The organism is Pedobacter sp. P26 (assembly GCF_050632135.1).
In the GTDB taxonomy this organism is placed as follows: Bacteria; Bacteroidota; Bacteroidia; order Sphingobacteriales; family Sphingobacteriaceae; genus Pedobacter.
This window is the reverse complement of record NZ_CP192574.1, coordinates 1,153,431-1,211,101: the sequence shown is the minus strand read 5'-3', so window position 1 is coordinate 1,211,101 and position 57,671 is coordinate 1,153,431. Positions and strand designations below refer to the sequence as shown.

Below are 57,671 nucleotides of genomic sequence, written 5' to 3'. Positions count from 1 at the left end.
TGCATTTATAGCAAACATTACGGCTAAAACCATGTAGATTTTAGCAAATATTAAAGCATAAAATAACCCGTTTTTAAAATCGATAAAAAGATAAGGAACAACATTATAAATAATGTATGCTCCAAATATTAAAGCGAAAGCCCTGAACACCCTAAACTCGAACAATGCCTTTTGCCAATCCGATTTGGTTTTGGCACTTTTTACGACTACGATAAAAGCCTGACGAGTTACAAAAATAGTGATGAATAAAAATAGCGTAACGCCTACCAGTCCGATAAAAAAATAAGAATAAACAAGTTCACTACCTGCAAGGCCTTTACCAGCCAGCCAGTTTCTAAGTTCACTAAACAGGTATTGAAACTCGGGGATATTCATCAAGGCAATTTAGGATTTATTGGTCAGAAAATTAAATGGTGCTGTAGTCTTTGTCATTCTGAATACAATGAAGAATCTGCTGTGAGAATATTGGTACTGCTAAAACTATGCTAGTATTGATAATGGCACAGTAGTTTGTAGTCGAGTGCTACCAGAATATAGATTCTTCGCTGCGCTCAGAATGACAGTATAGTGGTCTGTAAGGATACGGACTAAAGGATCTTATCTATAATAAAACGACATTAGTTTCAGCTAATTTAATTCTACCGAAATCTAGCTCGCAATCATCTGAAAAAGTATAGCTAGCCGTTTTCAAAGAATGTAGATGATCAAAATATGAAATGGTAATAATTGGGCTTCTAAAAACAGCAGCTTTTTTAAAAGTTATAGATTGAATATCAGCTCGATTAAATTCACTTGGTTCTTCTCGTTTCAAAAACTTTAACCTTAAGTTAAAACATATTTCAGTCAATAGAACATATCCTAGAAAAATTTTAAAGTCAAATAAAAAAAGCAACCCAACCGCAATTAAACGTTGAAATATTAGAAATGCAGCTTCGAAATTGGTTAATCTATTATCAGGCTCTTTTAAACTCTCAAAAAAGACAATCAGAGTGATGGCTATCTGAACATAATTCATAAACCCGGTAAAAAAAGCTGATCAGATAAATTCCTATAAATACAAATGGTTTCCAAACATGATCATAACTAAAATCAGGACGATCGGTGACGATAATCTTATCATCATAAATTTGCATCACTTTCTTCCTCAGGTTAAACTCAGGAGGAAGATAATATTTATTTGGAGCGCTATTAAACATTTGAATTTTATTAAATTTTCTCTACCCAGTTGCCATCATCTTTAATAATGTCGATCAACTCATCCAAAGCATAAGCAGTAGTTACATTTTTCTTTACCACTTCTTTACCACGGTATAAAGTAATTTTATCAGGTCCGGTACCAACATAACCATAGTCGGCATCGGCCATTTCGCCGGGACCGTTAACAATACAGCCCATGATACCTATTTTAATTCCTTTTAAATGATTGGTACGTGAGCGGATCAGTTGTGTGGTTTCCTGCAAGTCGAAAAGGGTCCGGCCGCAGCTTGGGCATGAGATGTATTCCGTTTTACTAATCCTTGTACGGGTAGCCTGTAAAATCCCGAAACTGGTCGGGTTGATCAACGAAAGATTTTGTCCTTCCGCGTCAATCCATAGACCGTCACCGAAACCATCGGTAAGCAAGGCACCAAGATCCGTAGCGGCATAAAGCATTAAATGATCGGCATCAGCATCCTGGTAAGTTCTTTTTATAATAACCGGAATCTGAGCATTTTTTTCCTGCATTGAAACAAAAAATGCCCTTTGCTCAGCCATTCCGTGAGTTGAACTGGTTTCGAGGATTAAAACAACCGTGCTATCCAATTGTGCAATTGTTATATTGCTGAATTGTTTTGAATCAACCTGGACAAAGTTCAACACTTCATCTCGAACTTCACTTTCAATAAATTCTCCCAGGGAAAATAAAGGATGACAATTGTTCTTATCTTTTAATTTTAACCAGGTTTGATAATTATAAACCTGTTTTAAATTTCCCGGAAAAGAGAAAGAAGGTAAATTATCGCCTAAATAAGCTAAATCGCATGCCTGATCGGCCAGATTATATTTATCTAAACCTGCACTATAGTTATAACCAACCGAACTTAAAAAGTAAGGATCTTTTAAATTTTCTTTCGAAACATCAATCATCACTACCGGATGGTGATGCCCGCCAATATGTTGTACTGGAGTGGTGATGCGGCGGTTGTATTCGTAAGGATTATAAGTTTGGCGTGGAGCGTGGGGCGCGGGGCGTAAATTAATCGATTCCGGACTTCCGACTTCGGACTTCGGACTCCTTAAAGCATAGCGGTCTGCCAAAGCTTTAGCCACCGGTGCTTCAAATTCAGGGTCTTCGGTTAATGAAACGCGGATGGTATCACCCAGTCCATCTTCTAACAGAGTACCAATACCAACGGCCGATTTAATGCGACCATCTTCGCCGTCACCAGCTTCTGTAACGCCCAAATGCAAAGGGTAATTCATCCCCTCTTTAGCCATGGTTTCTACCAGTAAGCGATAAGCCTGAACCATCACCTGGGTATTGCTGGCTTTCATCGAAATTACCAGATTATAATAATTCTGGTCTTCGCACATTCGGATAAACTCCATTGCCGATTCAACCATTCCGCGGGGTGTATCGCCATAATGGCTCATAATCCTGTCAGAAAGCGATCCGTGGTTAGTACCGATGCGCATGGCCGTACCATATTCCTTACAAATTTTAACTAAAGGGATAAACTTTTTGTAAATCCGGCTTAGTTCTGCATTATAGGCATCCTGCGTATATTCTATATTTTCGAATTTCTTTTTATCAGCATAATTACCCGGATTAACACGCACTTTTTCTACAATTCGTGCTGCCATTTCAGCTGCATTTGGTGTAAAATGGATGTCGGCAATTAAAGGAACATTATAACCACGCAAGCGCAGTTCTTTTTAATATTGGCCAGATTTTCGGCCTCTTTAATGCTTGGCGCAGTAATACGCACATATTCGCAACCCGATTCTACCATGCGGATCGTCTGTTCTACCGTACCCAAAGTATCCATCGTATCGGTGGTCGTCATCGATTGAATCCGGATCGGATTGTGCCCACCCAGTGCGATATCACCAATGTTGACTTCCCGGGTTAAATACCTCGAATAAGTGGTTAAACTGTTGCAATATCCGCCAGCCAGATCATGTTTTGCCAATATATTTTCCATCTGTTTGCAAAGATAAGGATTGTTGGAATGTTTTAAGTTGGAATGTTGTAAAAGATGCAGGTTAGCAACGTCAAAAACTCTTACCTGTAACAGATATTACTGGTTTAAAAAAGTGAGTACCTCAGTATTAAATTCGGAAACCTTTTCTACAGGCACATAGTGTGAAGCGCCCTTAAAAATAAAAAGTTGCGATTTAGGAATATTATCAGCTATAAACTTAGTGTGTTTTTCTAAAATCATATCTTTTTCGCCTGCCATTACCAATACCGGAGCTTTAATCTTCTTTAGGTCTAAAGCCGTAAGATGTGGCTCAGTTAATAACATGGTAAATAATTTAACCTGATACTTTGACTGAGCATCTAATTTCGTTTTTAAACTTTCAATAGCCTTGCGAACTTCCTCTAACGTGCTGGTTGAAACGGCATCATTTGGATTTGTACAGGCACCAGTAACGGCGAGTTTATCTACATATTTAGGGTATTTAGCAGCCATTATCAATCCTGTATTTCCACCATCGCTCCACCCTAAAATATTCGTTTTATTGATATGCAGAGAATCAAGTAATATTTTCATGTCTTCAGCATACAGGTCATAAGAAAGTGGATCTGTAATATAATCAGTGCTTTTACCTTGTCCACGGGTATCTACTGCAATAACTTTATATTTTTTGAGAACGCTTTAATCTGTTTCTTAAAAACACTTATCGATTGGCTGTTTCCATGCAATAACAATAGGGGCTCGCCTTTTCCGTAAGTTTCATAATATAGGTCAGCATCCTTTACTTTAACTTTACCTGATGCTGAAACATTACTACCATAATTAATGGGCTGTGGCGGATTGGGGTTATAATCTGTCTTAATCTTAGCCTGACTAATATCCACACCATCAATCAGAACCTGAACATCATCAATCCACATCTTACCTGGACCATATAACAAAGGAAAAAGATTAATTGTTGTGGCCTCTTTTTGAAGCGGCAATTTAAGGCTATATTGCTTCCAGTCTTGCGTTCCATATATCCTCTTCGCTAGTAGATTGGTAAATTGTAACTTGTCATTATTCTCATCATCAATTCTAAATGGAAAATCCACATGGCCGGTAATATGCTCTAATTTTAGATAAAATCTAATTTCTACTTCCCTCCCATCAAATTTTGCAGGAATAATTAAACTAGACATGGCATAATTTGATTCAACATCTTGGGCAATATTTTCTATCAATAAGGAGTATTTGCCTGTATGTTTTTGGGTTGAATCGATTTCAACCTTATATCCACTTTTGGTTGTTCCCGTATTCCATCCAACAGAAGACTTAGTACTAGGGATTATTTTTTCAAACCCAAGATTATATTCATCCTTAACAAGTTTTAACGAATCTGATGATGTTTGGCAAAAAGAGCTAAATTGATAAAAAGCAAAAACAGCGGTGAGAAATATACGTAGCATATTAGATTAATTTTACTAAAACTAATCAATAGAATAATAGCTTAATTCATATTTAACATCTTTTAACTGAAAGCAGAAATTGAAATTGGGGTTATTTTTTAACGGTGGGTGGGTTTGGCATCATTGCACCGACCTAAGTTTCATAAACGGGATGAAAGCGGCATCCTTTGGCTGTCAGCCTAAGGAATAATTTATTTAATAAAAATCAATATGAATTACGTATAATTGATTTCTTTGCCATACACCACGGTCTTGCCTCGGCTCGCCGCCGCCGAAGGGCTCCTTCTTTTTGGCATCAAAAAGAACCAAAAAATGCCGGCTGAAAATTTATTCATTTGTTGTTTATAACTTTCAGCTGCATTCATGAGGGCTTCGCCGTTTTCTTTTGAAGCCAGTTGTGCGGCCAGAACGGTGCAGCCCGAAAAATTTGTTAGGCCGGATTTACGTAGAACGGCGATACTGTGCTATGGCCTAGCTGGATGGAAATGCGAAAGCAGTCAAAGCACTGATTAACAATTTTTTTGTGAAATAAAGTCAATGGTAGCGTAGTCGAAAGCTAGCCAAAGATATAGCGTACAGCCCGGATAACGAAAATAGATGTGATAACCTTGCTTTTCTAATCAGATCAATCTATCCTTTATTACTAAAGTATTAGCCGCAATATCGTGCCAGCACTGGTTTTTCTTATTCAGGAAACTGTACAGATAGCCAAAAAAAACAGGAATTACCGATAAGATTTTGGAAAAATTCCTAACCAGAGACATACCGAGAGAAACCCGGCTTCCTTCTAAATCGGTTACTTTAATGTTGAGGAGTTTTTTACCAATAGTAGCCTGACTGGCTGATGCCTCTGCAATACTGCCATAAATGAGTTTAATGATAAATATGGATGGGAATGGGATTAGAAAAGCCATAATCCGCTGGTCTTTGCCTTCGATAAAAATATAGCTTGTTAAAATAATGATGCTATATATTCCAAAAATAATAAAATGATCAATTACTGAAGCCAATAATCTTTGATCAAAAGCGGCGAAATATTGGGGGGCTGTTTTTTGATAACTAAAGCCCAAAAGCTCACGCAATTCGGAAATTGCATGAGCTTCTTTATAATCGTCCATTCCGGGCTTACGTATAAAAGTATTCGCTGTGATGTTTAAATCTTTCAGTTCGGATAAATTATATGGGCCTTGTGGCTTACCATTAATTACTACTGTGTATTGATCAGGATTCATTAGGTTGGATCGGGATTTGAGATTTTAGGATTGTAAGATCAGTAGTGCATAAAAGTTTAGATCGAATAAAGCCTTACACCATCCACCTTAAAACCTTCAGTCTTCCTAATACCTGCTTACTTCAAAGTTACTCAATCCCCCATCTAAATTGATAAAGATTTTTTTAGTGGAAGTTTTGTAATTTGAAGTTTCATAAACACCCTCACTCAGTTTTTCGAACCCATCAAAATCCTTTGCCGATAAACCTGTTTTGGTTTTAATCCTGCAGCCCGAGTTGGCAGGTACTTTAATTTTAACATCGGCAACACCCGATTTTACGATCACATCAGTTATTGGTAACAAATCTCCAAACTTGATATCAAGAGCTGCTGCCCCACCATCAAAACGAAAAGTACGTACTTTGTAATCAGCGAAATCGAAGTTTGCTTCGCCTGCACCAAGTTTCATTAAGATATCCCAGTTGGCGCCTTTATTCAATTTAAAATCAACATCGTTACCCCCATCTCCAAAATTCCATTTGTTTTTTTTATCGTCCATTTGGAAAGTAAGTACAGTCGCACTATCGGTAAGGACTTTCTTTAAAGAAAAGTTGCCATGTTTTTTCTTTATATCCGCACTAATCAATTCGGAGGTTTCGCCATCAAGGTTAAATGATATACCACCACCTGAAATATTCAAAACCGTTTTCTTAGCATTATCGGCGTTTACAAATGGCTCTGATAAACTGGAGTGATAGGATGTTGTATCCTGATCATCGTCATTATCATTGTCGCCATCATTGTGATCGATATTTACGTCAATATCTTTTTTGAAATGGCGTCCCCACCAATTCCCATGTTCTGGCACCTGTTGTCCTTTATAAAAAAGGAACGATAAAGCAATCACCAGAACACCAATCGAAATCATGCTGCCTGTTTGCGAATTGTTTCTGTTAAAAAGGATATTTAAGCCTGCTATAATTAAGAATACCGGCCAAAAGCTCCATACGCTGCGCCAATAAAATTCGATTACTCCAAAGTTTTCGAGTAGAAGTACACCGCCAATAAAAAGCAGGATGATACCCCATATTAATCTATCTAGTTTCATTTTATTTATACTTGAGGGTTAGCGGGTGTTGATTGATCATCTTTATTTACAGGGGCAACAGGCTCATTTTCTACAACAGCTTCAGAAAAATCTGCCGTTTTCTGCTGCTCAGCCTCTTGTTGGTGCTGAAAAGTCGCCCAGTCATTTTTTCTTTTTGATTTGGCAATAATACTTATACCTAAAGCAATAAATATTAACGGCCACATATACCTGAATAAGTTACGGATGCTAAACCAGTCAGGTATAAAATCCATTTCGCGCATCAGAAAAAAACATCCTATTACCAGCAATACCAATCCGCCTATGGTGCGACCAGTATCATTAGATTTATTGAATTTACTAAAGTCTGGCTGTGTTTCGAAAGGTGTTTTCTGTGTGCCATCTACAGGTTGTGTCCAATTCTGATTTCCTTGATTAGCAGGCCCTGCAAAAGGATCGGCGGTTCCAAATGGCTGTGGATTTGAGTTTTTATTACCAAAGTAGTCGTTGAATTTGGAAAATCTTGCCGCCGGATCGTTATTAACCGGAACAATAATCCACATTACAATATAGGCAATTAAGCCACCTCCAGCCATAAATATAGCCGATAATGCAAACAATAATCTAATTATGGTAACCTCCACCTGCATGTAATCTGCAAGTCCCGAAGCTACACCGGCAATCATCTTATCGTGTTCGTTTCTAAAAAGCTTCTTTTCCATAACGTTGTTCATTTTTGTGTTTAAAAATCAAGCGGAGTGATTAAAACCTCATCTACATTTACCCCTTTACTTAAGTTTAAAATGGTAAATAAAGTTTCTGCAATATCTTCAGGCTGTACAAATTTCTCATCCGGAATTGTTGTTCCCTCCCAGGATGAAGTTTTAGTAGCGCCTGGCAAAAATGCTGTTACTTTAACATTGTGAGGTGCTAACTCTTGCCGCAATACATGATTAAGACTCAACATCGCTGCTTTTGTTACACTATAACTACCACCATTTTTTACGGGTACATTACCAGCCACAGAACAGATGTTGAATATATGGCCTCGTTTGGCTGAACGCATTTTTTTCCAAAAAACTTACTGATATAATAACTGGCATTGGTATTTAAATGCTGTTGCTTTTCGAAGGTTTCGTCCTCCTCATCAAGCATGCTGCCAGGCAAAAAGATCCCTACATTGTTGACTAAAACATCTACGTAATCAAAATTTATAGCTGTCGAATTCAAAAAAGCATACACTTCCTCTTTAACCGAACAATCTGCTCCATGAGTAACAATAATATTCCCATAAGGGGTTAAGTCTTCCCGAAGTCGGGCAAGTTCATCTAATCCCCTTGCTACTAAAACTAAATCGTACCCGTTCTGGGCAAATTTAGTCGCAATGGCTCTTCCAATTCCTTTAGTTGCACCCGTAATTACCGCTTTCATCATTTATGGTTTAATTTTTGTTAACAAAAAACCATAATTATATTCAAAACCACGAATATTTTTGTAATTAGCAAAGCGCTCCAACTTTTTTATTGTTTCTTTGTAGTAGTATAGAACGATCATTTAAATTAAGCAAATACATACGGAATGAATTTTACCAATTTCGGCAGATACATCCTGCTACTCAAGTCTGTATTCAGAAGGCCGGAAAAACTGAAAATTTACCTGAAAGAAATCGCCAAACAAATGGATTATGTTGGTGTAGGCTCTTTAGGTTTAATTGCGATTATCTCTACTTTTATCGGTGCGGTAATGACTTTACAAATTGCTTTCCAATTGGTTAGTGATTTTATTCCAAAAACAATTATCGGTTCTGTAAACCGTGACTCCAGTATCTTGGAGTTAAGCCCAACCATTAGTGCAATTGTATTGGCAGGAAAAATAGGGTCGGCCATTTCATCAGAAATTGGTTCGATGCGTGTTACTGAACAGATTGACGCTTTAGAAATTATGGGTATCAACGCACCAGGATATCTCATTCTCCCTAAAATTATTTCAGGCATAACCATGGTACCCATGTTGGTAATCATTTCTATGTTTTTAAGTATTACCGGCGGATATATTGGCGGTTCTATTTCAGGAGCGGTTACGCCTGCTGAATATATACAGGGTATTACAACCGATTTTAATCCTTATACCATCGTAGTAGCACTAGTAAAAGCTTTTGTATTTGGGTTCATCATTACATCAGTTCCGGCATATGAAGGTTTTTATGTTCGTGGCGGTGCTTTAGAAGTTTCGCAGGCCAGTACCAGAGCAGTTGTAATTAGCTGTATCTCTATTCTTGTTTGCGATTATTTAGTTACTCAACTTTTATTGTAATGATCGAAATTAAAGATATTTATAAATCGTTCTCCGGAAATGACGTATTGCAAGGTATTTCCGGAAAGTTTGAAGAAGGTGTAACCAATTTAATTATTGGTGGTTCGGGATCAGGAAAAACAACTTTACTGAAATGTATGGTAGGTTTGCATCAGCCAGATTCGGGCTCGGTATTGTACGATGGCCGCGATTTTACACCGATGACCTATGAGCAGCGTATCGAGGTGCGTAAAGAAATCGGTATGTTATTTCAAGGCTCTGCCCTTTTCGATAGTATGACTGTTGAAGAAAACATCATGTTTCCGTTAAACATGTTTACTGACCAAAGCAGAAAAGAAAAGCTGGAAAGAGTTGATTTTTGTTTAGAACGGGTAAACCTTGCAGGTAAAAACAAATTATTCCCGGCAGAATTATCTGGTGGAATGAAAAAACGTGTGGGTATTGCACGTGCTATTTCTATGAACCCGAAATATTTGTTCTGCGATGAGCCTAACTCGGGTTTAGATCCAAAAACTTCGATCGTTATTGATGAACTGATCCAGGAAATTACAGAAGAATATAAAACCACGACCATTGTGGTAACACATGATATGAACTCGGTTATGGGTATAGGCGATTATATTTTATTCTTACACGAAGGAAAAAATTCTGGGAAGGCAGCAACAAAGAAATAGCACATACTGATATTAAAGAGCTAAACGATTTCGTATTTGCAAGTCGCTTCATGAAAGCTGCAAAAGATAAGTTTTAAGAAAATTCTTATATTTGTTTATTATGACTGCGGCTACAAAAAATATCATTCACAAATTGGAAACCTTACCAGAAAGCATGGTAAACGAGGTAGAAGATTTTATTGATTTTTTAAAAGCCAAACATTCGAAGAGTTTTCCAAAGTCGAAAAGTGAAGAGTCAAACATTGTTGAAGAACCAAAAAGCTTGTATGGTGCAGCAAAAGGTACAATTCTTTATATTTCTGATGATTTTAATGAGCCATTAGACGAGCTAAAGGATTATATGTAATGCGTTTTTTATTAGACACACACATATTTCTTTTTTTTATTAATGGAGATAATGCTATTTCAAAAAAGATTATAGAGATCATAAACAATCCTGATACTGAAAAACATATAAGTATTGTTAGCATTTGGGAAATCACAATAAAGCTAAATATTGGGAAACTGAAGTTAAAAGATGATATAAACTCCATTTATCAATTGCTCGACAAGTATCAGGTAAAAATTCTTCAGCCTTCTAAATATGATTTTACTACTTATTCTAAACTACCCTTAATACATAAAGACCCTTTTGATAGGCTTATTATTTCACAAGCAATAGCTAATGATTTAACACTGATAACCGATGATCAATATATCAGAAGCTACCCAAATTTAAAGTTATTTTAATACATGATACAATTAATTGCCCCCACCCATTGGAAAGATTATGAACTGATTGATTGCGGGGATTTTGAAAAATTAGAACGTTTTGGAAGTGTAACCCTTATCCGTCCTGAACCTCAGGCGGTATGGAAAAAACATACTCAGAACAGGATTGGAAAAAAACGGCCAACATCATATTCAGGGGCCGTTCGGCAACTTCTGGCGAATGGGTAAAAAAATCAATCTATTCCTGATCGCTGGCATGTAGAATATAAAAATGATGAAGTGGCCATTAAACTCCGCTTAGGTTTAACTTCTTTTAAACACGTAGGCGTATTTCCTGAGCAGGCTGTAAACTGGGATTTTATCTCCTCTTCGATTAAAAAATTTAAAACGCCACAACCTAAAGTTTTAAATCTTTTCGCATATACCGGTGCGGCATCGCTAATTGCGAATGCAGCTGGTGCAGAAACTACCCACGTAGATTCGATTAAACAAGTAGTTACCTGGGCAAATGAAAACCAGGAACTTTCGGGGTTGAAAGATACCCGTTGGATGGTGGAAGATGCCTTAAAATTTGTAAAAAAAGAATTAAAAAGAGGCAAAAAATACAATGGTATTATTCTAGATCCACCGGCTTATGGCCATGGTCCTAATGGAGAAAAATGGAAACTCGAAGATCATATCCAGGAAATGATGCAGGATGTAGTACAATTATTAGATGAAAAAGAACATTTCCTTATATTAAATACCTACTCGCTTGGTTTTTCATCAGTAATTGTTGAAAATTTAATCCGTACTTCTTTTCCTGCGGTTAAAAATCTCGAAACGGGAGAACTTTATTTACAGGCTACCTCAGGCATTAAATTGCCATTGGGCGTTTTCGGTAAATTCTGTAATGTGTAAATGTTGATTACTTTATTTTAAACTATCAGATTTCCGCCCTACTTTCATCGGTCCGGAAAAAGACTAAATTTTAATTATCTAATATATCTATGAAATTCCCTCAATTAGCAGGCACCCTGATACTTGGTTTTGCCGCAATCAGTTTATTCGCCAACTGTAATTCAGACGGTAAAGGCGGAAACAGCATTGGTAAAATCTTCTCATCTGATACCTCGAAAAAGAAAACCGACTCAACTGTAAACGTGATGAAACCGGTTGATCCAAAGCTTTACGATTCGTTGGTAAAAAAACTGGCAAACGGAGATACTACCGGGAAATGGCCAGTTAAAAAACAGCCGTATCCATTAACAGGAGCTATTTTACCTTTTAAACGCATTGTTGTTTATTATGGAAACTTGCATTCGAAAAAAATGGGCGCACTCGGTGAATATGCACCTAAAGAAATGTGGCAACGCTTAAATGCTGAGGTTAAACATTGGGAAAAGGCTGATCCTACTACCCCTGTACAACCAGGATTACACTATATTGCCGCAGTAGCAAGCGGAACACCAGGAAAAGATGGAAAATACATCAACAGGATGGGCAATAAGCAGATAGATTCTGTTTTAAAAATTGCTAAAATGCAACCTAACACAATTGTATTTTTGGATCTTCAGGTAGCTTTAAGTACCATAAAAGCAGAATTACCGCACATCGAAAAATATCTTGAACTGCCTTATGTACATTTAGGCATAGACCCGGAATTTTCAATGAAGGATGGTTCATTACCTGGCAGAAAAATAGGCACTTATGATGCTGCCGATGTAAATTATGTAACTCAATACCTGGCCGATATTGTTAAAAAACACAATTTGCCTCCAAAAGTATTTGTATTGCACCGTTTTACTAAGAAAATGGTAACCAATTCAGCTAACATTAAATTACGTCCTGAAGTGCAGGTGGTAGTGCACATGGACGGGTGGGGCGAACCCGATTTAAAAAAAGGCACCTATCGCCACTTCATACAGGGCGAACCTGTACAGTTTACAGGCTTTAAATTATTTTACAAAAATGATTTAAAGAAAGATCCTAAGCGTTTGATGACCCCTGAGGAGCTACTGAAGCTTACTCCAAAACCGATATATATTCAATACCAATAAAATTGAAGCCTGTAATTTACGATTACAGGCTTTTTTGTTTTTACTGCTATATAGCTACATTTCATTATGTATTTGCCTCAAAGAGTGGTCCAGACACCGCCTGCTTAAAACTTAAAGGAATAATCAATATGTAACCAATGTTTAATATCAAAAAAATGTCTTTTTTTGATTGATCTAAAAAATTGGTATAGATTTTATATATGTAGGATATGCAAATAGCAACATTTGGCGGAGGCTGTTTTTGGTGTACCGAAGCGGTTTTTCAGACATTGAACGGCGTTAGCCAGGTTACATCAGGCTATATGGGGGAGATTTAAAGCATCCTACTTATATGGAAATTTGTAATGGTGATACCGGACATGCAGAAGTAGTTCAAGTCGTATTCGATGAAAGTATTATTTCGTTTAGTGAACTTCTATTGGTATTTTTTAAAACCCATAACCCAACAACCTTAAATAGGCAAGGTAATGATGTGGGTACACAGTACCGCTCGGTGATTTTTTATCAAAATGAAGATCAGCAAAAACAGGCGGAGAAAATAATAGCAGATTTAACACAACAACATATTTTCGAAAAGCCCATAACAACCGAAATTTCTCCCATAGCCGAATTTTATGAGGCTGAAGACTATCACCAAAACTATTTCAATAACAATCATGGAAAGCCTTATTGTGCCTTTGTAATACAACCAAAACTGAATAAGTTTGCTATTGATTTTAGAGATAAAATTAAGCCGGAGCTTTTGGAATAATTAAATTTCGAAAGTAAGTAAGGCATGCTGACTAGCCGTATGAATATCTCTCCAAACCCTGTTGATTTCTGACTCCTTTTTGGCTGCTTCTAGACCACAATACGGAAATAAATTAGCTGCCGACTTCCAACAGGTATGAGCCAATTTACGACTGATTGAACTCACCTCTATTAAAGTATCCTCAGCAATTTTGCCTTCACTCATTAACTGATTCCAGGATTTATCAAACGTATGATAGAATTTTGTACGAAGATTTATTACTTCTTCTTTACAACGGTTAAGTTCACTATTAAAAAACAAAATTTGTGCTTCGTTATACCTTCCTAAGCCAGAACGGGAGTAAAATGATTGCTCTACCAGTTTAATAAAATGATTGGTCATTCCTAAACTATTCACCGTTAGCGTAGTTTCTGCAAGCTGTAAAAAAGGATAATCAAAGCCGGAATCGGCCACTTCAATTTGTTGGTTAATTTTAAAAGCCCGATTTTCTTCAACGTTTAAATCGCAAACTTCAAAAGCATGGCTTCCTGTAGCTATTAAGCCAAAGTAAGACCAACCAGGCAAAATATTTACTTCCTCTTTTTTAAGAATGAATGACTTAATTTCCGGCACTCCATTTTCATCCAAGATGTCATCGCCATTTTCGTTTTTAAGTGTACAGTTAGCGGTAAATATAGTAGCATGTAATGCACCACTGGCATAACTCCATTTTCCATTGAGCAGATAACCCCGATGTGTTTTAATGGCCACTCCACCAATAGCACCACTTCCTGCAAAACAAACTTCATGGTCAGCAAAAATCTCTGCGGCCAACCCTGGATTTAAAAACCCGGCAAACCAGCCAGCACCGGCACAAAGTGTAATGGTCCAACCTAAACTTCCGTCGGCTTCTGCCAATTCTTCTTCCAGTCTTAAAATTTCAGGAAGTTTTTTATTTGGTCCTCCATAAATTTCAGGCACAAAAAGCTTAAACCAATTTTCCTGATAGGCCAGTTCTAAAATTTCGGGATGAAGTTTACCCATTTTTTCAGAAAGTGCGGCATAAGCTTTTACTTTCTCCTGCCAGGTAGTTGCCAATATTTCACTCATGATTTTTTTGTGTAGTATGTAATTAAGCCAACTTAAGTTTGCTTTTGTTAATGGTTTTCTTCCAGTCAAAAAATCCAAATATAGCTACGGTGAACAAAAACGTAGTTAAACAGGCCATGAGTGGGAGCTTTTTATGAAACAGTAATGGAATGGCAACAATATTCGAAATATTCAGGAATATCCAGTTTTCTATTCTGCGTTTGGCTAACAGCCACATACCTGCCCATGCAAATGCAGAAACAAAGGCATCTGCGATTGGAACATCCGATTTGGTAAAGAAAATATCTATTTTAGCAATTACAAAATGTTCAGGCAAATTGATTAGAGCGGTGTAGAAAATTCCGAATCCTATCACAGAAATTAAAACAGCTATAAGTAATTCTTTTCTTGTTGACCATAGAACTTCCTTATGGTGATGATTTTCCTGATTTTTCCAAATTAGCCAACCATACACGCTCATTACCAAATAATAAACATTCAGTACAATTTCTGCATATAAATTCGCTTTATATAGTAAGCTCATCACCAATAAAATAGAAATGATCCCAGTTGGATATAGCCAGATATTATTCCTCTTCGCCAGTAAAACTTCAGATACGCCGAAACCTACAGCCAGCCATTCGATTAATGAGGTGTGTAAAATTTGCTCCTGAAAAAGCTTAAACCAATCTTGAAAATTCATTTACAATAATTTGCTTTGCAGCCGGTAAAAAAACAATTAGCTACTATTTTCAGGGCGAAACAGTTTTGTAAATTTTAACCTCTTCCTACGACGGCATTACCCGCATCAGGTTCATTTAAGGTTGAGGGATGGAGGGTTGTAAGGTAAAGGGGAAAACCCTCTGCCTTCTACCTATCTACCTTTCACCTCAAAATGGGTATAATCTCAGCAAGTTGGAAGCAAAAGAAATTGCAATACCAAAAAGCACCCCTTTGAGCAAGGCAAATATAGGTTTAAAAATGAAATGTTTTGATTGAAATGTGAAGAGTTGTCAACTCTCTTGCCGCCAGGCCATTAGAGTTGACAACTCTCAAGTCTATTTAAAACAAGCCCAACTGCCCTTTATCATCAATATCGATATCATCCGGATTGGTGATTTCGAAATCTATCTTCTTACCAGGTTTTTCTTCTATCCCGGGTTTCTCTTCGGTTTTAATTTCTTCCTTTTTAACAGGTTCGGCTGCTGGCTTTGGTTTTTCTTTTAGCTCTGGTTGATCAGCTTTAACTACAGGTGTTTCGGTGCGTTCGAATTTTGGCTTTGGCTGTACAACAACAGCTCCATCCATAACAGTAGTATCGGTCGCTTCAATATTGGTTATTTCAATACCGGTTGCCGTTTCTTCATTACTAATCGCCTCATTAGCCGTTATCCCATCATCCTGATTTTCATCAACACTGGTTTCTTCAGCTTCCTCAACAATTACTTCAGGCTCTTCTAATACTACTTTCTGTACATCATGTGGTGATAATCGATTGCCATTTGCTTTTAACCCTTTAACATCAATCAATTCAGCTAAGGTTAAATCCAATGTTTCCGGAATTTGGGTTTTACCTTTTAAAACATCAACAATAATTTTCGCAGCCGGATTTGAAGTAAGGTACAGCAACTTCGATTTCTGCTCTTCACTAATAAAAATAGTTTTTCTCCCGTTAGCCTGCAGTTCGAATGCAAAACGCTTGATAAAATAGTTCTGCGCTTTTCCTTCAAAATGAACAGCGGCAAAAATCTGTTCAGGATCAAACTTCTGAATCAAGATTAATCCGTCATCAAAGTGATTACTCAGTTCGAAAGAACTTAACTCGTAGTAGCCATCTTTATGTACCTGTAAAATGCGGTCATCGCCATCAAATTCACCCAGGTATTTTCCGCGACCATCAACATTTAAGCGCTTTAATAAATCATCGTACCAGATTTTAAGTCCTGATAAGGTAGAAACGCCTTTGCTCTTCAGAACGATTTTTTTAACCGGATATTTTGAAATGATATTTCCCTGAGATCCGCGCCCTTTTATAGCCACCTCTGCAAAATCCTGATCGAACTGAAGTTTACGCAATTTAGAATGCGGTTTCAAGCCAACGTTCACTACTTCAGCTTCACCATTCGGGTTCGCGGTAAAATATAATACCTTGGATCCTTTTGATCCTTTGGTTAAGTCGTATTCCTTATCACGTGTTACCCCAACTACGGCAAACCTTTTAATATATGATGTACCACTTGCACCATCTTTATAAATCATGTTGTAAATGGTACGCTCATCATTTTTCTTAAATACCTGTGCGTGTATAATATTTTTACCTACAAAGGTTTTATCAGCAACCTTGGTAATGATACATTTACCATCTTCGCGAAAAACAATTACCTCATCTATATCCGAACAATCGGCAACATGGATATCTTTCTTTAACCCCGTCCCGATAAAACCATCTTCCTTATTCATGTACAGCTTCACATTGGCTAGTGCCACTTTAGATGCTTCTACCCTATCGAACAAACGGATTTCAGTTTTACGTTCTCTACCTTTACCGTATTTATCTTTCAGCTTCTGGTACCAGGCAATGGCGTAATCGGTAAGGTGTTTTAAGTGGTTTTTAACTACTTTAATCTCATCTTCCAGGTTTTTCATCTGCTCATCGGCCTTTTTCACATCAAAACGGGTGATGCTACTCATTGGCTTATCAATCAGCTTTTTAAAATCCTCAGGTAATATTTCGCGGTAAAGTGATGGTTTAAACGGATCGAATAAAATGTGTAATACCTCAACTACGGTTTCAAAATTGGATGAGTTTTCATATTCAGGATTTTTGTACATCCCCTCCTGAATAAATATTTTAAGTAACGAACTAAAGAAAATTTTCTCCTGCAACTCGTGCAAGCGGATCTCAAGTTCCCTTTTTAATAAATTTTTAGTGTGTTTGGTATTCTCAATCAGGATATCGTTCACACTCAAAAAGAGTGGCTTATCACCCTGAATAATACAGGTATTTGGTGAAATCGAAACCTCACAGGCCGTAAAGGCATACAATGCATCAATGGTAACATCAGGCGAAATACCTGGTGCCAGGTGCACTACAATTTCTACACTGGCTGCCGTGTTATCCTCAATCTTTTTAATCTTGATTTTGCCTTTATCATTGGCAGATAAAATACTATCGATAACAGAACCCGTTGTGGTACTGAACGGAACCTCGGTAATCACCAAAGTCTTTTTATCCTTTTCAGTTATTTTTGCACGCACCCGGATTTTTCCGCCACGCTGTCCCTCATTATAATTCGAGAAATCGGCCATCCCGCCTGTAAAAAAATCAGGCAATATATTTGGACGCACACCTTTCAGTGCCTCTATTGAAGCATCCAGTAACTCGATAAAATTGTGCGGCATTACTTTGGTGGCCAAACCCACGGCAATACCTTCAGCCCCTTGTGCCAATAACAAAGGGAATTTTACAGGTAAAGTGATCGGTTCGTTGTTACGCCCATCATAACTCAACTGCCACTCAGTGGTATCAGGATTGAATACCACTTCATTGGCAAATTTTGATAAACGTGCCTCAATATAACGTGGTGCCGCAGCGCTATCGCCCGTAACCGGATCGCCCCAGTTACCCTGCATATCAATCAATAAATCTTTTTGACCGATCTGTACCATCGCATCGCCGATTGAGGCATCACCATGCGGATGGTATTTCATCGTGTTACCGATTACGTTAGCAGCTTTGTTGAAACGTCCATCATCCATCTCTTTTAAAGAGTGCATAATGCGTCGTTGAACGGGTTTCAATCCATCGTTGATGTGTGGAACTGCCCTATCCAGAATTACATAAGACGCATAATCGAGAAACCAGTTTTCGTATAAACCATTGATTGGGGTTATGGTATGTTTGTGCTCTTCGTTTACGTTTTGATCTAATTCTTCACTCATTTATTTACAAAAATTGGCAGCCGTAAATATAATAAAAATGATTACACCGAGTGAAGAGAGGTTATTCACATTTTGCGATGTGAAAAGTCATCATCTGAACTAAAACGAAGTGGAACGGAGAGATCTATCTAGATAGATTTCTCGACTGCGTTGCACTCCGCTCGAAATGACGATCGCTTGGTACCCATCTCTAGAAAATAATATTATCCTATTGGCTGGTGTCTCACCTGCCGAAATCTAAATTTGTTTGTGTTGATTCGGAAAGCAGGGTTCCGTAAGTTTTATTAAGTGTTTCCTCCGGCTTTCAGATGCGATCTTTTTGATGCTCCAGCTCAACCCAGGGTAGCAAAAAGTATCTCCACTGCAATCCGGTTTAGAAAAATAGTTTGTGGTCCTATTTAGGGTTACAGGGTGCATAAAACCACACCTAGACGCTATTTGAAAAGTAAAAATAAAAAAACAATTATAGGGTCAGCCGAACTTATATCCCCTTATGCCTGATATGGTAAAAAGAGGCAGGAAAAAGATCCTTCACTGCGTTCAGGATGACAAATCATTTGGTTATTCCACCCCCAACAACACGCCCGAAACATTCCAGGCGCTAGAGCTGCCACCCTCTGGTTTACCCATCGGGATGGTTACTTTTATGGTATGCGTACCGGCTTTTAAATCACCCAAACTAATCCAGTTCGGATTGGTAACCGTACCCGGGCACCAATTAGAGCGGCTTAAATCCGACGAAGAAAGTCCGCTTTCAAAATTGCCTGAAGCTGGATTCGACAACCGGTACGAACCGCAATCCTGGCGCCATGGTGTAAAAGCGAATGCCACTTTTTCATCCAGCCAGATGGTATTTTTCCGTGGCACAAACTCATCGCCATTACCCCAGCCGCCATGTCCGGTGGTAATGTAGCGCAATTTCGCATCCTTTAAATCTTTTGCTAAAGTAAAAGAAACTTCCAAACCTTTTTCACTACTGAACATGGTTGCATATTCCTGTCCGGACATTTCCATTACATTGGTCGAATTGAATAAAGGAAAAATCACTCCCCTCGCTTCTTTTGGCCTTCCGCCGTTGTGCAGGGTTATATTTAAAGAAACGTTATGGCCACCTTTATCGTAATTACCAACGAAAACTGCTACCCAGGCTTCTTTGTCATTTACCAGTGGAAACAATTCCGAGATATCCTGTCTATAGTAAACCTTTTCAGCCCAATTTTTATCCTTCAATTTTAAATTATTGTATTTGCCCACACCAAAGGGGGTAAAAAAACGCATCAATTCTATTACAGGATTATAATTTGCTGTGGCAACAACCCCCTGGTATTTCTTTCCATTACCATTGTCGTAAACCGGTAGGTCTTTAATGGAATTTTTAAGCGCATCCATTAAACTGATCTGCTTATCTGTCGGGATGATAAATACTGATCCTGTTCTATCATAAGCATCACCGTTTGATTGTTCGGTTAAATCGACAAATACATTTGGGTTGGTCAATTGAGGGAATTTAATCTTTCTGGCAATTACAGTTCCACCAGCAAAGCGGAATACAGAATCGTTTGATTGCGGTTTATCTATAAAATTAATCGTTTCGTTATTAAAAACACTTATCGTGGTAAACCTGCTTTTCCAAAGCAAATCTTTATACGTTAATCCATCGGTAAGTTTAGCACTTATTTTTTGTAGATCTATAGTCTGTGCTTTCTTAACTTCTTCAATTTTTGTAGCCGTTACATAACTGTTTCCATTACGAACCTGCTCCAAAACTAGGCCCAAGTTTTGCCCTAAACTGGTTGGTGCAGCTTTTATACCAGCATCTCTGGTGTACCATAAATCGATACGGTTAGAGTTTACCACTGTTGTTGCTCTTTTGCAGGTATAGCCCAAAATTACTTTGGTTTCTGTACCAAACTCAAAAACCTGCTTAACAATTGCAGCGCTATCAGCAGTGGCAATCTGATTATTAGCTCCTAAATCAGCCACCTGAAATAAAATCTGATCTGGTTTGGTTACGATGCTTTGTTCGAAAGGATATTTTGCCTTATGATCAAGAATGGACGTATTGCTGATTAAGTTCTGCTTTGCTGAAGCCATTACCACAGCGGGATTTCGATCTTCTTTTGGTTTCCCATCGGATGAACGGAAGTAAACTATTTTATAAACCGCATTACTTTTAAGTAAGTCCTGAGCTTGCAGCTTAAAAGAAAGAAAAACCGAAAAAATAAGGATGTAGAGGTGCTTCATTATGATTAAAACCCAAATATAGAGAATAGTTTAATAAGTGTGGTAGGTAAGATGGCAACCGGTAGATTAAAGTAGAAATCGTCATCTCGACCGAAGCAACACGGAGTGGAAAAATTTAATTGTATAGATTTCTCGACTTTGTTGCACTCCGGTTGTAATGACGATTAACTTAATATATCATCGAAAGTCTGATATTGCTTTATCTTTCCAACCTATCCTCAACGAAAGCAAATGGTATTAAACTCTTTACGCTGGGTACTTTTAAAACTTCTCCGTTTAAGCAATAAAAAATCACCTCTATAGGTGCATTCTGTTTACGCTCAAATTCTACCATTACCTGTAAACAGCCTCCGCAAGAAGTTACTGGTTTTAAAATTTCAAAATTATCGGTCTGTGCTGTAATTGCCATGCTTTCTATCACCGCATCCGGATAAGTAGAACCGATACTGAAAAGTGCAACACGCTCCGCACAGAGTCCTGATGGATAGGCTAAATTTTCCTGGTTGCTGCCCAGAATGGTTTCGCCCGAGGCCAGACGGATTGCTGTACCCACCCTAAATCTGGAATAGGGAGAGTAAGAAGTATTTAAAGCCTGTTCTGAAAGTTCACAAAGGGTTCTATCAGCTAATGTTAATTCTGAAATACCCGAGTATTGTTCAAAACTTATATTTAGATTTATTGAATTCATTTTTAACTATTTATGAAACCGCCAATGTTAAATTTTTATAGCGGGCGAACAATTTAAGTTATTTTTTGTATTATTTAGTAAAACATGCCTTAAAATTAATTTTAGCGGCATGCTTTTGGCATTTATCAAACACCAAACACCTTTAGCTTTGAATAAATACGTACGCAAAAGTCTTAAAATTTTATTGTGGGTAATTGCTTCCATCATCATTCTGGTGGTGGGTGTAGCCCTATCTTTAAATATCCCTGCCGTTCAGAATTTTGTTAAAGGCAAAGCTATAAACTACCTTAAAAACAAAACCAAGACAGAAGTAAGCTTAGAAAGCATTAAAATTGCTTTTACCGAAAGACGTGGTCTTAAACAAATTCTACATCGAAGATCGCAAAGGGGATACCTTATTATATGCTGAAAAACTTGCTGTAGACATCAGTTTATTTAAGCTGTTAAAAAATACGGTTGAGATCAATGACATTGAACTAAAAAATGTACGTGCAAATGTGAAGCGTATCAGTCCTGACACAACATTTAACTTCTCTTTCCTGGTGGATGCTTTTGCAAGCGATCAGAAAAAACCAGAAGAGAACGTAAAGAAAGATACTACTTCTACCCTCAAATTCTCTGTTGATAAAGTTTCGTTTGAAGATATTGGCATTAACTATCGCGATGATGTTGCAGGCAACGATGTTAAATTATATCTAGGCGCATTTAAAACCAAAATAAAAGATTTTGATCTGGCCAATCAGCACTATGTAATTAAAGAATTAAGTCTGGTGAATACTTCGCTTCGTTATTTACAGCAAAAGCCACTAGTTAAATTGGTTCAGCACATCACCAATAGTGTGGATAGTACAGAGAAAAAGCAGGGTAAATTGCCGTTGATCGAAGTACAAAATTTTGTTTTCAGCAATGTAAAGGTAAATTACGACGACCAGATTTCGACCACCAAAGCAGTTGCTGATGTAAATGATCTTGGTCTGGTAAACCTGAATGTAGATTTAACCAATAGCAAATATTCAGTTGATGATGCACATTTAAATAAATCGAATATTCTTTTCGCCTTTAAGCCAGTACCAGGCAACGATTTAAAGAAGGTTAAAGATACCGTAGTTCCCGAAAAATCGCCTTTGGGTTTAATAATTAAGAACATTAGTTTAGCTGATAACGATGTACAGTTTGATAATCTGGGTGCAAAGCCAACACCTAAGGGAATGGATTTTAACCACCTTAAAATTAACCAGCTTAACTTGGGGGCAAGTGATGTAAGTTATAGCGCCGCAGGTATCAAAGCTAATGTTAAAAACGGATCACTAAAAGAAAAAAGCGGATTTGTATTAGACGAATTACGTGGTGATGCGGTATATAACGATAAACAGATCAAGCTGAGCAATTTTATCCTGAAAACACCAAATACTTCAATTGAGAATGCTACAGAATTAAATTTCACCTCAATGGAGGATTTAACCAAACACCCTGAACGTGTAAAACTGAATATTACCCTTAAAAATACCATCATTGGTTTAAAAGATGCCGGATACTTTAGCACTGCCGTACCGGCCAATTACCGCAACGAAAAAATAAAAATCAATGCTGATGTTAACGGCTATTTAAACGACCTCAATATTCCGAAACTGCAGATCAGCGGATTAAAAAATACACAGATTGATATCAGTGGAAAAGCAAAAGGGCTGCCTGATATAAAAAAAACCTTTCTGGATTTAAACATTAAAAAAATTCATGTTACCAAAGGTGATATTTTGGTGGCTGTACCTAAAAAGTCTCTTCCCCTTCAATCGAACTGCCTAACGTAATCGATGCAAAAGGTAATTTTAAAGGTTCGATGACTGATTTCAACACCAACCTGAACATCAATACTGATATGGGTGGTGCTGTGGTGGTTGCAGGCATGAATGGCCCTAAGGGTAAAGAAAGTTACAAGGCAGACGTCAGTTTAAACAACTTCAACGTGGGCAGGCTGTTAAAAATGCAACCTAAACTAGGCCGCGTTTCAGTTAAGGCCAATGTGGCGGGTACAGGACTCGATCCTAAAAAAATCAATGCGAAGTTTAATGCAAAGGTGTTAAGTGCTTATTATAATAAATATACCTATCGCAATTTAACCCTTGCCGGAAATTATAGCAACCAGAACATCAGCATTAAAAGTAGCATGCCCGATAGCAACGCCAATTTTAATTTAGACGCGAAAGTAAATATGGCGGGCAAATATCCTGCGGTAAAGGCTGATCTGAATTTAAAACAGGTAAACCTCCAGGCTTTAAACTTCAGTCCAACAGTTTTAAGTGCTGCCGGAGTGGTTAAAGTAGATTTGGCTACTGCGGATGCCGATTATTTAAATGGATCGGTTGATGTTACGGGTTTACAACTGGTAAAAGATAAACAAAGAATTAATGTTGATACGATTTCAATCCGTGCAAAATCTACCGCAATGGAAAACGAATTGACCCTTAAATCTGAAATACTTTCAGCAAAAATTGACGGCAAATACCAACTGACCAAAGTGGGTAGTGCAATAATTAACGAAATCAATAAATATTATGCTTTTGGTACTGTTACTAAGGTTCCCGATCAGCGTTTAAGATTTTTTGTCCAGGTTTATGATTCTAAACTATTAAAGAATTTTGTGCCTGAATTAACAGTATTTAAACAATCACAGTTTTACGGATTGATTGATACGCAAAAAGACAGCCTGCAGCTCAAAGGTAATTTCCCGCAGGTAGTTTATGGCGATTTCAAAGTAGATACCACGGTTCTAAACATCAATAACGATAACGATAAATTAGATTATAGTTTAACCGTTAAAAGCCTTCAAAGTCCATCTATTTCACTTTTCAATACCGAGGTAAGCGGCGATGCGGCTAACAATAATTTAGGCGTTAACATTTTCCTACGCGATAGGCAGCTCAAAAATAAATATGTAATTGGTGGCACTTTTCAATCCATTAATAAAGATTTTAAATTCACTTTAGATCCTCAAAAGTTATTGCTCGATTATCAAAAATGGGTGGTTTCGCAGGATAATTACATTCAGTTTGGCGCATCAGGTATATTGGTTAACCAATTTCAGATCAGCAACAGCGGGCAGTCACTTTCCATCAACAGCAACCCTACCCAACCTAATGCACCTTTGGCTGTAGCGTTTAAAGATTTCCAATTGGAAACCTTAACCAAATTTGCAGAAACCGACACTACGCTGGTTGGTGGCCGTTTAAACGGAACCGCAAATGTTAAAGATCTGGCCAGCACACCAAAATTTGAAGCCAACCTAACCATCGATCAGTTGCGCTATCAGAAAGATCAGTTGGGTACCTTACGTTTAGCCGTAAACAACGATACCGAAAATGCTTTTGAAGTAAACGTAGCATTAACTGGTGTGCATGAGTTAAGGGTAAATGGGTTTTATTATACCGCACCTCAAAGTGCTTTAGACCTTACGGTGAACATCGATAAAATTGAAATGAAAAACATTGAAAGTTTATCTGCTGGTCAGCTTAAAAACGGCACAGGTACCTTAACTGGCGCCCTTACTGTTAAAGGTGCGCTAACGGCCCCTAAAATACTCGGTGATTTAACTTTCAATAATGCAGGGATTAGAGTGGCTTATGTAAACTCCTATTTCCGTATGCCGAATGAGAAAATATCGTTTACAAATGAAGGCATCGGTTTTAACAACTTTACCCTGATTGATTCTTTAAATCAAAAAGCAACCATCAACGGAAAAGTTTATACCAGCGATTTTAAAAATTACCGTTTTGGTTTAGATATCAAAATGAACAATTTCAGAGCCATCAATTCCACTGCGGCAGATAATGATATGATTTATGGAACTGTATTTTTAACCAGTGATATAAAAGTGCGCGGCGATTTGAACCAGCCCGATGTAAACATGAACATCAGGGTAAACAAAGGCACCAAATTCTTCTTTGCCTTGCCATCAAGCGATCCTGCTATTATTGATCAGGAGGGAATTGTGCAATTTATCGATGCGGATGCCCCACCATTTAACGGTCAGAAGGCTTTAAAAGTAGATAGCGTAAGTAAAGCTGCTATGAAAGGGATTAACCTGGTTGCAGCTATCACCATCGATCCTGAGGCCGAACTTAATGTTGTGGTAGATCCGTCAAATGGCGATGCCCTGAATATTAAAGGCGAGGCAGATCTTAATGCCACTATGGATCCGAGCGGTAAAATCAGTTTAACAGGCCGTTACGAAATTATTGATGGTTCTTATAATTTATCGGTTGGTCCGCTGGGTAAAAAAGCATTTAAACTGGTTAAAGGAAGTACCATTATCTGGACGGGCGAGCCTACTTCGGCAAATGTCAATTTAACGGCATTGTACGAAGTAAACGCGGCTCCTATCGATCTGATTAATGAGCCGGATAATGTTCAGGCTAAAACTAAACTGCCTTTCCAGGTTTATTTAATGATGAAAGGTGAACTGTTGAAACCGATCATTTCTTTCAAACTTGATTTGCCGGAAAATGAACGTGGCGCCTTAAATGGAACGGTTTATACCAAACTAATCAATGTAAACCGTGACGAAAGTGAGTTAAATAAACAGGTTTTTGCACTATTGGCCTTGAACAGGTTTATCGCAAACAATCCTTTTGAAAGTTTGGCGGGCGGTGGCGGTGGTGTTTCTACCCTGGCAAGATCGAGTGTAAGTAAATTATTAACCGAGCAGTTAAATAATCTTGCATCCGATTTAATTCAAGGTGTAGAATTGAACTTTGGGGTAAATTCTTCAGAAGATTATTCTACCGGATCACTTCAACAGAAAACAGACCTGGAAGTTGGTTTATCTAAAAAATTATTGAACGATAGGCTCACAGTAACGGTGGGTAGTTCTTTCGCATTGGAAGGACCGCAGGCACCGGGCGAAAAATCGACAGATATCGGCGGGAACGTAAATGTTGAATATGCTTTATCAGCTGATGGAAGATACAGACTAAGGGCTTACCGACGCAACCAAAATGACGTAATTGTACAGGGGCAGATTATCGAAACTGGCTTAGGTTTTACCCTCGTAGTCGATTACAATAAATTCAAAGAGATTTTCCAGAAAAAACGCAACAGAAGAAACATTGAACAAAAACCAAAAAATGAAACAACTAATTAGACCAATTTTATTTGTACTGGCCTGCTTAGTTTGGGCTGCATGTAGCTCTACCAAATCGTTAAAGCCGGGACAACATTTATATACAGGTGCTGAAGTAAAGATCAATGCAGATTCATCAGGCAAAATTGATGACGAAAAACAGGTAAAGCGTGATTTAGAAAGCAAAACAAGACCCCGCCCGAACAAATCCATTTTGGGTGTAAAATATAAACTCGGCATTTATAACCTGGCGGGCGAACCTAAAAAGCCAAAAGGTTTTAGAAATTGGCTACGCAAGCAAGGCGAACCACCTGTATTGGTTAGCGAGGTAAAACTAAAATACAATAATGATGTTCTTACCAGTTATTTAATCAGCGAGGGTTATTTACAGGCCACTGTTACCGGCGATACTGTAGTGAAAGATAAAAAAGGTAAAGCCGTTTACACTGCAGAAACTGGTAACCGATATAAAATAAATAAAGTTACCTTCCCGCCTGATAGTGGAATTTTAACCAAAATCATCAATCAGAACAAAGATAAAACTTTATTAAAAGTAGGCGACTACTATGACCTTGATAATTATAAAAATGAGCGTATTAGGATCGATAATGACCTTAAAGAGCAGGGTTATTTCTATTTCAGTCCTGATTACCTGATTATGCAGATTGATAGTACTATTGGTAAAAATCTGGTAAATGTGACCGTCAAAGTTAAAGACATTGCGCCTGATGCCGGATTGAAACCTTACACCATCAGGAATATTAATATTTACCCTAGCTATAGCTTAAGGAGAGATACCATATTAAGAAAGCTAAAACCACTAGAATATCACGATTTCAGTATTTACGATGACCGAAACACCTTTAAACCAAAATTGTTCGATCGTTTGGTTTTCTTCCAGAAAGGTGAACCTTACAACCGTAAAGATCATAATCAATCGTTAAACAGGATGGTGAATGTTGGTGCTTTCAGGGATGTTAGGGCTGAGTTCTTACCAGTTGATAGCTTCAAGAATAACGAATTGGACCTGAACATTTACCTTACTCCGCTAAAGAAAAACTCGCTGAGCTTTTCCGTTACAGGTACCAGTAAATCGAACAATTTTGTAGGTTCTGAAGTGAAAGTTACGCAAACTACCAGAAACTTGTTTAGAAATGCCGAACAACTGGATATAAGTGTGAGCGGTGGTTTTGAGACACAAACTAAAGGAACTTCTTTAGGGCGGAATTCATTATCGTTAACAGCTGAGGGAAAGTTAACCTTCCCAAGATTTATTGTTCCTTTTTATAAACCGAATAGCACAAACGCATTCATTCCAAAAACCATCGCAACCCTATCTTATCAAATGCTCAACCGGGGTTCAGAGTATACTTTACATGCAGTAAAGGGTGAATACGGTTACAATTTTAGAGAAAATCAATATAAAGAGCACAATTTTAATCCTATATCAATCAGTTATGTATCAACTACTTTCCCTTCTGACACAACAGAACAAAGGATATATGCGCAAAATCCTTTATTGAGAACTACCTTAGAAAAGCAGTTTATCATCGGAAGTAGCTACAATTTTACCTACACCAACCAGATGGAAACTAAACGCCGTAATAATATTTATTTTTATGGTGGTTTGGAAACGGGCGGCAACGTTTGGGGTTTGTTTACCCCAACTAATGATAAAGGACAAAAAACTTTCTTAAATAAGCCATTAACTCAATTTATAAGGGCTGAGGCTGATCTTAGGGATTTTTACAAAATCAATCGTAACCTGATCTGGGCAAACCGTTTAAACCTGGGGTATGGTTATGCCTATGGCAATAGTACTTCATTACCATTTGTAAGGCAGTTTTTTGCAGGGGGTAGCAACGATATCAGGGCCTTTCCGGCACGTACGTTAGGTCCGGGTACTTACAAGGTACCAGACACTGCGCTTTTTGCAGATCAGGGTGGTGATATTAAATTAATGCTCAATTCAGAACTTCGGTTTAAGATAGTAAGTGTGCTTTATGGTGCATTATTTGTAGATGCAGGTAATATCTGGTTAAGGAAAGAAGATCTGGGAGAACCTGGCAAACCAGAGACGGCGAGATTAGGGTCTGGCTTTAAATTAAGTAATGCTTTTGACCAACTGGCCGTAGGTACCGGAGCAGGTTTACGTGTAGATGCTACAATTTTTGTAGTGCGGTTAGATGTGGCATTCCCTGTTCGCAAGCCATACCTACCCGAAGGACAAAGATGGGTATTTGATGATATTGCCTTTGGCAATAAAGATTGGCGCAGACAAAATTTAATTTTTAACATAGGAATAGGATATCCGTTTTAATTTTTCGATGAAAGTAATCACCAGGATCAAAAACTTCTTTATTGCGCTTTATCACCTATTTATTGCTGCAGGAAAAGGTTTTGTTGAAGATAGGGTCACTAAATTAAGTGCTTCACTTGCCTATTACACCATTTTTTCACTTACGCCGCTAATCATTATCCTCCTGTCGGCTGCAACTTTATTTTTAGGCGATAAAAAAAATGAAGAAACAAGAGGGAAATTTTTCGGACAGGTTACCGAACTGGTTGGTAAAGATGCTGCCGGCCAAATACAGGGTTTTGTAGAACATGCCAATAAAACAGGTCAGTCTACTTTTAGTTTAATAGTAGGTATTGTGGTGCTGATTATAGGTTCGACGGCCATTTTCATAGAAATTCAGGACAGTATCAATATGATCTGGAAAGTAAAGGCTGTACCCAAAAGGGTTGGATAAAAATGCTGACCAACAGATTATTATCATTTTCGTTGATTGTTTCGATGGGCTTTTTATTACTGGTATCGCTGGTTGTAAATAGTGTAGTGGTGGGTTTGGGTTCTAAATTGGCCAGTCTGCTTTCAAGGAGCAATATAAACGAAGTTATTCCGGTTGCAAATGATACCATGGCGCTGATTATTTATATCCTGAACAACGTCATCACACTGGCAGCAGTTACCGCTGTATTTGCTGTTATTTTTAAAGTATTACCAGATGTGATCATCCGCTGGAAATCGGCAATAATTGGCGCATTATTTACTGCTGTTCTTTTCAGTTTAGGTAAATACCTGATCGGGATTTATATCGAAAAAGGTAATCCAGGTTCTGCTTTTGGCGCCGCCAGTTCTATCATTGTTATTTTATTGTGGATTTATTATACATCTATTATCTTGTATTTTGGGGCAGAATTTACCCAGGCTTATGCCGAAAAATATGATAACGGCATCTCTCCTAGTAAATATGCAGTGTTCACCAAAATTACCATCGTAGAGAAAAAGGTAGATGTACTGCCACCGCAACATCCGGAGGATACGGTGAATGCCCCTAAGGAATAATTACCATTTGAGATTATAGCCGTCATCTTGAACTTGTTTCAGAATCTTTTCAAAAAACGATCATCATTACCAAATGCTTTTTTTAGAATATAAATAACTGAATAACAGATTGATATAAACCATCATTTCGACCACGGCAGATAAATCCTTACTTTTAAAATTGGAGTAGTAAACCTATCAGCGTACATTTTGTTTTAAATTTTAATAATCTGTATCTTTATATAATGACTACAATGACCATACAAGTTCCTGATGCCCTTGAGAAAGAGCATGATGAGACAACGCGCCTTATTGCAGCCAAACTATATGAAGCAGGTAAGCTTACCTTAAGACAAGCCGCTGAAATGTGCCAGATGAAAAAATGGGATTTTGCTGAAATCCTGATCAAGTATAATGTCCATTATCTCGACGAAGGTGCGACTGAAGATCTTGAAACATTCAGAAATGCTCTTAAAGGATAAAATTGTCATTACCGATGCTAGCTGTTTCATTACGCTGGACAAAATAGATGGTATAAATTTACTCCACTCCCTGTACAAGCAGGTAATAACAACTCCCGAAATAGCTGCTGAATTCGGCAAAAGACTACCTGATTGGGTTGACGTAAGAGCGGTATTGAATCGTGGCTTGTTATATGACTATGCTGAAACTGTAGATATTGGCGAAGCGAGTGCAATGGCTCTTGCAACAGAAATCCGTGCAGATTTACTTATTATAGATGATGCGAAAGCCAGGAGATTTGCTAAAAAGCTTGAGCTTAATATTACAGGTACAATTGGCGTGATACTTAGCGCAAAACTTAATGGCATTATTCCCGCTGTTAAACCCTATGTCACAAAAATACAGCAAACTAATTTCAGGATTTCTGATTGGTTGACTTTACAAATTCTTAAAGACGCTGGAGAATAGTGCTATTGCAATTTCATGTGAATGATCTCGAAGTATCGTCAATTCGACCGCAGTGGAGAACCCGAAGGCTCTGCGAAGCAAAATCTTTTAAATTAGATTTCAATAACTCGGTACAAAGATCTCTCCATTTCGCTGTGCTACAGTCGAGATGACGACCATTCTATTGGAGTCCGTCATTGGTAGAGGTTAGAATTTTCAAATACATCGGAGGTTGATGACAGATATACAAGGGGCGTCATTTCGACCGCAGTGGAGAACCCGAAGGCTCTGCGAAGCAAAATCTTTCAAATTAGATTTCAATAACTTGGTACAAAGATCTCTCCATTTCGCTGCGCTACAGTCGAGATGACGACCATTCCATTGGAGTCCGTCAATGGTAACAGAGTCGAAGGATTTATGCTACCTCTTCACTAATCACTTTAGGTTCTTCAGTCACCTCGTCTTTCTCTACCCTCAGGTTACGGATAATGTGCTGTTGCCTGTCTGGCGTATTTTTACCCATGTAATATTCGAGCAGGCTCTTAATGGTTTGATCTTTTAAAATCACAGGGTCTAACCTGATATCTTTTCCAATAAATAATCCAAATTCATCGGGCGAAATTTCGCCTAAACCTTTAAATCGCGTTATTTCTGGTTTATTGCCTAGTTTTTCGATCGCATTTTTACGCTCTTCGTCACTATAACAATAAATGGTTTCCTTTTTATTCCGAACCCTGAAAAGCGGCGTCTGTAAAATATAAACATGACCAGCTTTTACCAGATCAGGGAAAAACTGAAGGAAGAAAGTCATCATTAACAAACGGATATGCATACCGTCTACATCAGCATCTGTTGCAATCACAATATTATTATAATGCAATCCTTCTAAACCATCCTCGATATTTAAAGCGTGCTGTAAAAGGTTAAATTCTTCATTTTCGTAAACTACTTTTTTGGTAAGCTCATAACAGTTAAGCGGCTTACCCTTTAAACTAAATACGGCCTGACAATCTACATCGCGCGATTTTGTGATCGAACCCGATGCCGAATCTCCTTCGGTAATAAACAAGGTAGTTTCATATCGTTTCTCGTGCGTAGTATTAAAATGCACTTTACAGTCGCGCAGTTTTTTATTGTGTAAGGACGCCTTTTTTGCCCTGTCATTCGCCAGTTTCTTGATGCCTGCAATATCTTTACGCTCACGCTCAGATTGCATAATTCTTTTCAGCAAGGCATCGGCAACATCTGGGTTCTTATGCAGATAATCGTCAAGCTCTTTTTTAACAAAATCGTTAATAAAAGTAGCTACCGATGGTCCTTCCGGTCCCATATTCTGCGAACCCAGTTTTGTTTTGGTCTGTGATTCGAAAACAGGCTCCTGCACACGTACAGAAATTGCCGCTATAATGGACGAACGTACGTCGGCCGCATCAAACTCTTTTTTGAAAAACTCTCTAACCGTTTTCACTACTGCAGCTCTAAAGGCCGCCTGGTGTGTACCACCCTGCGTAGTGTGTTGTCCGTTTACAAATGAGTGGTAGTCTTCGCCATATTGCTGACCGTGGGTCATGGCAATTTCAATATCCGGTCCAATCATGTGAATAATCGGGTAACGGATTTCTTCTGGCTTATTAAATTTAGAGAGCAGGTCGTACAGGCCTCGCTCTGAAAAATATTTCTGGTTGTTAAAATTTACGGTTAAACCCGTGTTCAAGAAAACATAGTTCCACACCATGCTCTCTACAAAATCAGGAATGTAATGGTAGTTCCTGAAAATGGTTTCGTCAGGATAAAAAGTAATTGCGGTACCATTGCGCTGAGTGGTATCGATAACAGGTTGCTCGTTTACAATTTCGCCTTTAGAAAATTCTACCTTTTTCGTTTTTCCATCACGGTAAGATTGTACGGTAAAACTGGTAGATAGTGCATTAACGGCTTTGGTACCTACCCCGTTTAAACCAACAGATTTTTGAAAGGCGTTGCTATCGTATTTACCACCCGTATTGATTTTGCTTACACAATCGATTACTTTGCCCAATGGAATACCGCGACCATAATCGCGCACATTCACCTTTTGTTCAGATAGTGTAATTTCGATGGTCTTCCCCGTTCCCATTACAAACTCATCAATAGAGTTATCTACAATCTCCTTTAACAAAACGTAAATACCATCATCCTGTGCAGAACCATCGCCAAGTTTACCAATGTACATTCCCGGACGAAGCCTGATGTGCTCTTTCCAATCTAGTGAACGAATACTGTCGTCGTTATAAATTACTTCTGCCATACTGTATTTATCTGTTCTTCAGTGAAAAACTTTGCATTTATAGGCCTGCAAAGCGATGAAGAATTTGTAGAAATAACCCTGATGATTGAAATAAAAATATTTTTAAATACGCTCTTCAGAATTATTATACAATAATAGATTTATTCTGTGAGGCTCGCAAAATAAAATTTCCACAAAAAGATGGAAGAGGTATTAGGTAAGATGGACGATGGCCAGATAGCAGGGCGATTGCAGATACTTCATGGTTTTATGGTTAATAGTTCAGTTCATGGCTAATAGTCAATAGCCTAGCGGCTGATGGTTCATGGTTTTTATAGGCAATTATTGATAACCCCTTAAGCTATCAATCATGAACCAAAAGACCATAAGTCAATCCCCCTCTTCCCTCTTACATCTTCCATAATTTCCCTATCTTCATCCCATATTCAAAATTCTATTTAATGCAACAAAAGAAACAGCTTTCGCTCTTCGATTTATCTATGATTGTGGTGAGTTTGGTTATTGGGATGGGCGTTTTCCGCACACCTGTAAACGTAGCAGCTAAGGCCCAGATTCCCGAACTGTTTTACCTGGCCTGGTTTATCGGTGGTTTTGTAGCCTTTTGCGGTGCATTAACTTATGCAGAAATTGGCTCTCGTTTTCCGGTAACGGGCGGGTATTATAAAATATTTTCTTCCGCTTATCACCCATCCATTGCATTTGCCATTAATTGTATCGTGATTATTTCGAGCGCAGCTTCTGTAGCAGCAATCTCAATTATTGGGGCAGAATACCTGAGTAAAATTATTTTACCGGTTGACAAGCAAACAGAAACTTATCGGGTAGCCATTGCCATTATTACGATCTTAACATTCTATTTCATTAACCTTTTCGGTTTGAAAGCAAGTTCTAAAACGCAAAATGTATTAACGGTAGTTAAAATCGGAATGATTTTAATGCTGATTTGCGCAGTATTTTTTGGCGGACAAACGCAAACAGTTACACCAATTTTTAAAACAGCAGCTGGCGCTTTGCCAACCTGGTCTGATTATGGAAAAGCTTTAGGCCTATGCTTAATTGCCGTTTCTTTTTCTTATGCAGGTTATGCACAAACCATCAACTTTGGTGGCGAAGTGAAAGAAGCCAAAAAAGTGATCCCACGTGCTATCATTATTGGCTTAACCATTATTGTAATGCTCTACCTGGCCATCAACTATGTGTATGTAAAGGTAATCGGTTTCGAAGCATTAAAATCGGCAGAAAGTATAGCCGCGATATTGGCCTCAAAAATCTTTGGCCCGGCAGGATTTAACGCACTTTCGGTAATTATATTTTTCTCTGTAATGGGTTATGTAAATGTAAATCTGTTAAGCAACCCCAGGGCGATGTTTGCCATGGGCGAAGAAGGTGCACTGCCAAAAATATTCAGCAGGATGAACAGAAAAACCGAGGTAATTACGATTAGCTTAACGGTTTTCACCTTGATTGCAGTGGTGATTATTTTCTATGCCAAAACCTTCGATAAGATTTTAAACTATACCATTTTCTTAGAGAGCATCAGTATGGGCCAGTTCGGCTGCCACAATTTTCATCCTTCGAAAAAGAACAGCAAATCTTGATAAAAAAACTATCTATACTGTTCCTTTATATCCTATATTGCCTATTATATTTATTGCGGCTTATACTTTCGTGGCCTTTAGCATTTATGCCGATGATCCGAATGCGGCGCTGAACGGATTATATATTTTTGCAGGCTTTCTGGCGATTTATTTTGTAAGCAGGTGGTTTAATAAAAAATAGTTTTAATTTGAAAAGCAATTGCAGTGCTGGTCGGTTTCGATAGTCCCGCCATACGCTACAATCTTTTTGTTGTTGTCATCCTGAGCCTGTCGAAGGAGCTACAAAAAGTATTTCCGCTGCTGTCGGGTTTATGATTTAAGGCAAACCGTAGTAAAATAAATCTGCTAAACATAAAATAATTTTAAATAATTAATGAACAAAACACTCTCCTTAAAACAAGAAATTGCTTACGCTGCCGGTATGATTGGTTGGAGCACGATGACAAACATCATCATCGTAATGCTTCCCTATTTCTATCTGCCCCCAAGTAATGCTGGCTTACCACCTTTGGTGCCACAGCTTGTTTTGTTGGGTGCGTTTAATATCCTTTCTATTATTGCTGCATCAGGCAGGCTGGTAGATGCCATTTACGATCCTTTCATAGCCTCAAAGAGCGATGCGAGTACCAATAAAAACGGTCGCAGGATGCCTTTTATGAAATGGGCCATTATTCCGGCCATGCTTTTCTGCGGACTGGTTTTCTACCCCATCCAAAAAACGGAGAGCCTGCACAATGCCTGGTGGCTAACCGTCACACTTTGTTTATTTTTTGTATCGGTTACTACCTATATTATTCCTTATAACGCGCTGTTGGCAGAAGTAACCAACACACCAAGACAAAAAGTTAAGCTTTCCAGTTATCAGCAGGTTGGTTTTGTAATCGGAATCATTTTATCGGCTTGCACCAACAACTTTGCCGATCTGGTTGAGACTCATTTTCATGTAGCCAACCGCAGCGAAGCCATCCAGATCGCAATTTGGGGTTTGTGTATCTTATCCGGACTGGTGATGTTATTGCCTATTTTCTTCATCAACGAAAAGGAATTCTCGGTTGCGAAACCTACTCATGTGCCTTTATGGCCAGCAATTAAGAGCACCTTTAAAAACAGCAATTTTAAATATTACCTGATATCTGATTTTGCTTTTTACACGGCATTGAGCATTATTTCGAGCGGTTTATTATTTTTCTGTACCGTTTTATTGGGCCTGCCGGAATCGGAAGGCGGGAAATTTATGGGCGCCATGGTTTTGGCTTCTTTGTTATTTTATCCGCTGGTTAATTTTGGTTCGGCTAAAATAGGCAAAAAACCTTTTGTATTGCTTGCCTTTGGCGTGTTGTGCTTAATCTTTGTCACCATTTTCTTTTTAGGCAAATTACCCTTTGGCCCGCATACACAGATTTATATTTTGGTATTATCGGCATCGTTTCCATTAGCTGCTCTAGGCATTTTACCTACGGCTATTCTGGCTGATATCGCCCAAAGAGATACTTTAGAAACAGGTGAAAACCACGAAGGAATGTTTTTGCTGTCAAATACCTTTTTGTAAAACTCGGACAAACCCTGGGTATTGCCATTTTCGCCATGCTTACCATTTACGGCAAAGATCCGGGCAATGATTATGGATTAAGGTTAAATGGCGTGGTAGGTTTCGGGCTGTGTTTAATCGCGCTTTTGGTTTTCAGCAGATTTAAGGAGGAGAAATAGTTTGGCGTTAAGCGTTTTGAGTTGGGAGTCGATGCAATCTAATAAATATGAATGAATCAATTATACAAAAAGACTTAAGGTTAAGGTATAAATCATTTTTAATTACCGAAAAAGGACTTCAGGTAAAACATAAGAGCCTGCTCCGTTCGGGAGAGTACCTATTAGCATACGAAAATGTTGGCACAAGAATTTATAAAGATAACAAGGGCATTTATGGACTGCTATTTTCATCAACATTACTGGGCTTGGTTTCCGTATTATTATACTTGTTAAGACATACTGGAGAAGGCGTTGATAGCTCAGTATACTTGTTCTATTTTGGAATATCGCTGATACTCTTTATTTTGTTTTTACTCACTTATAAACGGACCTTTTATTTAGTGAAATATGGCAATGTAGAAGCTATCGAATTTTTACAGAACAAACCATCCAAAGCAGAAGTTAACGCTTTTATTGAGGTGCTAAAAGTAACAAGGAATACATTTTTACTTAATAAATATGGGCAAATAAATTTCAGTTGTACCCTTGAAGAAAACTACCAGAACCTGGTGTGGTTAGCCAACAATGAAGTGATCAACAACATAGAATTTAATCTTATGGCAGATAAGCTAAATCAAGAAATGCAACAACAGCAGCCACGAAAAATGACTTTTGATTTTAGCCTGAATTAAAGATTAATTAAGTAAAAATACATGAATGGGCATACCAGTATTTAATACCATTACTCCACCCATGTATTTTATTTATATCAGTATCCTAATATCCCGGACTCTGTTTGAGTGTGCCTTTACTTCTATCAATCTGATCCTGAGGTAAAGGAAAATAATCGTCCCTGGCTTCGATGGTGATGCCTTTTAAGTAATTAAAGTATCCGCCTTCAAAAGCAAAATAGCTCTCAAGGGTTTGTTTGGCTATGCCCCAACGCACAAGATCGAAAAACCGGTGGCCTTCCATTGCCAATTCCAATCTGCGTTCAAAACGTACCGCATTTCTGGCATAAGTATCATTTGGGAACGATACATACTCACTAACTTTGTAAGCCGCAGCCGGCACACCGTTTATATCTCTGGGCGTTATTTTGGCTGCCCTGGCCCTCACTGCGTTTACCAACGTTAAGGCCCTGGCTAAATCGCCTTTTTCTACCGCACATTCTGCCGCCATCAGATAAACATCGCCTAAACGGATCAGATTCACATTTAATCCGGTTACATTGGTGGTACCTGGTGCAGTTCCGCTCGAAATCTGAGCAACATCAATGGTATTCTTAACAGCCAGAAAAGGACCGCCATTACTGGCATCACGAATCCAGGTATCGCCAGGCATTATACCCCAATCCCGATATGGAACACCGCGTCTTCCTATTGTCGATTCAATTCTTGGATCTAAAGGTAAGGTCTTGTCTACAGCATAATTTATTTTATCTGCTTCGGTTAACCCATAATCAGATTTATATGGATTAGTACGGTAGCTGCCATCCAATAGCGGTAACCCTACAGCACTTACTTTAAATGAATTGGCTAAATCTATAGTTGGCTGAAAAAAACCGCAGCAGTTAATAGGTGCATTTCCATAAGGAAAGTTAAGTATATCGCCTACATTGCCATTATCTCCGCCAGTACCATCTGTTCCAACAGAATGCTGAACAGACATAATGGTTTCTGGTCCGTCTTCTTTAGTGATATCAAAGTTATCGGAATAGGGCATATCAATCAGAGATGGTTTTGCCAAAATTACAGCATTCAACAAATCGTAGGCTTCAGGATATTTTTTTTGATATAAAAATACCTTTCCAAGATAAGCCTGAGCAGCATATTTATCTACCCTGCCCTTTTGATTTTTTGGTTTAGTTGTGCTTAAATTGGCAACAGCAAACTGAAGATCATCTACAATATTTGGATAAATATCTTTATCATTCGGAACAAATGTACCGCTTGTGGCTTCTGTAATGTATGGCACAACTTTAAATATCCGTACCAAAAAGAAATAATAGTGCGCCCGAAGTAATCTGGTTTCCCCCTGAATTTCCTTTGCGCGGGCATCGCTAAATTTTGCGGTACCTTGTCCGGCCTGGAGGTTGGCCAGAATTTTAAGGGTATTGTTACAACGTTGGATCCCTTCAAAACACCTGTCCCAAATATTCGATAAATTATCATTTGTACTGGTTGGCGCATGTTGCTCAATGGCATTCATTGGTGGCTGATCGCCAATCTCACTCCCTTTGTGTGCATTATCAGAAGCCACCTCGCCAAACAACCATTGGCTTGGCGCTGCGCCATAATTGCCATAAGTTCCGTTTACATTGCCATTGAGTAACCCATAGGCCCCTACCAGCAAACCTTCTACCCCATCTTGCGTAGTAAGCTGGGCTTCTGTTAATTCGCCTTGAGGCTGAAGCGTTAAAAACTCCTTTTGCAGGAAAACGTACTGCAAATCAATAAGGAAAGAAGAATATATTTTATATGTTTCATTTTGATATCTTTTAATTAAAATCCAACATTAATACCGATTAAAAACTGACGTGGCGAAGGATAAACGCCTTTATCAACCCCAAGTGCCGAAAAAGTATCGGCAGGAGGGCCCGAACTTCCTACAGAAGAAGCAGCATCTCTGGTTTGACTCACCTCCGGATCCAGACCTGTGTAATTGGTAATGGTGAAAAGGTTAGTAGCACTTACATAAACTCTGATTCTGGTAATACCCGATTTTGGTCCGAATGCTTTAGCTGTTGGAATTGAATAACCGATCTGTATATTCTTCAACCTTAAAAAACTACCATCCTGAACATAATAACTTGAAGAAGCCAGTTCAACATCTGATGCACCCACGTAAGCAGATGGGGTAAGGCTTGAAGAATTACTCGAACTCCAGGCGTTTAACAATCTTGTACTTTTAGCACCGGCAAAAGATGGAAAATCAGTAAAATAACGGGTCGCCTCAAACAAATCATTGCCTTGAACACCGTATAAGAAAGCGGAAATATCGAAGTTTTTGTAAGATGCATTTAAATTTACACCATAGGTAAAATCTGGATTCGGATTGCCGATAATGGTACGGTCTTTAGGATCGATTATACCATCGCCATTGATATCCTGGTAACGCAAACCGCCAACCCTTGCGCCTGCGTACGAAGGATTATTTTGAATGTCTGCTGTACTTTGATAGATTCCGGCTGTTTTGTATCCAAAGAAAGATCCGAAAGGCTCACCTTCCTGCAAAACACTGGTCTGTAAGCTTCTGTAATTGCCATAAATCTGATTAAAAATACCAGGCGCTAACCTCACAATTTTATTGTCGTTTTTGGAGAGATTTAAACCAATGTCAAATTTAAAAGGGTTATCTGCGCTTCTTCCGTAGTGATAAGCAACATTAAATTCGACCCCTTTATTGCTCATATCACCGATATTAACATAAGGCGAACTACCTAAACCAACTACGCTCGATGGTAATGGCAAATTATAAAGCATATCGGAAGTTTTTTTGTTGTACCAGTCTAATGATCCGTCAATGGCACCGCCAATTAGCGTAAAATCAAGACCAACATTTAAGGCTTTTAACGATTCCCATTTTACATCCGGATTTTGATAAGCATTTTGCCACACACCGGTAGTAAGGCCATTGCCTCCGCCAACAGCATAGGCTGAGTTAACAATAGAACTCTGGTATCTGTTGATGTATTGATATGGAGGTATTCGCTGGTTACCGGTTTGGCCATATCCAACCCTCAATTTTAAATCGCTGATCCATTTAACATCTTTCATAAATTCTTCTTCCGATAACCTCCATGCTGCACTCGCTGCCGGATAATAACCGTACTTGTTTGCAGGGCCGAAGTTAGAAGAACCGTCACGGCGAATCGTAACACTAGCCAGATAACGGTCATGATAAGAATAATCTGCTTTGGCAAATAGCGAGAAAAGGGAGCCAATTGATCCGTAACTCGAATTGCTGATATTAGATGAACCTGTATTGAGGTAGTAATAATCCTGACTGCCTAAAATGAAGTAGCCATTTCTTCCGGCATTTAGCTGTCTTGATCGTGATCTGATGGCTTCAGTACCCACCAATACATTTACCCTATGCTTTTCATTAAATACTTTACTGTAATTTAAAGTGTTGGTCCAGGTCCATTCGGTATTATACCCCTGATATTCGTTCAGGTTATTCGAATTGTTACCTTCAGAAAATTCCAGGTTTGGATAACGCATAGATAAACCATTAAAGTTTTCATAACGCAAACCGAAATTGGTTTTTAATACCAATCCAGGAATAATATCGCCCTCCGCGTAAACGTTTCCGAAAAAGAAATTACTTTTATTTTTATTGTCTTTTGCGCGATACAGAAAAGCAACAGGATTTTCAGCATTTCCCAGCTGGCTTCCGCGGCTACCGGCAAAATTTCCGGCAATGTCGTAAACCGGAATAATGGTAGGGATCCGGTATGCCCAGCCCAGTGCACTTCCCTGATCCTGATAATCACCAGAAACATTCGGGTTTACACCCAAACCAAAGCCTTCTGAATAGCTGTATTGTGCATTCTCACCAAAGCGAACCCTTTTATTAAATGCTGAAATATTGGTGTTCGATCTAAAATTGAACCGCTTAAATCCGGTGTATTTTATGGTTCCTTTCTGATCCAGATAACCACCAGAGAAAGTATAAGTTGCATTTTCTCCACCTCCTGTAGCGCTAAGCTGATAATTTTGAACAGGCGCGACTTCAGTAATTTCATCAAACCAGTTGGTACCCGCTTTATTTGCTTTTGTAATCTGATAAAAAAGATCAGGATCACGGCTATAGTTGTATTTAGAAGGGTCTGCATCAGCAGCAGTAACATCCTGACCAAGGCTTAAACCGGCCACCAAATATTCCGGCAATACAGGAGTTGAACCAGAACCATAATTTTTTCCTGCTGCAACTGGTAGCCCCGCATTGGCATAACCGTCAAATATATACTGTGCATATTGCTGGGGATTCATCATTTCAGGAAAACTGTTTTTTCTGGGAACCTGTGTACCATAATAAGAGTCGAGCGTGATTTTGGGTGCACCAACTATCCCTTTTTTAGTGGTGATGATTACCACACCATTATTTGCCCTTGAGCCATAAATAGATGCCGAAGACGCATCTTTCAATACTTGCAGGCTTTCGATATCATTTTGGTTAAGCCATGATAATTTACCTTCAAAAGGAACGCCATCAATAACATAAAGTGGTTCGTTGTTATTAATGGTACTGATTCCCCTGATTCTGATCTGTGGTGTTGAGCCTGGCGCACCGTCGTTTATAATCTGCACACCCGTTGCTTTACCTTGCAGGGCCTCTACCGCACTTGCAGCCGGTTGCGCTTTTAATAGTTCCATGTTAACCACAGCAACGGCACCGGTTAAATCCTTTTTCCGCTGAGAAGAATAACCGGTTACAATCACATCTGTTAAATTGTTATTCTCAGCCTGTAAAATAATAGTGATATTGGTCTGTTTACCCACTGCCACTTCTTTATTCCCGTAGCCAACAAAAGAAATCACCAAAATATCAGTAGGCTTTACATTCAAAGAGAACGTTCCGTTGGCATCAGTAGTGGTACCTCCGGCGGCATTCTTAATTTTAATTGTGGCTCCAATAACAGGTAATTTGTCATCACTGGCAACAACTTTACCAGTAATTTTTGATTGGGCCATTGCACCAAGGGCAAATAGCATCCCCAAACACAAGAGAAGAAAACTCCTCTTGATACAAAATAGATTTTGTTTCATAGGTTTATAATGATTAGGTTAATAATGCGTACTCATACTTCTGATATCTGATAAACAGACAACATCAGTTTATTGTCTCTGTTAAGATGGTGTATTAATTAACTTGCTTTAAAGGATTTACAACCGCTAAAAGACGGAGGATGCAGGAAGAATTGATTTCTTCTATTAGGGAGTAGTTTTTTTCTCATAAGTAGGTTGGTTAGGTAAGATTGTTAGTTGCTTTATTTATGATTTACATAGTGGTATTTTACAAATAAATATAAACTAGTGTAAAACATACACTTATTTAAAATAAATATACATATAAAAAATAATTATACTACAAATTATATATATACAAAATACTAACTAAAAAGATTATGATGTAATATAATAGGCTTACACGCGTAATCAACATAATGATTGAGATTTACATTTATCAAAAAACACATTCTTTATACATTTTTTGTATCTTTGCACCTGAAGCAGGAATAAGGGCTTGCCATTCTGAATGGCATATTCTCTCCGCAAGTTAGTCCTTCAACAAATGATTGTTCTAGCTTCTTCGATAAATATTACACAGAAAATACATGTTATTCAAAGAATTAAACCTCATTGAGCCCATTTTAAAGGCCCTTGAGACCGAAGGTTATACACAACCAACACCAATACAGGAGCAATCCATTCCAACAATATTAAAAGGCAAAGATTTATTAGGTTGCGCACAAACAGGTACCGGAAAAACTGCTGCCTTTGCTATTCCGATGTTGCAGTTATTGCACGAAAAACACATCAACACCAAAGCAACTAAAAACATAAAGGCTTTAGTTTTAACGCCTACACGCGAGCTTGCCATTCAGATTGAAGAAAGCTTTAAAGCTTATGGCCGCCACTTAAACTTACGTCATCTGGTAATTTTTGGGGGTGTAAACCAACACTCGCAGGTCGAAGCCCTAAGAAAAGGCGTTGATATTTTAGTGGCAACACCTGGCCGTTTATTAGACTTAATGAACCAGGGATTCATTAGCTTAAATACCATTGAACTTTTCGTACTGGATGAGGCTGATCGGATGCTCGATATGGGCTTTATTCACGATGTGAAAAAAGTAGTAGCTAAATTACCAGCTAAACGTCAGACTTTATTTTTCTCGGCAACCATGCCAGATGAAATCCAGAAGTTGGCGAATACGATTTTATCTAGTCCGACAAAAGTAGAGGTCACCCCTATTTCTTCTACTGCCGAAACAATTGTTCAGTCGGTGTATTTTGTAGACAAACCTGATAAAAAGAAATTATTGATCCATCTTCTTGAAGATAAAAAGATCGAAACTGCTTTGGTTTTTACCCGTACCAAACATGGTGCAGACCGTATTGTTAAGGATTTGGCTCATGCTGGTATTAAAGCTGCTGCTATCCACGGTAATAAATCGCAAAATGCCCGTCAAAGGGCATTAACTGATTTTAAAGATAGAAAAATCCGTGTTTTGGTAGCGACTGATATTGCTGCACGTGGTATTGATATTGATCAGTTATCACATGTTTTCAATTTTGAGTTACCAAACATTCCTGAATCTTACGTTCACAGAATTGGCCGTACCGGTCGTGCTGGTGCAAACGGTATTGCGATTTCTTTCTGTGATGCAGAGGAAAACGAATACTTATTGGATATCCAGAAACTGATCAAAATTACGTTGCCAGTAGTTGACGACCACCCTTACCCGTTAAGCTGGGAAAGTATGTTAGCCAAAAATCAGGTTAAACGCAAACCACAAGCCCAATCTAAAGGCGGCGGCGGTGCTAAAAAGTGGTGATGGCAATATGAGTGGTAAGCCACGTAATGCCAGCAACAACAGGAGATTTGGTGGAAACAGAAAAAGAGGAGATAGATAGGCTTTTGAGGTGGAAGGCTGAAGGTTTAATTTATATTTAGCAACAAAATCCTGAACGATACATAGCTGAATAGGTATATTATTTACAAATTAATATCAGTGCAATCGTCATTTCGAGCACAGCCGAGAACCACGAAGTGCTCAGCGAAGCTAAATCTGCTAAGGAGATCTCTCCATTTCACTGCGTTTCAGTCGAGATGACGACCTTTCTATTGGGACCTGTCCCAAAGAAATAAAAAACCCGGATTACGAAACGTAGTCCGGGTTTTGTTTTTTATCGCTTTAGTCTAATCTGATAATCAATGAATTAAAACGCCGCGTCATTCCCAACTTGATTAGGAATCGCAATCCGATAGCTTTAAGATTCCCGCCTGCGCGGGAATGACGGAACTTTTTATATTTCTAGCTTAGGCAAGCGCAAGGAAAACCCTCCACCCTATTACCTTCCGCCTTCTACCTCTCTAAACCACCACGTTAATAATCTTTCCTTTAACGAAAATGATCTTTTTGGTTGGTTTCCCATCTAAGAATTTCAGGAATTGCTCATCAGCCAATAAAATACTTTCTACTTCTGGTTGGGCTAAAGTTAAGCTCAAATTCAGGTTCATTTTCATTTTACCGTTGATGGAAACCGGGTAAGCAAACTCATCTTCTACCAGATACTCAGGCTTAAATGTTGGGAAAGCAGTATAGGATAAAGTTCCAGCCTCGTTACCTAACAATACCCAAAGTTCTTCACAGATATGTGGCGCATAAGGCGAAAGAATAATCACCATATCTTCCAAAATCTGACGGTTTTTACATTTAAGATCCGTTAATTCATTTACCGCAATCATGAAACTCGATACAGAAGTATTGAAAGAAAAACGTTCGATATCATCCTGTACTTTTTTAATGATTTTATGCAGCGATTTCAGCTCCGCTTTGGTAGGTACATTATCATTTACATGGAAAGTCCAGTCTTCGTTGTGGAACAAACGCCAGAATTTACGCAAGAACTTAAATACCCCTTCAATGCCATTGGTATTCCAGGGTTTACTTTGCTCTAACGGACCTAAGAACATTTCGTACATGCGCAAAGTATCGGCTCCGTAACGTTCAATCAAATCATCAGGATTAACCACATTGAATTTTGATTTCGACATTTTTTCTACCTCAACACCACAAATGTATTTTCCACCCTCAAGAATAAATTCTGCATTGGCATATTCCTCTCTCCAGGCTTTAAATTTCGTCAGATCTAACGTATCGTTTTCAACAATGTTTACATCAACATGTAAAGCTGAAGTTTTATATTCTTTTCTTAAACCGGCAGAAACATAAGTATTGGTAGGTTTTCCGTTCTCGTCGTTAATACGATAAACAAAATTACTCCTACCCTGAATCATCCCCTGGTTAATCAGTTTTTTAAAAGGCTCTTCTTCCTTGGTATAACCTAAATCTTTCAAAAATTTATTCCAGAAACGGCTGTACAATAAGTGACCAGTTGCATGTTCAGAACCACCGATATACAAATCGACAGCCTTCCAATACTCAACTGCTTCTTTCGAAGCAAATTCTGCGTCATTATTGGCATCCATATACCGGTACCAGTACCAGCTGCTTCCTGCCCAACCCGGCATGGTGCTTAATTCGTAATGTCCGCCATCTTTAGGTACCCAGTCTTCAGCCCTGGCCAATGGTGGCTCACCTGTTTCAGTCGGTAAATATTTATCAATTTCCGGAAGCAACAAAGGCAATTCTTCTTCATTTACCAAATATGGTAACCCATCTTTAAAGTAAACCGGAATCGGTTCACCCCAATAACGCTGTCGACCGAAAATCGCATCGCGTTGACGGAAATTCACTTTGGCTTTTCCAACTTTTTCAACTTCTAACCAGTTATTCAAGAATGCTACAGCTTCTTTATAAGTCAACCCGTTAATAAAACCAGAGTTGATATATTTCCCTTCTTTGGTCGGATCTGCCTGCACATCAATATCTTTTTGCCCGTCCAAAATCTGGATAATCGGTAAATTAAAGTGTTTAGCAAATAACCAATCGCGTTGATCGCCACTTGGCACACCCATTACCGCACCTGTTCCATAACCAGCCAATACGTAATCAGCAATCCATAATTGAACGCGCTCACCACTTACCGGATTTATGACATAAGTACCTGTGAAAGCACCGGATACGGTTTTGGTATCAGCCATACGGTCTAATTCCGATTTCTTTTTCGTTAAAGCGATATAATTTGCAATGTCCTCTTTCTGTTCGGGAGTCGTCAATTCTGCAACCCATTCGTGTTCCGGAGCCAAAACCAGGTACGAAACGCCAAAAATGGTATCTACGCGCGTGGTAAACACTTCAATCTGTTTATCTTTTCCTTCTACCTGAAATTTAACAGATGCTCCCACACTTTTGCCTATCCAGTTGCGCTGCATTTCTTTAATTGGCTCTGGCCAGTCAATCGTATCTAAACCTTGCAAAAGCCGGTCTGAATAAGCAGTAATCCGCATACTCCACTGCATCATTTTCTTTTGCTCAACCGGGAAACCGCCACGCTCTGAAAAACCGTCTTTTACTTCATCATTTGCTAAAACGGTACCTAAAGCTGCACACCAGTTTACAGTACTCTCGCGAAGATAAGTTAAACGGTATTTTAACAATTCGATCTGTTTCTCTTCATCAGTAAAAGTTGCCCAGTCGCTTGGCAGAAATTCTTTTGTATCTTCGTCACAAACCGATTTTACATCAGCAGTACCCGATGCGTTGAATTTTTCAATCAAGGTGGTAATATCTTCTGCCCTGTCGTTCTCAATATTATACCACGAGTTGAACAACTGCATAAAAATCCACTGCGTCCATTTGTAATAAGACGGCTCGCTGGTACGTACTTCCCTGCTCCAATCAAAAGAAAAACCGATCTGATCCAACTGTCGGCGGTAAGTTGCAATGTTTGCTTCAGTAGTAATGGCCGGATGTTGTCCGGTCTGTATCGCATATTGCTCCGCTGGTAATCCGAAAGAATCGTATCCCATCGGGTGCAATACGTTAAAACCTTTAAGGCGTTTGTATCTCGAAAAAATATCTGATGCAATGTAACCCAGTGGGTGACCAACGTGTAAGCCTGCTCCTGATGGATAAGGAAACATATCTAACACATAGTATTTTGGTTTTTCAGAATTGCTTTCGGCCTTAAATGTTTGATGATCTGCCCAGAATTTCTGCCACTTCTGTTCTATTTCTTTGAATTGGTAATCCATTGCAAGTTTTAATTTTTTAAAGGGGCGAAAATACGGAAATTAAGGGGCTTAAAAAAGGAGATTCATGATATTATTTTGCCAGCAGAAATGCAGAATAAGAAGAAGTTAAGAGTAAAACCCCGGCACCTTTTGTGTAGTCAGATGTTACGATCTGACTATCGGTTACTTAAAATAATGAAATATCTAGAATATGTGTTTTTAGTGTCAGTTGGTAACAACTGACACCACGAAAATAAAATGAAGCTTATGCGATTCAGTGTCAATTGGTAACAACCGACACCATGGCTATAATATACCTTCGCAAAAAAAATATGCCATTGATCTAAAAACCAATGGCAAAGCAAATAATCGGGGGATTAAGATTTTATCTTGATAAATAATATACTTTAGTAATGTTTGTTTTATCAATTTTAGCAGTAAACTCTAATTTGTTTGCAGTAAGACTGTTTATTTTACAATAATTAAGACCATCATTAATACTCATACTAAACTGATCAGAATAAATGATCACATACTCACCAATTGCCCTGTTTCCAGATAAACTTATCTCCACCTGGTCATCATTATTTGATTTATAATCAATATAATCAGTGGTTTTGCCATAATTAACGTCTCCATTAAGTTTTTGGTCAGTATAACCTGTGGTCACAATCCTATTTAAAGTCCAACGGCCCATCATTTGAGCTTTTAAAGAAGTAGTATCTTTTTTGCATGAAATAATGGTTGAGGTAAGAAGCATTAATAAACTTAGAATTGTAATTTGTCTTTTCATAGTTAAATTTAGTTTTAAGATATCCATAATTAACGCCGTTTTAGCAAATTTCGTACCGGCATTCGAAAAAGAATCAGATTTGCCATGGAATTTAATCTTCAAACTAAAAGCTAATCGCATACGTTAGTATTCATTTAACAATCATTAATTGGTGTTTATCAGGTATAATTTATATTTTCGCAGAAACAAAAATGAAATACATGGAAGAATTCGAAGTGAGTGATGCATCTAAGAAAACCAAAACCGTTTATATCTCTACTATAATCAGTATTGCATTGGTTTTATTGATGCTGGGGCTACTTGGTTTAGTACTTGTACATGCCAAAAACCTGTCTAACTACGTTAAAGAAAACATCGTTTTGAACATTATTGTTGATGAAGGTGCAAAAGAAGCGGATGTTTTGGCTTTCCAAAAAGAGTTAAATGCGAACCCGGCGGTAAAGCAAACTCAATATGTAAATAAAGAACTTGCAGCCAGAAATTTAACACAGGATTTAGGTGAAGACTTCGTTAACTTCCTAGGCTACAACCCACTAACATCTACCTTTGATGTGTATTTAAAAGCAGAATATGCAAACAATAAAAGTATAGATGCCTTAAAAACAAGTATTTCTAAGAATCCTGTAGTTAAAGAAGTGGTTTACCAAAGTTCTTTAATTGATATGGTAAACAAAAATATCAATACTATTGGTTTAATTATTTTAGCATTCGCAGCGTTGCTATTAATCATTTCTATCGCACTGATTAACAACACGATAAGACTAGCAATCTATTCACAGCGCTTTTTAATTAAAAGTATGCAGCTGGTTGGTGCAACGAAAAATTTTATTCGACGTCCTTTCTTATTGTATGCTGCTTTGCACGGCCTGATTGCGGCATTTATTGCCATCATTATTTTATTGGCAACTTTAATTTATGCCCGCAAAGAGGTACCTGAGATTATTATTTTAAATAACTACCAGGAATTTGGCTTCGTATTTACAGGCCTTTTAATTGTGGGTATTTTTATAACAGGCATTAGTACATGGTTTGCAGTAAGCAGATATTTACGTTTAAAATCTTATCATCTTTATAGATAATGGCAGAAAAAAACAAGTCCGGTTGTAAAGGACGTTAAAAGCGAATTGGTTTTTACCAAAAAAACTATCAGTTATTGTTAATCAGCATAGCAATTGTAGCGGTTGGTTTTATCTTGATGATGGGCACTACTGGTGACATTTACGACTTCAGAAGAACTTTATTGGCTCCGATAGTGGTATTGGCAGGTTTTGCTTTTGGTATTTATGCAATCTTAAAAAAATAAATTTATCCTATTAGGATTATATTAAAACGCTTAATTAATTGATTGAGCGTTTTATTTATTTCCTTCCTTTCCTAAAAATATGAACGCTTTTGAAGCTATTGTCCTTGCAATTGTTGAAGGATTAACTGAATTTTTACCTGTATCGAGCACTGGTCACATGATTATTGCATCATCATTTATGGGCATCGCATCCGAACCATTTGTAAAACTCTTCACCATTGTCATCCAGTTGGGCGCAATACTTTCGGTGGTTGTACTCTATTTTAAGAGATTCTTCAAATCAATAACTTTCTACATTAAATTGCTTGTTGCCTTTATTCCTGCGGCTGTATTTGGCCTGTTATTAAGCAAAAAAATCGACGAATTATTGGAAAGTCCGATGGCAGTAGGCATTTCTCTGCTAATTGGGGGGATCATCCTTTTATTTGTTGATAAATGGTTTAATAAACCCACGGTATTGGAAGAAGAAAAGGTAACTTATTTAACCGCTTTAAAAATTGGATTCTTTCAATGTATCGCCATGTTACCAGGTGTATCGCGCTCGGGAGCAACTATTGTTGGTGGGATGAGTCAGAAATTAAGCAGAAAAGTGGCCGCTGAGTTTTCATTTTTCCTTGCGGTACCGACTATGTTTGCTGCAACCGCGAAAAAACTGTACGATTTTTACAAAGAAGGGCACACCATTACCCATGATCAAACTAATCTTCTAATTATCGGTAACGTTATTGCTTTTGTGGTAGCACTATTGGCTATTAAAAGTTTTATCGGATACCTGAACAAACATGGTTTCAAAGTCTTTGGTTGGTACAGAATTGCTGCTGGTTTAATCATTATCATCCTGTTATTAAGCGGACACAACTTACAGATCATATAATTCATGTAAATATTTTAACCACAACTTGTCCCGATTTTCGGGAGATAAAAAGGATGCATACAGATAATAATCATCCGTGTTTATCTTTATACATCTGTGGTTAAAAAAACTTAAGCAAACCACATTGAATCCGTATCTTTGCGCAAAAAAGATTTGTGAGTACCGAAAATTCTAAATTCAAAGACTTCAATTTTGCTGAAGGCGAATTGCTTTTAATTAACAAACCATACAAATGGACTTCATTTGATGTGGTTGGCAAAATACGTAATTCTTTAAAACCACTAAAACTAAAAGTTGGTCATGCCGGCACTTTAGATCCACTTGCTACAGGTTTATTGATTATCTGTACCGGCAAGCTAACCAAACAGATAGACACTTTTCAGGCTGAAGAGAAAGAATATACCGGCACCATGATTTTGGGCGCTACTACCCCGTCATTTGATATGGAAACGGAGGTTGATGAAACCTTCGACATCAGCCACATTACCGAAGAAGAAATTTATGCTGCCTGTAAACCATTTATTGGCAATATCGAGCAATATCCGCCTGCACATTCAGCAGTCAAGGTAAATGGTGAACGTTTATACGTAAAAGCAAGATTGGGTGAAGAGGTTGAATTAAGGAAACGTTTTGTAAGTGTACCGGAATTTGAAATTACACGGATCGAACTGCCAGAAATCGATTTCAGGATTGTGTGTAGCAAAGGTACTTATATCCGTTCATTAATATCCGATTTTGGTAAAACTTTAAATAACGGCGCTTACCTTTCTAAACTTACCCGTACCCGAAGCGGAAACTTTTTACTAAAAGATGCGTTTGAGGTATTAGAACTTGTTAATTATATTCGCAGTAAAAAGAAGAAGCTAAAACTGAAACAGAAGCATGAACCGAATCAAAAACAGGCACACCAGGTTTGTAAAAGAAATTCTTTTAATTATTGCTGGTGTAACTTCGGCGTGTTTTGGCCTAAAAAGCTTTTTAATGCCGAGCCATTTTATTGACGGTGGTGTTACTGGTATTTCCCTCTTGCTAAGCACCTTAACTGGCTGGAATTTATCGTACCTCATTGCTATCATCAATATCCCATTTGTTATTTTAGGTTATAGGCAGATTGGTAAAGGCTTTGCCATTAAAACTGCTATCGCCATTGCTGCGCTCTCACTGGCGCTAATTATACTGCCCTTTCAGCCCATTACACACGATAAATTACTTATTGCATTTTTTGGTGGTTTGTTTTTAGGCGGAGGAATCGGATTGGCCATGCGTGGCGGCTGTGTAATTGATGGTACAGAAGTTTTAGCGCTTTACATCAGTAAAAACAGCATTTTAACTGTTGGAAATATCATCCTGATTTTAAACATCATTATTTTTGCCTTCGCAGCTTATTTCTTAAACATCGAAACTGCGCTTTATGCCATTCTAACATACTTATCCGCATCTAGTACCATCGATTTTATCGTAAACGGTATAGAACAATATACAGGTGTGACCATTATTTCAGAACATCAGGAAGCTATAAAAGGATTCATCATTAACGAAATGAAACGAGGTGTGACCATTTATAAAGGCGAAGGTGGTTACGGAGAAAAGAAAGATATAGACATTATTTTTACCGTGGTTACCAAACTAGAAATGAGCAAATTACAGACTGCTATCCGGCAGATTGATTCGGATGCCTTTGTGATACAACAACAAATTGCCGATTTAAAGGGCGGGGTAGTTAAACGCCATGCCTTACATTAATTTTCCATCCCATTGAAGATATACAACAACCTTTCGGATTTTAAGAAATTAGATAATGCCATTGTAACCATTGGCACTTTTGATGGTGTACATTTCGGGCACCAAAAAATCATCAAACAACTGGTAGAAAAAGCAAAATCTGATAAAGGAGAAAGTGTAATACTAACTTTTTTCCCACACCCTAGAATGATCATTGATCCTGAAAATCAGGATCTAAAAATGATTAACACAATTACTGAAAAAGCAGAAATTTTAAAAGGTTTAGGGGTAAATCATTTAATCATCACACCATTTACCAGAGATTTCTCCAATCAACTGCCTGAAGATTACATAAAAAACATACTGGTAAACAACATTGGCACCAGGCATATTATTATTGGTTATGACCATCGTTTTGGTAAAGACCGTTCTGGCAACCTAGATGATTTAAAAGCCGCCGGCTTACATTATGGTTTTAGTGTGGAGGAAATTATGGAACAAGATATTCATGATGTTGCAGTAAGCTCGACCAAAATTCGACAGGCACTTTTGGCTGGCGACGTAAGTTTAGCAAATGATTATCTGGGTTATCCTTTTTCTATTTTCGGAAGGGTAATTAAAGGCGATAAAATAGGCAGAACAATTGGTTTCCCAACAGCCAATATTTTTGTAGAAGAAATATATAAACTGATTCCAGGCGATGGCATTTACGCCGTTAAAGTTGAGATTGGTTCAGCGCTGGGCGTTGAGGGCTTAGCGGTGGATCAACTCCAAACGCAAAACGCCAAACTCCAAACTTATAAAGGCATGGCCTACATCGGGCAGCGTCCAACCATTAATGGGATGACCAGAAATATTGAGGTTAATATTTTCGATTTTAACCAGGAAATTTATGGACAGGACATCAAGATGAATTTCTTGAAATTCTTACGTCACGATGTAAAATTTACCGGATTAGAAGCGCTTACCGTCCAATTGCAAAAAGATAAAGAAGCGACGCTCAATTATTTTAACAGGTGATTTTTTTAGGGTATCCAGCTCGATTGTCATCTCGACTGAAACGCAGTGGAATGGAGAGATCTATCTAAACAGATTTCTCGACTTCGTTGCACTCCGCTCGAAATGACGGTAACTCGAGATGAGAGTGATTTTATAAACTCAATTTTAATAATCTAAGTCAAAAGGGTATTTAAGTCTGTTTAAATCAGATTTCCCTTTCAAAAAAGCCTTATTTTCGTTATATTAGCGGCAATGAGGGTTTTTTACATCATTTTCTTTCTATCTATCTCCATTAATTTTGCGGTCTTCGCATCGCAAAAACAAGGAAATGATGCCGCATTAAAAAACACTAAAATCAGTTTCTTTTCCTGTAAAAAAAACATCAACCTTAATCTTGGTTTCAATCAGGATAATGAAAGCCTGCAAAAAGATTTTATTAACAGTTCTATTGTAAAAATATCTTCCAGTGCTTTTGTTCTCATCACTTTTTGGCTATTCCTTTTTTTAAAGAACAAAACCATCAATACAAAAGTTGTAATCAAAAGATTAAATCATAATTATTGGTGCCTGTTTAAGATGCTCTATCCAAAACATGTTTTTTGGTAAGTAATTTCATTATTAACCACTTCAATGTGGGTTATAAAATGCCAGGTATCAATTATAGCTGGAAATAAATTATTTAAACAACATTACTTTTTATATAGATGCATTTACCCGATTTAATAGCCGATTTAGGATTAATCCTTGCTGCCGCAGGAATAACCACTCTTATATTTAAAAAATTAAACAGCCCCTCGTTCTGGGCTATATACTGGCTGGCCTATTGGTTGGTTCTCATTTAGATTTTTTCCCTCTGTTACCGATACCAAGAGTATTAACATTTGGGGCGAAATTGGTGTAATTTTCCTTTTATTCAGCCTTGGTTTAGAATTCAGCTTTAAAAAACTGGTTAAAGTTGGCGGTTCCGCTTCCATCACCGCGATTGTGAAAGTCCTTTTTATCATTCTGGCAGGTTACTTGGTTGGTAAAGCAATGGGCTGGAAAGATATGGACAGCCTGTTTTTAGGTGGAATCTTATCCATATCCTCAACCATGATTACCATAAAAGCCTTCGAAGAACTTGGCCTAAAGCATAAAAAGTTTGCCGGTCTGGTTTTCGGGGTTTTAATTGTTGAAGATCTGGTGGCCATCTTGTTATTGGTATTATTTTCTACGTTGGCCGTAAGCCAGCAGTCGGCAGGTACAGAAATGCTGTATTCTATCTTAAAACTAGCATTCTTTTTGGTGCTTTGGTTTTTGGGTGGAATATTTTTAATCCCTTCATTTCTTAAAGCAACCAAAAAATTAATGAATGATGAAACCATGCTGGTGGTATCTTTAGGTTTGTGTTTGGTGATGGTATTACTGGCCGATAAGGTTGGGTTTTCTCCGGCTTTAGGTGCATTTATTATGGGTTCTATTTTAGCCGAAACTACGCAGGCCGAAAGAATAGAACACTTAACAAAATCGGTAAAAGATTTATTCGCCGCGGTTTTCTTTGTTTCAGTTGGTATGCTGATTGATCCTTCGATGCTGGTTAAATACGCTGTTCCCATTTTAGTGGCTACCGTGGTTATCATCTTTGGGAAAATCATATTTACCATTTTAGGGGCGTTATTGTCTGGTCAGCCGCTAAAAACTTCGGTACAATCGGGCATGAGTTTGGCACAAATTGGTGAGTTTTCATTTATCATTGCCTCATTAGGATTAACCCTTAAAGTAACCAGCGATTTCCTTTACCCAATCGCTGTAGCAGCGGCAGCTATTACAACCTTTACCACACCATACCTGATTAAACTATCCGAACCTTTTTACCAGTATTTAAACCGCGTTTTACCAAAAAAATGGCTTGATGGTATAGAAAGATACAGCTCCAGTACTGAAGGGATTACCACGTTAAGCGATTGGAAAGTTCTATTAAGGTCTTATATTTTTAATACGATTATCCACTCGGTAATCATCATAGCAATCATATTTCTGGCTTACCGATATGTTCAGCCTTTTATTGTAAGCAATATTTCCAATAGCTTAACTTCTATTATCATCAGCGTAGTGGTTTCGTTCATTTTAATGTCGCCATTTTTATGGGCATTATCTATCCGAAGGATTCAACGAACAGCCTATTCTCACCTTTGGCTGAATAAAAAATATACCCGTGGTCCGTTAATTGCCATCGAATTTTTCAGAATAGCTTTAGGGATCTTCTTTGTAGGATTTTTAATGTATGAATTCTTCGACACCTGGATTGCAGCTGTAATCGCATTAGGCCTGATTATTTTAGGCATGGTTATCTTCTCCAGGAAACTGCAGTCTTTTTATGATAAGCTGGAAAGACGTTTCATGTTGAATTTAAATGCCCGTGAGAATCAAAAACCTGACATTTTGCCTTGGGATACCCACCTCACAGAACTTACTGTTTCACCTGAATCGGAAGTGGTAGGAAAAACGCTTACCGAATTAATGATCAGGGAAAAATATGGGGTAAATATTGCCTTAATCGAACGTGGAAGAAACAATATCCCAACGCCAGGCAGAGACGAGCGGCTTTATCCTAACGACAAACTATTGTTGATTGGTGCTGATGATCAATTGGCCGCTGTTAAGGCACTTTTAGAAGTTGATGCTCCGGAAACAGCCGAAGAAAATAATTTCCCGAATAAAGAAATGACCTTGCAAAAGGTTATTGTTCATGCCGAATCGCCTGTTTATGGCATGAGTATCAGAAATGCAGGGATCCGCGAAAAAGCACAGGCACTAATTGTGGGTATTGAACGTGGTGCTGATCGGATATTGAATCCTTCATCCGACTTTGTGTTCGACAACGGCGATGTAATTTGGATTGTTGGGAACAATAAAAAAATCAAAGAGGTTATATAGATTAGTCCGAAGTCAGAAGTCTATATGTATAGATAATATGTTTTTTCACTTTAGGAACTTGGACTTCTGACTTCCGGTCAAAAAACATATCTTCGTGTATAACCTAACCTATGAAAGTTGACAGAGAAAAGAGTGAGTTTCTAGATGACATGATTGAGCAATGGCAAAATGATGGCTTAATTAATGATGAAACAGGCGATAAACTCCGTAAAAGTTATGAAGCCAAAAACTTCGATTGGTTACGTCTGGCACAATATGCTTTTTGGGTAGCCTTAGCTTGTGGTTTTATTGCTCTTGGATCGCTCCTTATTGATAATTCAATCTTAGACTATTTAAAACGGGTTTACAATACGCCTAATATCGTTATTGCTATCATTTCTGGCGGATTGGCGGGATGGCTTTATATCCTGGGTTTCAGGCGGAAGAAGAAGCTGGCACATTTAAAGTTTAGCAATGAAGCCATTGTGTTTTCTGCTATTTTGCTCACGGCAAATGCAATTGCTTATTTCGGAAAAGTGCTGGATAATGGATCTGGCAATTTTTCCATCCTGATTTTAATATCTGTTTTCATTTATGGTGCTTTAGGTTATCTCTTCAATTCACGTTTAATATGGATTTTTGCCTTGATATCATTAGGTGCCTGGTTTGGCACAGAAACAGGCTATTTAAGCCGATGGAATTATTATTTCCTTGGCATGAATTATCCCTTGCGCTTTGTCGTTTTCGGCGCAGTATTAACTGCGGCATCTTTCATTATGAAAGCTTTTCCTAAAACGCAAAATTTCTTTCAGGTTACTTATATTGCCGGAATGGTGTACCTTTTTGTATCGCTTTGGGCCCTATCTGTATTCGGCAATTTTGCCAGTTTAGAAGAATGGTACAAGGTTAGGCAACTGAGCTTGTTTTATTGGGCGCTGATTTCAGGAGCTATTTGTGTAGCAAGCACTTTATTTGGCTTAAAATACCGTGATGATATTGCCCGCGAATTCGGCATTACCTTTCTCTTTATTAACCTCTATACGCGCTATTTTGAATATTTTTGGGACAGTTGGCATAAAGCCTTATTCTTCTCTGTATTAGCGACCTCTTTTTGGTTGATTGGCAGAAAAGCAGAAAAAATATGGAATGTGGAGTTTTTGAAATAATCATCAATACCAGTTTTAAAGTGAAAAAACATTCTTTCAATATATAAGATAAATATAAAAATGCAAATTGAAAAGCAAAACTTATATACAAAGGTTATTAAATTGCTTAACCAAGCGAGGCAAAATGTAGTACAAACCATTAATAATACAATGGCTACTGCTTACTTCGAAATTGGCAGAATGATTGTTGAAGAAGAGCAACAGGGGAAAAGAAAGAGCAGAATACGGTAAACAGATTTTAAATGAACTTTCTGAAAAATTAGTTGCTGAACTTGGCAAAGGTTTTTCAAAAAGAAATTTAGAACAAATGCGCCAGTTTTATTTAACTTATTCAATTGCGCAGACAGTGTCTGCGCAATTGGAAAAAATCAGACAGCCACTGATAAATTCAAAAATGAAGAAATTGCCAACATTGTATTTCGTAAATCTAAAATTCAGCAGACACTGTCTGCTGAATTCAAACTTACATGGTCTCACTACCTCAAGTTAATGAGAATAACAAATGTAAACGAACGTAATTTTTACGAAATAGAATCAATCAAAAACAATTGGAGTTTACGCGAGTTGCAGCGCCAATATGATTCAGCATTATATACACGTTTGGCAATAAGCAAAAACAAGGAAGAGATAAGATCACTTGGCCAAAAAGGACAAATAATTGAAAAAAACAAGGATTTAATAAAAGACCCTTATGTACTGGAATTCCTAGGACTACCAGAGCAAAGTTTTTATTCAGAAAGTGACTTAGAGCAAAAATTAATTGATAAAC

At 38.0% G+C, this 57,671-nt stretch carries 45 protein-coding genes and 7 pseudogenes (2 of these 52 cut by a window edge); 32 read left to right on the top strand and 20 right to left on the bottom strand.

Annotated elements, in window-relative coordinates; all coding sequences use genetic code 11:
• From ACQ86H_RS05730 to ACQ86H_RS05685, 10 genes and pseudogenes are all read right to left on the bottom strand, one after another.
• Positions 1-375, bottom strand: partial view of a mechanosensitive ion channel family protein gene (locus ACQ86H_RS05730; protein ID WP_138818287.1) — the 5' portion only. It extends 900 nt beyond the left edge of the window; 375 of the gene's 1,275 nt are visible here — the first part of the coding sequence; the start codon lies at positions 373-375; its stop codon lies off the left edge, out of view.
• Positions 376-601: 226 nt separating this feature from the next.
• Positions 602-1,015, bottom strand: a complete 414-nt coding sequence (locus ACQ86H_RS05725) for a hypothetical protein (protein ID WP_431294111.1) — start codon at positions 1,013-1,015, stop codon at positions 602-604.
• A 191-nt stretch (positions 1,016-1,206) separates the two neighbouring features.
• Positions 1,207-3,185, bottom strand: a pseudogene (ispG, locus tag ACQ86H_RS05720) ((E)-4-hydroxy-3-methylbut-2-enyl-diphosphate synthase).
• A 96-nt stretch (positions 3,186-3,281) separates the two neighbouring features.
• Entirely contained in the window at positions 3,282-3,797 is a 516-nt protein-coding gene (locus ACQ86H_RS05715; protein ID WP_431295344.1) for an alpha/beta fold hydrolase, read from the bottom strand.
• A gap of 32 nt (positions 3,798-3,829) precedes the next feature.
• Positions 3,830-4,630: an alpha/beta fold hydrolase gene (locus ACQ86H_RS05710; protein WP_431294110.1), complete on the bottom strand. Its 801-nt coding sequence runs from the start codon at positions 4,628-4,630 to the stop codon at positions 3,830-3,832.
• Positions 4,631-4,845: 215 nt separating this feature from the next.
• Complete coding sequence (locus tag ACQ86H_RS05705; protein ID WP_168202497.1) at positions 4,846-4,995, bottom strand: hypothetical protein; 150 nt, start codon at positions 4,993-4,995, stop codon at positions 4,846-4,848.
• A gap of 255 nt (positions 4,996-5,250) precedes the next feature.
• Positions 5,251-5,862, bottom strand: a complete 612-nt coding sequence (locus tag ACQ86H_RS05700; RefSeq protein WP_138818291.1) for an RDD family protein — start codon at positions 5,860-5,862, stop codon at positions 5,251-5,253.
• Between the two features lie 105 nt (positions 5,863-5,967).
• Positions 5,968-6,948, bottom strand: coding sequence for a LiaF transmembrane domain-containing protein (locus ACQ86H_RS05695; protein ID WP_138818292.1), 981 nt, complete (start codon positions 6,946-6,948; stop codon positions 5,968-5,970).
• A 5-nt stretch (positions 6,949-6,953) separates the two neighbouring features.
• Positions 6,954-7,649 carry a PspC domain-containing protein gene (locus ACQ86H_RS05690; protein WP_168202498.1) on the bottom strand — a complete coding sequence of 232 codons (696 nt, stop codon included), beginning with the start codon at positions 7,647-7,649 and terminating at the stop codon, positions 6,954-6,956.
• Between the two features lie 20 nt (positions 7,650-7,669).
• Positions 7,670-8,358 (bottom strand): annotated as a pseudogene (locus tag ACQ86H_RS05685) (SDR family oxidoreductase).
• A 147-nt stretch (positions 8,359-8,505) separates the two neighbouring features.
• Here ACQ86H_RS05685 and ACQ86H_RS05680 point away from each other — a divergent pair.
• The 7 genes and pseudogenes from ACQ86H_RS05680 to msrA all read left to right on the top strand — a co-directional run bounded on the left by ACQ86H_RS05680 (position 8,506) and on the right by msrA (position 13,415).
• Positions 8,506-9,240 carry an MlaE family ABC transporter permease gene (locus ACQ86H_RS05680; protein ID WP_025145954.1) on the top strand — a complete coding sequence of 245 codons (735 nt, stop codon included), beginning with the start codon at positions 8,506-8,508 and terminating at the stop codon, positions 9,238-9,240.
• Positions 9,240-9,991 (top strand): annotated as a pseudogene (locus ACQ86H_RS05675) (ABC transporter ATP-binding protein). Before ACQ86H_RS05680 ends, ACQ86H_RS05675 begins: the two are co-directional and overlap by 1 nt.
• Before the next feature lie 23 nt (positions 9,992-10,014).
• The gene (gene vapB, locus ACQ86H_RS05670) at positions 10,015-10,260 is read left to right on the top strand and encodes a type II toxin-antitoxin system VapB family antitoxin (protein ID WP_431294109.1); all 246 of its coding nucleotides are present in this window, start codon (positions 10,015-10,017) and stop codon (positions 10,258-10,260) included.
• The gene (locus ACQ86H_RS05665; protein WP_138818295.1) at positions 10,260-10,643 is read left to right on the top strand and encodes a type II toxin-antitoxin system VapC family toxin; all 384 of its coding nucleotides are present in this window, start codon (positions 10,260-10,262) and stop codon (positions 10,641-10,643) included. Before vapB ends, ACQ86H_RS05665 begins: the two co-directional genes overlap by 1 nt.
• Positions 10,644-10,646: 3 nt before the next feature.
• A pseudogene (locus tag ACQ86H_RS05660) lies at positions 10,647-11,525 on the top strand (class I SAM-dependent methyltransferase).
• 89 nt (positions 11,526-11,614) lie between these two features.
• On the top strand, positions 11,615-12,664 hold the full coding sequence (locus ACQ86H_RS05655; RefSeq protein WP_431294108.1) for a hypothetical protein: 1,050 nt from the start codon (positions 11,615-11,617) through the stop codon (positions 12,662-12,664).
• Between the two features lie 209 nt (positions 12,665-12,873).
• A pseudogene (msrA, locus tag ACQ86H_RS05650) lies at positions 12,874-13,415 on the top strand (peptide-methionine (S)-S-oxide reductase MsrA).
• Here msrA and ACQ86H_RS05645 read toward each other — a convergent pair.
• The 5 genes from ACQ86H_RS05645 to ACQ86H_RS05625 all read right to left on the bottom strand — a co-directional run bounded on the left by ACQ86H_RS05645 (position 13,416) and on the right by ACQ86H_RS05625 (position 21,357).
• Positions 13,416-14,504 (bottom strand): acyl-CoA dehydrogenase, encoded by a 1,089-nt coding sequence (locus ACQ86H_RS05645; RefSeq protein ID WP_431294107.1) that lies wholly within the window; start codon positions 14,502-14,504, stop codon positions 13,416-13,418.
• 22 nt (positions 14,505-14,526) lie between these two features.
• Positions 14,527-15,186 carry a nicotinamide riboside transporter PnuC gene (pnuC, locus tag ACQ86H_RS05640; RefSeq protein ID WP_138818300.1) on the bottom strand — a complete coding sequence of 220 codons (660 nt, stop codon included), beginning with the start codon at positions 15,184-15,186 and terminating at the stop codon, positions 14,527-14,529.
• A 359-nt stretch (positions 15,187-15,545) separates the two neighbouring features.
• The gene (locus tag ACQ86H_RS05635) at positions 15,546-18,425 is read right to left on the bottom strand and encodes a DNA gyrase/topoisomerase IV subunit A (protein WP_431294106.1); all 2,880 of its coding nucleotides are present in this window, start codon (positions 18,423-18,425) and stop codon (positions 15,546-15,548) included.
• Between the two features lie 561 nt (positions 18,426-18,986).
• Entirely contained in the window at positions 18,987-20,669 is a 1,683-nt protein-coding gene (locus ACQ86H_RS05630) for a PNGase F N-terminal domain-containing protein (protein ID WP_246862637.1), read from the bottom strand.
• A gap of 199 nt (positions 20,670-20,868) precedes the next feature.
• On the bottom strand, positions 20,869-21,357 hold the full coding sequence (locus tag ACQ86H_RS05625; RefSeq protein ID WP_138818302.1) for a cytidine deaminase: 489 nt from the start codon (positions 21,355-21,357) through the stop codon (positions 20,869-20,871).
• A gap of 109 nt (positions 21,358-21,466) precedes the next feature.
• Here ACQ86H_RS05625 and ACQ86H_RS05620 point away from each other — a divergent pair, with 109 nt between their 5' ends.
• From ACQ86H_RS05620 to ACQ86H_RS05585, 8 genes and pseudogenes are all read left to right on the top strand, one after another.
• On the top strand, positions 21,467-21,766 hold the full coding sequence (locus tag ACQ86H_RS05620) for a hypothetical protein (protein ID WP_431294105.1): 300 nt from the start codon (positions 21,467-21,469) through the stop codon (positions 21,764-21,766).
• Positions 21,708-23,165, top strand: a complete 1,458-nt coding sequence (locus ACQ86H_RS05615) for a hypothetical protein (protein WP_431294104.1) — start codon at positions 21,708-21,710, stop codon at positions 23,163-23,165. Before ACQ86H_RS05620 ends, ACQ86H_RS05615 begins: the two co-directional genes overlap by 59 nt.
• 29 nt (positions 23,166-23,194) lie before the next feature.
• Entirely contained in the window at positions 23,195-26,494 is a 3,300-nt protein-coding gene (locus tag ACQ86H_RS05610; RefSeq protein ID WP_431294103.1) for a translocation/assembly module TamB domain-containing protein, read from the top strand.
• Positions 26,478-28,655: pseudogene (locus ACQ86H_RS05605) on the top strand (BamA/TamA family outer membrane protein); the annotation flags it as partial. The gene ACQ86H_RS05610 and the pseudogene ACQ86H_RS05605, both read left to right, overlap by 17 nt.
• Before the next feature lie 145 nt (positions 28,656-28,800).
• Positions 28,801-29,226 (top strand): YihY/virulence factor BrkB family protein, encoded by a 426-nt coding sequence (locus ACQ86H_RS05600; RefSeq protein ID WP_431294102.1) that lies wholly within the window; start codon positions 28,801-28,803, stop codon positions 29,224-29,226.
• A 2-nt stretch (positions 29,227-29,228) separates the two neighbouring features.
• The gene (locus ACQ86H_RS05595) at positions 29,229-29,822 is read left to right on the top strand and encodes a YihY/virulence factor BrkB family protein (RefSeq protein ID WP_431294101.1); all 594 of its coding nucleotides are present in this window, start codon (positions 29,229-29,231) and stop codon (positions 29,820-29,822) included.
• A 233-nt stretch (positions 29,823-30,055) separates the two neighbouring features.
• Entirely contained in the window at positions 30,056-30,283 is a 228-nt protein-coding gene (locus tag ACQ86H_RS05590; protein ID WP_246862639.1) for a UPF0175 family protein, read from the top strand.
• A complete protein-coding gene (locus ACQ86H_RS05585) occupies positions 30,252-30,731 on the top strand; it encodes a DUF3368 domain-containing protein (RefSeq protein ID WP_210419387.1) in 480 nt (159 codons plus the stop codon). The genes ACQ86H_RS05590 and ACQ86H_RS05585 overlap by 32 nt, the downstream gene beginning before the upstream one ends.
• A gap of 394 nt (positions 30,732-31,125) precedes the next feature.
• Here the strand turns inward: ACQ86H_RS05585 and ACQ86H_RS05580 are convergent, their stop codons facing one another.
• A complete protein-coding gene (locus tag ACQ86H_RS05580) occupies positions 31,126-32,997 on the bottom strand; it encodes a DNA topoisomerase IV subunit B (RefSeq protein WP_138818306.1) in 1,872 nt (623 codons plus the stop codon).
• Positions 32,998-33,437: 440 nt separating this feature from the next.
• Here ACQ86H_RS05580 and ACQ86H_RS05575 point away from each other — a divergent pair, with 440 nt between their 5' ends.
• From ACQ86H_RS05575 to ACQ86H_RS05560, 4 genes are all read left to right on the top strand, one after another.
• The gene (locus ACQ86H_RS05575) at positions 33,438-34,595 is read left to right on the top strand and encodes an APC family permease (protein WP_431294100.1); all 1,158 of its coding nucleotides are present in this window, start codon (positions 33,438-33,440) and stop codon (positions 34,593-34,595) included.
• A gap of 37 nt (positions 34,596-34,632) precedes the next feature.
• The gene (locus tag ACQ86H_RS05570) at positions 34,633-34,776 is read left to right on the top strand and encodes a hypothetical protein (RefSeq protein ID WP_431294099.1); all 144 of its coding nucleotides are present in this window, start codon (positions 34,633-34,635) and stop codon (positions 34,774-34,776) included.
• A gap of 192 nt (positions 34,777-34,968) precedes the next feature.
• Positions 34,969-36,144, top strand: a complete 1,176-nt coding sequence (locus tag ACQ86H_RS05565) for an MFS transporter (RefSeq protein ID WP_431294098.1) — start codon at positions 34,969-34,971, stop codon at positions 36,142-36,144.
• A 205-nt stretch (positions 36,145-36,349) separates the two neighbouring features.
• Positions 36,350-36,973: a hypothetical protein gene (locus ACQ86H_RS05560; RefSeq protein ID WP_138818309.1), complete on the top strand. Its 624-nt coding sequence runs from the start codon at positions 36,350-36,352 to the stop codon at positions 36,971-36,973.
• A gap of 85 nt (positions 36,974-37,058) precedes the next feature.
• On the opposite strand, the gene ACQ86H_RS05555 is transcribed toward ACQ86H_RS05560, so the two are convergent.
• Together ACQ86H_RS05555 and ACQ86H_RS05550 are read right to left on the bottom strand one after the other, a co-directional pair.
• A complete protein-coding gene (locus tag ACQ86H_RS05555) occupies positions 37,059-38,732 on the bottom strand; it encodes a RagB/SusD family nutrient uptake outer membrane protein (protein WP_431294097.1) in 1,674 nt (557 codons plus the stop codon).
• A gap of 53 nt (positions 38,733-38,785) precedes the next feature.
• Positions 38,786-42,055 (bottom strand): SusC/RagA family TonB-linked outer membrane protein, encoded by a 3,270-nt coding sequence (locus tag ACQ86H_RS05550; RefSeq protein WP_431294096.1) that lies wholly within the window; start codon positions 42,053-42,055, stop codon positions 38,786-38,788.
• Between the two features lie 569 nt (positions 42,056-42,624).
• Between ACQ86H_RS05550 and ACQ86H_RS05545 the strand changes: the two genes are divergently transcribed.
• On the top strand, positions 42,625-43,845 hold the full coding sequence (locus tag ACQ86H_RS05545; RefSeq protein WP_431294095.1) for a DEAD/DEAH box helicase: 1,221 nt from the start codon (positions 42,625-42,627) through the stop codon (positions 43,843-43,845).
• Positions 43,846-44,384: 539 nt separating this feature from the next.
• Here ACQ86H_RS05545 and leuS read toward each other — a convergent pair.
• Both leuS and ACQ86H_RS05535 read right to left on the bottom strand, forming a co-directional pair.
• Entirely contained in the window at positions 44,385-47,171 is a 2,787-nt protein-coding gene (gene leuS, locus ACQ86H_RS05540) for a leucine--tRNA ligase (RefSeq protein ID WP_431294094.1), read from the bottom strand.
• 364 nt (positions 47,172-47,535) lie between these two features.
• Positions 47,536-48,045, bottom strand: a complete 510-nt coding sequence (locus ACQ86H_RS05535) for a hypothetical protein (protein ID WP_431294093.1) — start codon at positions 48,043-48,045, stop codon at positions 47,536-47,538.
• Positions 48,046-48,143: 98 nt separating this feature from the next.
• Here ACQ86H_RS05535 and ACQ86H_RS05530 point away from each other — a divergent pair, with 98 nt between their 5' ends.
• The 12 genes and pseudogenes from ACQ86H_RS05530 to ACQ86H_RS05475 form a co-directional block, all read left to right on the top strand.
• Positions 48,144-49,022, top strand: a complete 879-nt coding sequence (locus ACQ86H_RS05530; protein ID WP_138818315.1) for a cell division protein FtsX — start codon at positions 48,144-48,146, stop codon at positions 49,020-49,022.
• Between the two features lie 74 nt (positions 49,023-49,096).
• Positions 49,097-49,246, top strand: a complete 150-nt coding sequence (locus ACQ86H_RS05525; RefSeq protein ID WP_431294092.1) for a DUF3098 domain-containing protein — start codon at positions 49,097-49,099, stop codon at positions 49,244-49,246.
• 79 nt (positions 49,247-49,325) lie between these two features.
• A complete protein-coding gene (locus ACQ86H_RS05520; protein ID WP_138818317.1) occupies positions 49,326-50,120 on the top strand; it encodes an undecaprenyl-diphosphate phosphatase in 795 nt (264 codons plus the stop codon).
• A 155-nt stretch (positions 50,121-50,275) separates the two neighbouring features.
• Positions 50,276-50,980, top strand: a pseudogene (gene truB, locus ACQ86H_RS05515) (tRNA pseudouridine(55) synthase TruB); the annotation flags it as partial.
• Between the two features lie 121 nt (positions 50,981-51,101).
• Positions 51,102-51,863 (top strand): YitT family protein, encoded by a 762-nt coding sequence (locus ACQ86H_RS05510; RefSeq protein WP_431294091.1) that lies wholly within the window; start codon positions 51,102-51,104, stop codon positions 51,861-51,863.
• A gap of 12 nt (positions 51,864-51,875) precedes the next feature.
• Positions 51,876-52,862 (top strand): bifunctional riboflavin kinase/FAD synthetase, encoded by a 987-nt coding sequence (locus tag ACQ86H_RS05505; RefSeq protein ID WP_431294090.1) that lies wholly within the window; start codon positions 51,876-51,878, stop codon positions 52,860-52,862.
• A 231-nt stretch (positions 52,863-53,093) separates the two neighbouring features.
• Positions 53,094-53,447 (top strand): hypothetical protein, encoded by a 354-nt coding sequence (locus ACQ86H_RS05500; protein WP_138818321.1) that lies wholly within the window; start codon positions 53,094-53,096, stop codon positions 53,445-53,447.
• A gap of 216 nt (positions 53,448-53,663) precedes the next feature.
• Entirely contained in the window at positions 53,664-55,757 is a 2,094-nt protein-coding gene (locus ACQ86H_RS05495; protein WP_431295343.1) for a cation:proton antiporter, read from the top strand.
• A gap of 110 nt (positions 55,758-55,867) precedes the next feature.
• On the top strand, positions 55,868-56,902 hold the full coding sequence (locus ACQ86H_RS05490) for a DUF2157 domain-containing protein (RefSeq protein WP_138818323.1): 1,035 nt from the start codon (positions 55,868-55,870) through the stop codon (positions 56,900-56,902).
• Between the two features lie 60 nt (positions 56,903-56,962).
• Positions 56,963-57,133 (top strand): DUF1016 N-terminal domain-containing protein, encoded by a 171-nt coding sequence (locus tag ACQ86H_RS05485; protein WP_431294089.1) that lies wholly within the window; start codon positions 56,963-56,965, stop codon positions 57,131-57,133.
• The gene (locus ACQ86H_RS05480; protein ID WP_431294088.1) at positions 57,087-57,392 is read left to right on the top strand and encodes a DUF1016 N-terminal domain-containing protein; all 306 of its coding nucleotides are present in this window, start codon (positions 57,087-57,089) and stop codon (positions 57,390-57,392) included. The genes ACQ86H_RS05485 and ACQ86H_RS05480 overlap by 47 nt, the downstream gene beginning before the upstream one ends.
• Positions 57,305-57,671 carry the beginning of a PDDEXK nuclease domain-containing protein gene (locus ACQ86H_RS05475; RefSeq protein ID WP_431295342.1) on the top strand. Its footprint extends 377 nt past the window's final position, so 367 of the gene's 744 nt are visible here — the first part of the coding sequence; it begins with the start codon at positions 57,305-57,307; the stop codon falls past the right edge of the window. Before ACQ86H_RS05480 ends, ACQ86H_RS05475 begins: the two co-directional genes overlap by 88 nt.

What these genes read in the sequence shown, in the direction of transcription:
- ACQ86H_RS05725 (WP_431294111.1), bottom strand. Translation starts at nt 1,015, where the DNA reads ATGAATTATGTTCAGATAGCCATCACTCTGATTGTCTTTTTTGAGAGT.
- ACQ86H_RS05710 (WP_431294110.1), bottom strand. Translation starts at nt 4,630, where the DNA reads ATGCTACGTATATTTCTCACCGCTGTTTTTGCTTTTTATCAATTTAGC.
- ACQ86H_RS05705 (WP_168202497.1), bottom strand. Translation starts at nt 4,995, where the DNA reads ATGAATGCAGCTGAAAGTTATAAACAACAAATGAATAAATTTTCAGCC.
- ACQ86H_RS05700 (WP_138818291.1), bottom strand. Translation starts at nt 5,862, where the DNA reads ATGAATCCTGATCAATACACAGTAGTAATTAATGGTAAGCCACAAGGC.
- ACQ86H_RS05695 (WP_138818292.1), bottom strand. Translation starts at nt 6,948, where the DNA reads ATGAAACTAGATAGATTAATATGGGGTATCATCCTGCTTTTTATTGGC.
- ACQ86H_RS05690 (WP_168202498.1), bottom strand. Translation starts at nt 7,649, where the DNA reads ATGGAAAAGAAGCTTTTTAGAAACGAACACGATAAGATGATTGCCGGT.
- ACQ86H_RS05680 (WP_025145954.1), top strand. Translation starts at nt 8,506, where the DNA reads ATGAATTTTACCAATTTCGGCAGATACATCCTGCTACTCAAGTCTGTA.
- vapB (WP_431294109.1), top strand. Translation starts at nt 10,015, where the DNA reads ATGACTGCGGCTACAAAAAATATCATTCACAAATTGGAAACCTTACCA.
- ACQ86H_RS05665 (WP_138818295.1), top strand. Translation starts at nt 10,260, where the DNA reads ATGCGTTTTTTATTAGACACACACATATTTCTTTTTTTTATTAATGGA.
- ACQ86H_RS05655 (WP_431294108.1), top strand. Translation starts at nt 11,615, where the DNA reads ATGAAATTCCCTCAATTAGCAGGCACCCTGATACTTGGTTTTGCCGCA.
- ACQ86H_RS05645 (WP_431294107.1), bottom strand. Translation starts at nt 14,504, where the DNA reads ATGAGTGAAATATTGGCAACTACCTGGCAGGAGAAAGTAAAAGCTTAT.
- pnuC (WP_138818300.1), bottom strand. Translation starts at nt 15,186, where the DNA reads ATGAATTTTCAAGATTGGTTTAAGCTTTTTCAGGAGCAAATTTTACAC.
- ACQ86H_RS05635 (WP_431294106.1), bottom strand. Translation starts at nt 18,425, where the DNA reads ATGAGTGAAGAATTAGATCAAAACGTAAACGAAGAGCACAAACATACC.
- ACQ86H_RS05630 (WP_246862637.1), bottom strand. Translation starts at nt 20,669, where the DNA reads ATGAAGCACCTCTACATCCTTATTTTTTCGGTTTTTCTTTCTTTTAAG.
- ACQ86H_RS05625 (WP_138818302.1), bottom strand. Translation starts at nt 21,357, where the DNA reads ATGAATTCAATAAATCTAAATATAAGTTTTGAACAATACTCGGGTATT.
- ACQ86H_RS05620 (WP_431294105.1), top strand. Translation starts at nt 21,467, where the DNA reads ATGCTTTTGGCATTTATCAAACACCAAACACCTTTAGCTTTGAATAAA.
- ACQ86H_RS05610 (WP_431294103.1), top strand. Translation starts at nt 23,195, where the DNA reads ATGACTGATTTCAACACCAACCTGAACATCAATACTGATATGGGTGGT.
- ACQ86H_RS05600 (WP_431294102.1), top strand. Translation starts at nt 28,801, where the DNA reads ATGAAAGTAATCACCAGGATCAAAAACTTCTTTATTGCGCTTTATCAC.
- ACQ86H_RS05595 (WP_431294101.1), top strand. Translation starts at nt 29,229, where the DNA reads ATGCTGACCAACAGATTATTATCATTTTCGTTGATTGTTTCGATGGGC.
- ACQ86H_RS05590 (WP_246862639.1), top strand. Translation starts at nt 30,056, where the DNA reads ATGACCATACAAGTTCCTGATGCCCTTGAGAAAGAGCATGATGAGACA.
- ACQ86H_RS05580 (WP_138818306.1), bottom strand. Translation starts at nt 32,997, where the DNA reads ATGGCAGAAGTAATTTATAACGACGACAGTATTCGTTCACTAGATTGG.
- ACQ86H_RS05575 (WP_431294100.1), top strand. Translation starts at nt 33,438, where the DNA reads ATGCAACAAAAGAAACAGCTTTCGCTCTTCGATTTATCTATGATTGTG.
- ACQ86H_RS05565 (WP_431294098.1), top strand. Translation starts at nt 34,969, where the DNA reads ATGAACAAAACACTCTCCTTAAAACAAGAAATTGCTTACGCTGCCGGT.
- ACQ86H_RS05560 (WP_138818309.1), top strand. Translation starts at nt 36,350, where the DNA reads ATGAATGAATCAATTATACAAAAAGACTTAAGGTTAAGGTATAAATCA.
- ACQ86H_RS05550 (WP_431294096.1), bottom strand. Translation starts at nt 42,055, where the DNA reads ATGAAACAAAATCTATTTTGTATCAAGAGGAGTTTTCTTCTCTTGTGT.
- ACQ86H_RS05545 (WP_431294095.1), top strand. Translation starts at nt 42,625, where the DNA reads ATGTTATTCAAAGAATTAAACCTCATTGAGCCCATTTTAAAGGCCCTT.
- leuS (WP_431294094.1), bottom strand. Translation starts at nt 47,171, where the DNA reads ATGGATTACCAATTCAAAGAAATAGAACAGAAGTGGCAGAAATTCTGG.
- ACQ86H_RS05530 (WP_138818315.1), top strand. Translation starts at nt 48,144, where the DNA reads ATGGAAGAATTCGAAGTGAGTGATGCATCTAAGAAAACCAAAACCGTT.
- ACQ86H_RS05520 (WP_138818317.1), top strand. Translation starts at nt 49,326, where the DNA reads ATGAACGCTTTTGAAGCTATTGTCCTTGCAATTGTTGAAGGATTAACT.
- ACQ86H_RS05510 (WP_431294091.1), top strand. Translation starts at nt 51,102, where the DNA reads ATGCCGAGCCATTTTATTGACGGTGGTGTTACTGGTATTTCCCTCTTG.
- ACQ86H_RS05500 (WP_138818321.1), top strand. Translation starts at nt 53,094, where the DNA reads ATGAGGGTTTTTTACATCATTTTCTTTCTATCTATCTCCATTAATTTT.
- ACQ86H_RS05490 (WP_138818323.1), top strand. Translation starts at nt 55,868, where the DNA reads ATGAAAGTTGACAGAGAAAAGAGTGAGTTTCTAGATGACATGATTGAG.
- ACQ86H_RS05485 (WP_431294089.1), top strand. Translation starts at nt 56,963, where the DNA reads ATGCAAATTGAAAAGCAAAACTTATATACAAAGGTTATTAAATTGCTT.